General features: G+C 61.5%; 55 protein-coding genes (1 of these 55 only partly in view). 23 read left to right on the forward strand and 32 right to left on the reverse strand.

Annotated elements, in window-relative coordinates; genetic code table 11:
• Positions 1-26 precede the first annotated feature (26 nt).
• From BM70_RS0101385 to coxB, 3 genes are all read right to left on the reverse strand, one after another.
• Complete coding sequence (locus BM70_RS0101385; protein ID WP_025854337.1) at positions 27-578, reverse strand: cytochrome c oxidase assembly protein; 552 nt, start codon at positions 576-578, stop codon at positions 27-29.
• A 144-nt stretch (positions 579-722) separates the two neighbouring features.
• Positions 723-2,309 carry a cytochrome c oxidase subunit I gene (gene ctaD / locus BM70_RS0101390; RefSeq protein ID WP_025854338.1) on the reverse strand — a complete coding sequence of 529 codons (1,587 nt, stop codon included), beginning with the start codon at positions 2,307-2,309 and terminating at the stop codon, positions 723-725.
• A gap of 58 nt (positions 2,310-2,367) precedes the next feature.
• Positions 2,368-3,495 (reverse strand): cytochrome c oxidase subunit II, encoded by a 1,128-nt coding sequence (gene coxB / locus BM70_RS0101395; protein WP_025854339.1) that lies wholly within the window; start codon positions 3,493-3,495, stop codon positions 2,368-2,370.
• A 367-nt stretch (positions 3,496-3,862) separates the two neighbouring features.
• On the opposite strand from coxB, the gene BM70_RS0101400 reads away from it, so the two are divergent.
• Complete coding sequence (locus BM70_RS0101400; protein WP_025854340.1) at positions 3,863-4,510, forward strand: hypothetical protein; 648 nt, start codon at positions 3,863-3,865, stop codon at positions 4,508-4,510.
• A gap of 180 nt (positions 4,511-4,690) precedes the next feature.
• On the opposite strand, the gene BM70_RS0101405 is transcribed toward BM70_RS0101400, so the two are convergent.
• The 8 genes from BM70_RS0101405 to prlC all read right to left on the reverse strand — a co-directional run bounded on the left by BM70_RS0101405 (position 4,691) and on the right by prlC (position 14,900).
• Entirely contained in the window at positions 4,691-6,232 is a 1,542-nt protein-coding gene (locus BM70_RS0101405) for a SulP family inorganic anion transporter (protein ID WP_025854341.1), read from the reverse strand.
• A gap of 85 nt (positions 6,233-6,317) precedes the next feature.
• Entirely contained in the window at positions 6,318-7,049 is a 732-nt protein-coding gene (locus tag BM70_RS0101410) for a carbonic anhydrase (RefSeq protein WP_025854342.1), read from the reverse strand.
• Positions 7,050-7,275: 226 nt separating this feature from the next.
• On the reverse strand, positions 7,276-8,334 hold the full coding sequence (locus BM70_RS0101415; protein ID WP_025854343.1) for a PA0069 family radical SAM protein: 1,059 nt from the start codon (positions 8,332-8,334) through the stop codon (positions 7,276-7,278).
• An 81-nt stretch (positions 8,335-8,415) separates the two neighbouring features.
• A complete protein-coding gene (locus BM70_RS0101420; protein ID WP_025854344.1) occupies positions 8,416-9,714 on the reverse strand; it encodes a cytochrome c in 1,299 nt (432 codons plus the stop codon).
• Between the two features lie 12 nt (positions 9,715-9,726).
• Entirely contained in the window at positions 9,727-11,511 is a 1,785-nt protein-coding gene (locus BM70_RS0101425; protein ID WP_025854345.1) for a GMC family oxidoreductase, read from the reverse strand.
• A 2-nt stretch (positions 11,512-11,513) separates the two neighbouring features.
• Complete coding sequence (locus BM70_RS0101430) at positions 11,514-12,266, reverse strand: gluconate 2-dehydrogenase subunit 3 family protein (protein ID WP_025854346.1); 753 nt, start codon at positions 12,264-12,266, stop codon at positions 11,514-11,516.
• Between the two features lie 310 nt (positions 12,267-12,576).
• Positions 12,577-12,852 (reverse strand): YheV family putative zinc ribbon protein, encoded by a 276-nt coding sequence (locus BM70_RS0101435; protein WP_025854347.1) that lies wholly within the window; start codon positions 12,850-12,852, stop codon positions 12,577-12,579.
• Positions 12,849-14,900: an oligopeptidase A gene (gene prlC / locus BM70_RS0101440; RefSeq protein ID WP_025854348.1), complete on the reverse strand. Its 2,052-nt coding sequence runs from the start codon at positions 14,898-14,900 to the stop codon at positions 12,849-12,851. Before prlC ends, BM70_RS0101435 begins: the two co-directional genes overlap by 4 nt.
• Positions 14,901-15,002: 102 nt before the next feature.
• Between prlC and BM70_RS0101445 the strand changes: the two genes are divergently transcribed.
• Positions 15,003-15,545 (forward strand): gamma carbonic anhydrase family protein, encoded by a 543-nt coding sequence (locus tag BM70_RS0101445; protein WP_025854349.1) that lies wholly within the window; start codon positions 15,003-15,005, stop codon positions 15,543-15,545.
• Positions 15,542-16,201, forward strand: a complete 660-nt coding sequence (locus BM70_RS0101450) for an HAD family hydrolase (RefSeq protein ID WP_025854350.1) — start codon at positions 15,542-15,544, stop codon at positions 16,199-16,201. Before BM70_RS0101445 ends, BM70_RS0101450 begins: the two co-directional genes overlap by 4 nt.
• A gap of 77 nt (positions 16,202-16,278) precedes the next feature.
• Here BM70_RS0101450 and BM70_RS0101455 read toward each other — a convergent pair whose 3' ends face one another.
• A complete protein-coding gene (locus BM70_RS0101455) occupies positions 16,279-17,322 on the reverse strand; it encodes an aminopeptidase (protein ID WP_025854351.1) in 1,044 nt (347 codons plus the stop codon).
• Between the two features lie 142 nt (positions 17,323-17,464).
• Between BM70_RS0101455 and BM70_RS0101460 the strand changes: the two genes are divergently transcribed.
• Positions 17,465-17,887 (forward strand): hypothetical protein, encoded by a 423-nt coding sequence (locus BM70_RS0101460; RefSeq protein ID WP_025854352.1) that lies wholly within the window; start codon positions 17,465-17,467, stop codon positions 17,885-17,887.
• Here BM70_RS0101460 and BM70_RS0101465 read toward each other — a convergent pair whose 3' ends face one another.
• Positions 17,888-18,127: a DUF1161 domain-containing protein gene (locus BM70_RS0101465; RefSeq protein ID WP_017734725.1), complete on the reverse strand. Its 240-nt coding sequence runs from the start codon at positions 18,125-18,127 to the stop codon at positions 17,888-17,890. It abuts the gene before it with no gap.
• Positions 18,128-18,343: 216 nt separating this feature from the next.
• Positions 18,344-18,775 (reverse strand): OsmC family protein, encoded by a 432-nt coding sequence (locus tag BM70_RS0101470; RefSeq protein ID WP_025854353.1) that lies wholly within the window; start codon positions 18,773-18,775, stop codon positions 18,344-18,346.
• A 218-nt stretch (positions 18,776-18,993) separates the two neighbouring features.
• Here BM70_RS0101470 and BM70_RS0101475 point away from each other — a divergent pair, with 218 nt between their 5' ends.
• A complete protein-coding gene (locus tag BM70_RS0101475) occupies positions 18,994-19,995 on the forward strand; it encodes an LLM class flavin-dependent oxidoreductase (protein WP_025854354.1) in 1,002 nt (333 codons plus the stop codon).
• Between the two features lie 60 nt (positions 19,996-20,055).
• Here the strand turns inward: BM70_RS0101475 and BM70_RS0101480 are convergent, their stop codons facing one another.
• Both BM70_RS0101480 and BM70_RS0101485 read right to left on the reverse strand, forming a co-directional pair.
• Positions 20,056-20,283: a DUF1161 domain-containing protein gene (locus BM70_RS0101480; protein ID WP_025854355.1), complete on the reverse strand. Its 228-nt coding sequence runs from the start codon at positions 20,281-20,283 to the stop codon at positions 20,056-20,058.
• Positions 20,284-20,398: 115 nt separating this feature from the next.
• Positions 20,399-20,614 (reverse strand): dodecin, encoded by a 216-nt coding sequence (locus BM70_RS0101485; RefSeq protein ID WP_007953919.1) that lies wholly within the window; start codon positions 20,612-20,614, stop codon positions 20,399-20,401.
• A 156-nt stretch (positions 20,615-20,770) separates the two neighbouring features.
• Here BM70_RS0101485 and BM70_RS0101490 point away from each other — a divergent pair, with 156 nt between their 5' ends.
• On the forward strand, positions 20,771-21,097 hold the full coding sequence (locus BM70_RS0101490) for a YqjD family protein (RefSeq protein ID WP_003170746.1): 327 nt from the start codon (positions 20,771-20,773) through the stop codon (positions 21,095-21,097).
• Between the two features lie 5 nt (positions 21,098-21,102).
• Here BM70_RS0101490 and BM70_RS0101495 read toward each other — a convergent pair whose 3' ends face one another.
• Positions 21,103-22,002 carry a LysR family transcriptional regulator gene (locus BM70_RS0101495; protein WP_025854356.1) on the reverse strand — a complete coding sequence of 300 codons (900 nt, stop codon included), beginning with the start codon at positions 22,000-22,002 and terminating at the stop codon, positions 21,103-21,105.
• Positions 22,003-22,112: 110 nt separating this feature from the next.
• Between BM70_RS0101495 and trpB the strand changes: the two genes are divergently transcribed.
• From trpB to BM70_RS0101510, 3 genes are all read left to right on the forward strand, one after another.
• Positions 22,113-23,339 (forward strand): tryptophan synthase subunit beta, encoded by a 1,227-nt coding sequence (trpB, locus tag BM70_RS0101500; RefSeq protein WP_025854357.1) that lies wholly within the window; start codon positions 22,113-22,115, stop codon positions 23,337-23,339.
• Complete coding sequence (gene trpA / locus BM70_RS0101505) at positions 23,339-24,148, forward strand: tryptophan synthase subunit alpha (protein ID WP_025854358.1); 810 nt, start codon at positions 23,339-23,341, stop codon at positions 24,146-24,148. The genes trpB and trpA overlap by 1 nt, the downstream gene beginning before the upstream one ends.
• Before the next feature lie 135 nt (positions 24,149-24,283).
• Positions 24,284-24,721, forward strand: a complete 438-nt coding sequence (locus tag BM70_RS0101510) for an anti-virulence regulator CigR family protein (RefSeq protein WP_025854359.1) — start codon at positions 24,284-24,286, stop codon at positions 24,719-24,721.
• A gap of 191 nt (positions 24,722-24,912) precedes the next feature.
• On the opposite strand, the gene BM70_RS0101515 is transcribed toward BM70_RS0101510, so the two are convergent.
• The 6 genes from BM70_RS0101515 to BM70_RS0101540 all read right to left on the reverse strand — a co-directional run bounded on the left by BM70_RS0101515 (position 24,913) and on the right by BM70_RS0101540 (position 30,554).
• The gene (locus BM70_RS0101515; protein WP_025854360.1) at positions 24,913-26,223 is read right to left on the reverse strand and encodes an MFS transporter; all 1,311 of its coding nucleotides are present in this window, start codon (positions 26,221-26,223) and stop codon (positions 24,913-24,915) included.
• Between the two features lie 144 nt (positions 26,224-26,367).
• Complete coding sequence (dgoD, locus tag BM70_RS0101520; RefSeq protein ID WP_025854361.1) at positions 26,368-27,516, reverse strand: galactonate dehydratase; 1,149 nt, start codon at positions 27,514-27,516, stop codon at positions 26,368-26,370.
• A gap of 48 nt (positions 27,517-27,564) precedes the next feature.
• Complete coding sequence (locus tag BM70_RS0101525; protein ID WP_025854362.1) at positions 27,565-28,185, reverse strand: 2-dehydro-3-deoxy-6-phosphogalactonate aldolase; 621 nt, start codon at positions 28,183-28,185, stop codon at positions 27,565-27,567.
• A 1-nt stretch (position 28,186) separates the two neighbouring features.
• The gene (locus BM70_RS0101530) at positions 28,187-29,146 is read right to left on the reverse strand and encodes a 2-dehydro-3-deoxygalactonokinase (protein ID WP_025854363.1); all 960 of its coding nucleotides are present in this window, start codon (positions 29,144-29,146) and stop codon (positions 28,187-28,189) included.
• 96 nt (positions 29,147-29,242) lie between these two features.
• A complete protein-coding gene (locus tag BM70_RS0101535; RefSeq protein ID WP_025854364.1) occupies positions 29,243-29,572 on the reverse strand; it encodes a DOPA 4,5-dioxygenase family protein in 330 nt (109 codons plus the stop codon).
• Between the two features lie 31 nt (positions 29,573-29,603).
• Positions 29,604-30,554, reverse strand: coding sequence for a LysR family transcriptional regulator (locus tag BM70_RS0101540; protein WP_025854365.1), 951 nt, complete (start codon positions 30,552-30,554; stop codon positions 29,604-29,606).
• A gap of 103 nt (positions 30,555-30,657) precedes the next feature.
• Between BM70_RS0101540 and betC the strand changes: the two genes are divergently transcribed.
• From betC to BM70_RS0101555, 3 genes are all read left to right on the forward strand, one after another.
• Entirely contained in the window at positions 30,658-32,172 is a 1,515-nt protein-coding gene (betC, locus tag BM70_RS0101545) for a choline-sulfatase (RefSeq protein ID WP_025854366.1), read from the forward strand.
• 18 nt (positions 32,173-32,190) lie between these two features.
• Positions 32,191-33,105 carry a choline ABC transporter substrate-binding protein gene (gene choX / locus BM70_RS0101550; protein WP_025854367.1) on the forward strand — a complete coding sequence of 305 codons (915 nt, stop codon included), beginning with the start codon at positions 32,191-32,193 and terminating at the stop codon, positions 33,103-33,105.
• 133 nt (positions 33,106-33,238) lie between these two features.
• Positions 33,239-34,807: a SulP family inorganic anion transporter gene (locus BM70_RS0101555; protein ID WP_025854368.1), complete on the forward strand. Its 1,569-nt coding sequence runs from the start codon at positions 33,239-33,241 to the stop codon at positions 34,805-34,807.
• Between the two features lie 120 nt (positions 34,808-34,927).
• On the opposite strand, the gene aroE is transcribed toward BM70_RS0101555, so the two are convergent.
• Together aroE and hemF are read right to left on the reverse strand one after the other, a co-directional pair.
• The gene (gene aroE, locus BM70_RS0101560; RefSeq protein ID WP_025854369.1) at positions 34,928-35,746 is read right to left on the reverse strand and encodes a shikimate dehydrogenase; all 819 of its coding nucleotides are present in this window, start codon (positions 35,744-35,746) and stop codon (positions 34,928-34,930) included.
• A complete protein-coding gene (gene hemF, locus BM70_RS0101565; RefSeq protein WP_025854370.1) occupies positions 35,746-36,678 on the reverse strand; it encodes an oxygen-dependent coproporphyrinogen oxidase in 933 nt (310 codons plus the stop codon). Before hemF ends, aroE begins: the two co-directional genes overlap by 1 nt.
• Positions 36,679-36,837: 159 nt before the next feature.
• Here hemF and BM70_RS0101570 point away from each other — a divergent pair, with 159 nt between their 5' ends.
• Complete coding sequence (locus BM70_RS0101570) at positions 36,838-37,815, forward strand: quinone oxidoreductase (protein WP_025854371.1); 978 nt, start codon at positions 36,838-36,840, stop codon at positions 37,813-37,815.
• A gap of 131 nt (positions 37,816-37,946) precedes the next feature.
• Here the strand turns inward: BM70_RS0101570 and BM70_RS0101575 are convergent, their stop codons facing one another.
• From BM70_RS0101575 to BM70_RS0101585, 3 genes are all read right to left on the reverse strand, one after another.
• The gene (locus BM70_RS0101575; protein WP_010207742.1) at positions 37,947-38,504 is read right to left on the reverse strand and encodes an L-threonylcarbamoyladenylate synthase; all 558 of its coding nucleotides are present in this window, start codon (positions 38,502-38,504) and stop codon (positions 37,947-37,949) included.
• 54 nt (positions 38,505-38,558) lie between these two features.
• Positions 38,559-39,653 carry a DNA-processing protein DprA gene (gene dprA, locus BM70_RS0101580; RefSeq protein ID WP_025854372.1) on the reverse strand — a complete coding sequence of 365 codons (1,095 nt, stop codon included), beginning with the start codon at positions 39,651-39,653 and terminating at the stop codon, positions 38,559-38,561.
• Positions 39,654-39,716: 63 nt separating this feature from the next.
• On the reverse strand, positions 39,717-40,493 hold the full coding sequence (locus tag BM70_RS0101585; RefSeq protein WP_025854373.1) for a hypothetical protein: 777 nt from the start codon (positions 40,491-40,493) through the stop codon (positions 39,717-39,719).
• A 135-nt stretch (positions 40,494-40,628) separates the two neighbouring features.
• On the opposite strand from BM70_RS0101585, the gene def reads away from it, so the two are divergent.
• The 5 genes from def to BM70_RS0101610 all read left to right on the forward strand — a co-directional run bounded on the left by def (position 40,629) and on the right by BM70_RS0101610 (position 45,215).
• A complete protein-coding gene (gene def, locus BM70_RS0101590; RefSeq protein ID WP_016978734.1) occupies positions 40,629-41,135 on the forward strand; it encodes a peptide deformylase in 507 nt (168 codons plus the stop codon).
• A 69-nt stretch (positions 41,136-41,204) separates the two neighbouring features.
• Positions 41,205-42,158, forward strand: a complete 954-nt coding sequence (gene fmt, locus BM70_RS0101595; protein WP_025854374.1) for a methionyl-tRNA formyltransferase — start codon at positions 41,205-41,207, stop codon at positions 42,156-42,158.
• On the forward strand, positions 42,155-43,465 hold the full coding sequence (rsmB, locus tag BM70_RS0101600) for a 16S rRNA (cytosine(967)-C(5))-methyltransferase RsmB (protein ID WP_025854375.1): 1,311 nt from the start codon (positions 42,155-42,157) through the stop codon (positions 43,463-43,465). Before fmt ends, rsmB begins: the two co-directional genes overlap by 4 nt.
• Positions 43,466-43,487: 22 nt before the next feature.
• Positions 43,488-44,861, forward strand: a complete 1,374-nt coding sequence (gene trkA, locus BM70_RS0101605) for a Trk system potassium transporter TrkA (protein ID WP_025854376.1) — start codon at positions 43,488-43,490, stop codon at positions 44,859-44,861.
• A gap of 42 nt (positions 44,862-44,903) precedes the next feature.
• A complete protein-coding gene (locus BM70_RS0101610) occupies positions 44,904-45,215 on the forward strand; it encodes a lipopolysaccharide assembly protein LapB (RefSeq protein ID WP_025854377.1) in 312 nt (103 codons plus the stop codon).
• Positions 45,216-45,290: 75 nt separating this feature from the next.
• On the opposite strand, the gene BM70_RS0101615 is transcribed toward BM70_RS0101610, so the two are convergent.
• Together BM70_RS0101615 and BM70_RS0101620 are read right to left on the reverse strand one after the other, a co-directional pair.
• Complete coding sequence (locus BM70_RS0101615; RefSeq protein WP_025854378.1) at positions 45,291-46,178, reverse strand: lysophospholipid acyltransferase; 888 nt, start codon at positions 46,176-46,178, stop codon at positions 45,291-45,293.
• A gap of 40 nt (positions 46,179-46,218) precedes the next feature.
• Positions 46,219-46,776, reverse strand: a complete 558-nt coding sequence (locus BM70_RS0101620) for a DNA-3-methyladenine glycosylase I (RefSeq protein WP_025854379.1) — start codon at positions 46,774-46,776, stop codon at positions 46,219-46,221.
• Between the two features lie 81 nt (positions 46,777-46,857).
• On the opposite strand from BM70_RS0101620, the gene glyQ reads away from it, so the two are divergent.
• The 4 genes from glyQ to BM70_RS0101640 all read left to right on the forward strand — a co-directional run bounded on the left by glyQ (position 46,858) and on the right by BM70_RS0101640 (position 51,254).
• Entirely contained in the window at positions 46,858-47,811 is a 954-nt protein-coding gene (gene glyQ, locus BM70_RS0101625; RefSeq protein ID WP_003187265.1) for a glycine--tRNA ligase subunit alpha, read from the forward strand.
• The gene (gene glyS / locus BM70_RS0101630; RefSeq protein ID WP_025854380.1) at positions 47,808-49,862 is read left to right on the forward strand and encodes a glycine--tRNA ligase subunit beta; all 2,055 of its coding nucleotides are present in this window, start codon (positions 47,808-47,810) and stop codon (positions 49,860-49,862) included. The genes glyQ and glyS overlap by 4 nt, the downstream gene beginning before the upstream one ends.
• Before the next feature lie 2 nt (positions 49,863-49,864).
• Positions 49,865-50,401 (forward strand): D-glycero-beta-D-manno-heptose 1,7-bisphosphate 7-phosphatase, encoded by a 537-nt coding sequence (gmhB, locus tag BM70_RS0101635; RefSeq protein ID WP_163002115.1) that lies wholly within the window; start codon positions 49,865-49,867, stop codon positions 50,399-50,401.
• A gap of 82 nt (positions 50,402-50,483) precedes the next feature.
• The gene (locus tag BM70_RS0101640) at positions 50,484-51,254 is read left to right on the forward strand and encodes a 1-acyl-sn-glycerol-3-phosphate acyltransferase (RefSeq protein WP_025854382.1); all 771 of its coding nucleotides are present in this window, start codon (positions 50,484-50,486) and stop codon (positions 51,252-51,254) included.
• A 182-nt stretch (positions 51,255-51,436) separates the two neighbouring features.
• Here BM70_RS0101640 and BM70_RS0101645 read toward each other — a convergent pair whose 3' ends face one another.
• Positions 51,437-53,716 (reverse strand): CHASE2 domain-containing protein, encoded by a 2,280-nt coding sequence (locus BM70_RS0101645; protein ID WP_025854383.1) that lies wholly within the window; start codon positions 53,714-53,716, stop codon positions 51,437-51,439.
• A 3-nt stretch (positions 53,717-53,719) separates the two neighbouring features.
• Complete coding sequence (locus tag BM70_RS0101650; RefSeq protein WP_371262094.1) at positions 53,720-54,643, reverse strand: FecR domain-containing protein; 924 nt, start codon at positions 54,641-54,643, stop codon at positions 53,720-53,722.
• Positions 54,644-54,901: 258 nt separating this feature from the next.
• On the opposite strand from BM70_RS0101650, the gene BM70_RS0101655 reads away from it, so the two are divergent.
• Positions 54,902-55,316, forward strand: partial view of a response regulator transcription factor gene (locus BM70_RS0101655; protein ID WP_025854385.1) — the 5' portion only. Its footprint extends 308 nt past the window's final position; 415 of the gene's 723 nt are visible here — the first part of the coding sequence; the start codon lies at positions 54,902-54,904; its stop codon lies off the right edge, out of view.

The following is a 55,316-nucleotide window of genomic DNA, read 5'->3' on the forward strand; positions in this document are numbered from 1 at the left end:
CTCCTGATTGAGCGGGCAAACAGTAGCTAGCCGCCGCTGTGGGCAGCCACCGGCGGTTGGCGCGCAGTGATGTCAAACAGCGTGTACGCCAGGGTCAAATGCTTCACATCCTTGGGCATGTCGCGGTCGACAATGAAACGCACGGGCATCTCGATACGCTGGCCTGGCTGCAGCACTTGCTGGGTGAAGCAAAAGCACTCGGTCTTGTGGAAATACATCGCCGCTTCGGCCGGGGAAATACTCGGTACGGCCTGGGCAGTCATGGGTTTGTCGGTGGGGTTGTAGGCCACGAACAGCATCTCGGTCACCGCGCCCGGATTGACCACCACTTCGTCCGCCTTGGCGTAGAAATCCCAGACCATGTCGATGGCGTTGGTGGACAAGAACTGCACCCGCACCTGCCGCGTTGGGTCGACGACCTGCTCGCCCTCGTACTGCCCGGCGGTCTTGCCGTTGATGCCGAACGCCTTGCACATCACGTCGTAGATCGGCACCAGCGCAAAGCCGAAGGCGAACATCACCACCACCAGGATGAGCAGCCGAGTAACCAGGCGCTTGATAGGCACGGACTCAGCCATGGCGATCACCCCGCTTTTGATTTTCTGTGGGAGCTGGCTTGCCTGCGATAGCGGTGTGCCAAGCACCGAATCCACCCACTGCCACATCCTCATCGCAGGCAAGCCAGCTCCCACAGGAGACCGTGTCGGCCTGCACCAAGGTGTTCATTTCACCTCCGGCGGCGTCGTGAAGGTGTGGTACGGCGCAGGCGAGGGGATGCTCCACTCCAGGCCTTCTGCCCCATCCCACGGTTTGGCCGGCGCCGGCGGGCCGCCACGGATGCACTTGATCACGATGAACAGGAAGAAGATCTGCGTAGCACCAAACATGAAGGCACCAATCGACGAGACCATGTTGAAATCGGCGAACTGCAGGTTGTAGTCCGGCACCCGGCGCGGCATGCCCGCCAGCCCGACGAAGTGCATGGGGAAGAACGCCATGTTCATACCCACGAAAGACAGCCAGAAGTGCAGCTTGCCGAGGGTTTCGTCGTACATGTGGCCGGTCCATTTCGGCAGCCAGTAGTAGGCCGAGGCGAAGATGCCGAAGATCGCGCCCGGTACCAGTACGTAATGGAAGTGCGCCACCACGAAGTAGGTGTCGTGGTACTGGAAGTCCGCCGGCGCAATCGCCAGCATCAGCCCGGAGAAACCGCCAATGGTGAACAGAATCACGAACGCTACGGCGAACAGCATCGGTGTCTCGAAGGTCAGCGAACCTTGCCACATGGTGCTGACCCAGTTGAACACCTTCACCCCGGTCGGTACGGCGATCAACAGCGTGGCGTACATGAAGAACAGCTCACCCACCAGCGGAATGCCGACCACGAACATGTGGTGGGCCCATACGATGAACGACAGGAACGCGATGCTCGCCGTGGCGTAGACCATCGAGGTGTAGCCGAACAGCGGCTTGCGCGAAAAGGTCGGGATGATCGAGCTGACGGCGCCGAAGGCCGGCAGGATCATGATGTACACCTCGGGATGGCCGAAGAACCAGAACACATGCTGGAACAGCACCGGGTCACCGCCACCGGCCGCGCTGAAGAAGCTGGTACCGAAGTGGATATCCATCAGCATCATGGTCACGCAACCCGCCAGCACCGGCATCACCGCGATCAGCAGGAACGCGGTGATCAGCCAGGTCCAGACGAACAGCGGCATCTTCATCAGCGTCATGCCGGGGGCGCGCAGGTTGAGGATGGTGGCGACCACGTTGATCGCGCCCATGATCGAGCTGATACCCATGAGGTGGATGGCGAAGATGAAGAACGTCACGCTTTCCGGCGCGTAGGTGGTGGAAAGCGGGGCGTAGAACGTCCAGCCGAAGTTCGGCCCGCCGCCCGGCGTGAACAGCGTAGAGACCAGCAGCAGGAACGCCGCCGGCAGCAGCCAGAAGCTGAAGTTGTTCATGCGTGGCAGGGCCATGTCCGGCGCGCCGATCATCAGCGGGATCATCCAGTTGGCCAGGCCGACGAACGCTGGCATCACCGCACCGAACACCATGATCAGGCCATGCATGGTGGTCATCTGGTTGAAGAACGCCGGCTCGACGATCTGCAGGCCGGGCTGGAACAGCTCGGCCCGGATCACCATGGCGAACGAGCCGCCGAGCAGGAACATGGTGAAGGCGAACCACAGGTACATAGTGCCGATGTCTTTGTGGTTGGTGGTCAGCACCCAGCGCATCAGGCCCTTGGCGGGGCCGTGGGCATGGTCGGCATGACCATGGTCATCGATCACAGCGCTCATGGCCGTTCTCCTGCAAGCGAGTGGGCGGGGCGGGTCGAGGTAAAAGCGATGAAGTCGGTCATTTGCTTTCCGCCTGCTTGATGGCCAGCACGTCTTTAGGCGTGACCATGTCGCCCTTGTTGTTGCCCCAGGCGTTGCGCTCGTAGGTCACCACGGCGGCGATGTCCACTTCCGAGAGCTGCTTGCCGAAGGCCGCCATCGCGGTACCTGGCTTGCCGTGGTAGACCAGGCTCAGGTGGCCTTCTTTTGGCCCGGTGGCGATTTTCGAGCCCTTGAGCGCCGGGAACATCGGCGGCAGGCCCTGGCCTTCGGCCTGGTGACAGGCCACACAGGTGGTGTGGTAGACCTTGTCGCCACGGGCCACCAACTCTTCCAGCGTCCACTCTTTGGAGGTCAGCTCCTTGAGCTTGGCCGCCTCTTCCTTGCGCTCGCCGAGCCAGGTGTCGTAGTCGGCCTTGGACTTGACCTCGACCACGATGGGCATGAAGCCATGGTCCTTGCCGCACAGTTCGGCGCACTGGCCGCGGTAGATGCCGGGCTTTTCGATGCGGGTCCAGGCCTCGTTGACGAAGCCGGGAATGGCGTCGCGCTTGACCGCAAACGCCGGCACCCACCAGGAGTGGATCACGTCGGCCGCCGTCACCAGGAAGCGCACCTTGGCCCCCACCGGCAGCACCAGCGGCTGGTCGACTTCCAGCAGGTAATGTTCGCCCTTGGTCGCCTGGTTATGGATCTGCTCGGCGGGCGTGGCCAGGTTGCTGAAGAACTCCACGTCCTGGCCCAGGTATTTGTAATGCCACTTCCACTGGTAGCCGGTGACCTGGATATCGATATCCGATTCGCTGCTGTCGTAGATATTGATCAGGGTCTTGGTCGCCGGGATGGCCATCGCGATCAGGATCAGCAAGGGCACGACGGTCCAGAGGATCTCCACCGTGGTGCTCTCGTGGAACTTGGCCGCGACCTGGCCCGTGGACCGGCGATGAACGATCATCGACCAGAACATCGCGCCAAACACGATGATGCCGATCACCACACAGATCCAGAAAATGGTCATGTGCAGATCGAACACAGCGTGACTGACTTCTGTCGCCCCTGGCGCCATATTCGTTGTCCAGGCGGCATGCGCCTGGCCGAATACCGACCACAACAGGAGGCCCATCCAAACGTGTGGATGTCGCATCATTGCGGGTTCCCCTTATCGTTCTTGTTATCCCGCCGGTTTGCACCTGCGTCGAAGGGAGCGGCTTCCATACTGCTTACAACCGCTTAGCCTTGCCTGCTTATGCAGTCTGGCGTCATCAGCTAATCGCGTACAAACCCGAGTATAGACAGGCTCTGCAACCCCGCAATGTGTAGGGGCAAATGAGCAAAAATGACCGGTCGGAGCCAATAAAACCGGGGGCGGAATCGTTTATCCGACGAACGATGGCAATTCGATATAACGCGCGCGCATAACCATGAAATAATTATGACAAATGCGTCTTAGGCGCTCGTATAAACGAGCTACCTTATCTTCTCCCTTTTCCTACGCCTGCATCACTGGAGCTTTCATGAACACCGCCGCATTGCGCGAGCAGATTTCCCGTGCCCATCAACACGAAGCCAGCACGGGCCAGCTTGCCCAGCAACTGGAAAAACAATTGCCGCACCTGCATTCGGCCATTTCCCTGGCTGACGGTGATCGCAACATTGTCATGACCCGCTTCGTGAAGGCCTACATCGACCTCGTCCCGGACTTGCTCGACGCCGCCAATGACGTCGCCCGCGAGGCCGGCATCGAAAGCCAGATCAAGCCAGTGCTGCAGATCGCCGAGCATTTCTTCCTGCAACCGCCCGCCATCCTGGCCGGCCATGAGGGGCTCGACGGCCTGCTCGACGAGGCCTACCTGGCTCATCGCCTGGTCGAAGAGGTCAACGATCTGTACATCAAGCATTTTGGCCAGCCGCTGATTCCGGCCGACACCACCGTGGCGAATGTCATCGCCCATCAACTGATCGGCGAAGCATTCGCCAACCAGCTGGATGAAGCAGTGCACCACGCCGTGGATGAAATGCTCAATGAGGACAGCTTTGCGCTGGAGTCGGTCGAGGCCTATCGCGAACAACTGAAGAGCCCGGACACGGAAGCAGCGTGGAAGCGCTGGCCGTGCCTGTCGCGGCAGTTGGGGGTTGAGTTGGCGTTGGATCAGCCAGCCTGAGCCTCTCGACTGACGCCACGTGTTGATCGCTCCCCACGCTCTGCCCAGGGAACAATCAATCTTCTTGCAGGAGCGAGCTTGCTCGCGAAGGCCCCAAGGACACCGCGGGCATTCAGAATACCCGCGTCATCGTTGACGCTTTTCGCGAGCAAGCTCGCTCCTACAAGGGGTATGCGGTGGTCAGACGGCGGCTGAACCTATCCCCGTCGTCGTCCGCACCCGGCCTTCGAGCCGGCGCTTCAAACCGCGCGCCTCAATCACCAGTTTCGAACCCTTCGCCGCATTCGCCCGGCCCCACTCCTCCAGCAACTCCAGGCAGGAATGGTCGATGTAACTCAGGTTGTTGAGCGGCACGTGCACGGTGGTCCCCGCGGGCACCGTCGACAGCACCTGGGTCAACGCCGGCACTTTCAGGAAGGTCGCCGCGCCGATCAGGCGCAACTCCATCTCGCCCTCCTGGGGCAAGTCGATCAGGCTGACCTTGAGCCGCGAAGCCTTGAATGCCAGCTTCACCAGCGTCAGGCCGAAGCCCACCAGCACACCCGTCAGCAGGTCGGTAAAGATGATCGCCAGCGCCGTGGCCGCATAGGTGAACATCGGCATCCGCCCATAGCGTCCCAAGGCCTTGAACGCCTTGACGTCCACCAGCTTGATCCCGGTGTACACCAGCACACCCGCCAGGCTCGCCACGGGGATGCTCTGCAGCACACTCGACAGCAACAGCACGAACGCCAGCAGCCACAGGCCATGGAACATCGCCGACAAACGCGTGGTGGCACCGGCCTGCACGTTGGCCGAGCTGCGTACGATCACGCCGGTCATCGGCAAGGCGCCCACCAGGCCACAGAGCATGTTGCCTACACCTTGCGCAGACAATTCCTTGTCGAAATCAGAACGCTGAACACTGTGCATGCGGTCGACAGCCGCGGCGGAAAGCAGGGTTTCGGCGCTGGCAATAAACGCCACCGCAAACGCGGCAATCAACAATTGAGGATCGGCGAGGTTCAACAGGTCGCTGGGGCGCAGCCAATCGATGGCATCGGCGAGGTTTTCCGGGACTTCCACGCGCTTGACCTGCAACGCCAGCACCAGGCTCACAACGGTGGTCAGGCCCACGCCCAGCAGGGCCCCCGGTACAAAACGCAAGCGTTGCGGTCGGCATTTATCCCAGGCGTACATCACCAGCATCGTCGCCACACCGAGCAATCCCGCCTGCCAGCCCAGACCACCGCCCAGGGTCGGAATCGCTTGTGCCAACGCCGCTGGAAAACCCGCCAGGTTGTCCAACCCCGAAGGCTTGGGCGCACCGTCGAGCATTACGTGAATCTGCGATAGCACAATCAGCACGCCAATCCCCGCCAGCATGCCGTACACCACCGCCGGCGCCGTGACACGGAACCAGCAACCCAGCCGCAGACGCCCGGCAACCAGTTGCAGAAAGCCCGCCAGCAGCAGGATCGGCCCGAGCATCAGCATGCCGTGCTGGCGCACCAGTTCGAATACCAGCACAGCCAAACCGGCAGCCGGACCGCTGACCTGCAACGGCGAACCCGCCAGCCAACCCACCACCAGGCCACCGATGATCCCGGTGATCAGGCCTTTGGCTGGCGGCATGCCGGAGGCGATCGCGATGCCCATGCACAAGGGCAGGGCGACCAGAAACACAACCACGGAAGCGAGCAGCTCCCGTGGCAATACAGCTTTCAATTGAGCAGCACGCATGATGACTCTCCCGAGGCATTTACCGGGCGCGACAAAGCCTGGCTGCATCCATGGCAGCCACCGCTTTACCCGGCAGGGAAGTGTTTTAGAAGCGCGCTTTAGGCGTCGCGCAAGGGATCGGCCCTTCGCCGCTCAACGGTCGGAACGCCGACTGGTCCGCATCGTAGGCGCGGATTTCGCTGGTCTCGATGTTGTAGATCCAACCGTGGATAAACAATTGACCATTGGCCATGCGCGACGCCACGGAAGGGTGGGTGCGCAAATGCTGCAGTTGGGCGATGACGTTTTCTTCGGTCAGCACCTTCATGCTCTCGCCTTCATTGGCGCAGTCGCAGTTGTCCTCGACCATGGACTTGGCGACCTCGGCGTGTCGCAGCCAGGCCCTTACGGTTGGCATCTTCTCCAGGCTGGCGGGGTTGAGGACTGCACGCATGGCGCCGCAATCGGAGTGCCCGCAGACGATGATGTGCTGCACGCCCAAGGCAAGTACGGCGTACTCGATGGCCGTGGAAACACCCCCGTTCATCTGACCGTAAGGCGGTACGACGTTCCCGACGTTACGGGTCACGAACAGGTCGCCAGGCGAGCTTTGGGTGATCAGCTCAGGCACGATGCGCGAGTCGGCGCAGGTAATGAACATCGCCCGTGGGCTCTGGGCCGTGGCGAGTTTCTTGAAGAGTTCTTCCTGCTGTGGGAAGACGTCGTGATGGAAATGCAAAAAGCCGTCAACGATATGCTTTAGCGCTGCATCGGCGGTTTCCGCCACTGGAGAGGCAGAAGCCGACGCAGCCAACGGCTGTTTATCCTTGTCACTCATGATTCATCCTCTTGATTAATGCAGGGGAGTTTTCAGGTCAGTTCGACGCCAGGCCAGTGCAATCGTTGTAAATGCCAAAAACCGGGCCGTCGACTCATCAGTCACTCGCTGAACAAGGTAACCGTCGAAACTTAACTCAAACTGAATGAACCGCTCTAGGACGCGGGTTTCAGTGATATCAAAACGCGACTATTCCTACAGGAGCATCGCATTAGGTCTGCTCAGTCTACAACAAAGCCATCTGCCTGCCCGGTGGACAAAAAGCTGTGCAATCCAGATTGAAGCCTTCCCGTCGGTTCAACCCCAGGCGTTTGATCGCCTTGCTGAAACGCTGGGCGAGCAAATCGGCAAACGGCCCTTCGCCACGCATGCGCACGCCGAAACGGCTGTCATACACCTCGCCGCCACGCACCTGGCGCACCAGGCTCATCACATGGGCCGCACGCTGCGGGTAATGGGCCGCCAGCCACTCCTCGAACAACGGCGCCACCTCCAGCGGCAGGCGCAGCATCATGTACGCCGCGCTTTGCGCGCCAGCGGCATGGGCTTCGGTCAACAGGCTTTCCAGCTCACTGTCGTTGATCATCGGAATCATCGGCGAGCACAGCACACCCACCGGGATCCCCGCGTCGCGCATCACCCGGATCGCCCGCAACCGCGCCTTGGGCGCCGCTGTGCGTGGTTCGAGGATGCGCTTGAGTTCGTCGTCCAGGCTGGTGAGGCTGATCATCACGGCCACCAGTCGCTGGCGCGCCAACTCGGTCAGCAGATCCAAGTCACGCAAAATCAGCGACCCCTTTGTGATGATGGTCACCGGGTGGCGATAGCGCAGCAACACTTCCAGGGTTTGCCGGGTAATCCTGTACTCGCGCTCGATCGGCTGATAAGGGTCGGTATTGGAGCCCAGGTTGATCGGCGCACACACATAGCCCGGCTTCGACAACTGCTGCTCCAGCACGTCCGCGGCATTGGTCTTGGCGATCAATTTGGTTTCGAAATCCAACCCTGGCGACATGTCCCAATACGCGTGACTGGGCCGCGCATAGCAGTAGATGCAGCCATGCTCGCAGCCACGGTAGGGGTTGATCGAGCGATCGAATGGCAAGTCCGGCGAGTTATTACGCGTGATGATGGTCTTGGCCGTTTCGATGCGCACTTCGGTGCCCTGGGTCGGCGGCACCTCCTGGAACCAGCCGTCGTCCTCAGCCACGCTGACCGTGGGCGCAAAGCGGTTATGCAGGTTGGTGGCCGTGCCCCGACCTCGGGGCGGCAGCGGAGTAGACATGAAAGCGCCTCGATACTGTTTTTATATACAGTATCGAGGCGCGAGGTTTCTGACCAGTGCCGTTGAGCGGTCAGGGAAGGATCAGTGCTTTTGTGTCACTTGGCCCAAGTCATCGCCGGAGGTGGTGCGCATATCGTTCTTGCGCAGGTCCGTCACCTCACCGGCTTTCACTGGTGCACCTTTGTTCCCCCAACTGCCGCGGATGAAACTGACCACATCCGCCACTTCCTGGTCCGACAGACGCCAGGCGAACGCCGGCATGGTGAACGTGGACGGCGCCGTGTGGGTCGCCGGTAACGTACCGCCGTTCAACACGATATTGATCAACGATGTGGCATCCGCCGTCTGCAGAACCGGATTGCCCGCCAACGCCGGGAACACGCGTGTATAGCCATGGCCGTCAGTACGGTGGCAGGCGGCGCAGTTGTCGATGTACACCGAGGCGCCGCGCTGGCTGTCATCGCCTTTCCACAGCGCATCCGCGACCTGCTTGTCGTACGGGTGCGGCTGGTCCTTGGGGTCCACCGCCGGCAGGCTCTTGAGGTAACGGGCGATCGCCGTCAGGTCATCCTGCGACATGTACTGCATGCTATGGACGACAACGTCGCTCATGCCACCAAACACCGCGCTGCGATCGCTGCGACCGGTCTTGAGGAATTGCACCAGTTGCTCCTCGCTCCAACTGCCGAGGCCATCCTTGTGGTCACCGCGCAGGCTCTTGGCGATCCAGCCTTCCAGTGGCGCGCTGCCGGACAGGAAAGCGTTGCCGTCGGCGGCACTCAGGGCTTTCTCCTGCATCGTCAGCGCCCGCGGCGTATGGCACGCGCCGCAGTGGCCGAGGCCTTCCACCAGGTAGGCACCGCGGCTGATCACCGGGTCGGCAGTGGCTTGCGCCGGGTGCTCCTCGACAGACGGCGCAAACATCCAACGCCACGCCGCCAGCGGCCAACGCATGCTCAAGGGCCAGGGAATATCGCTGTCCTTGTTCTCCTGGGCGACGGGCTCGACGCCTTTCATGAAGTACGCATACAAGGCCTGCATATCGCCGTCGCTGACACGGGCGTAAGACGGGTAGGGCATCGCCGGGTAAAGGGTACTACCGTTCTTGGCGACGCCATGGCGTACGGCCTTGTCGAAGTCTTCGAAGCTGTAGTCGCCCAGGCCGGTCTTGTCCGGGGTGATGTTGGTGGAATAGATCACGCCAATCGGCGTCTCCATTGGCAGGCCGCCGGCGAAGGGTTTACCGCCCTTGGCGGTGTGGCAGGCCACGCAGTCACCCGCGCGGGCCAGGTATTCACCCTGCTTGACCAGGTCTGTTTCTGCAGCGCTCACCGAGCAACTGCCGAAGAGGGCAAAGGTCGCGATAACAAGTGCTTTCATGGTCATCGCTCCTTATGCCTGAACCAGTGGGCCGGGGTTTTTCAGGTACTGCTCGCGAATCGCCCGGGCCGACCAATAGGTCAGCGCCGCCACCAGGCCGGTCGGGTTGTAGCCCAAGCCTTGTGGAAAAGCGGACGCGCCTGGGACAAATACGTTGTGCACGTCCCAGCACTGCAGATAACGGTTCAACGCGCTGGTTTTCGGGTCGGTGCCCATGATCGCGCCGCCGTTGAGGTGGGTGGTCTGGTAGGACGCCGTGTTGAAGTGTTCACCGACCTTTTTGCCGAGCACGGCAATCGCCTTGGGGTTCATCGCCTCGGCGACCTTGCCCATTTTCTCGACCATGAAGCGGTTCATCTTGATGTCGTTTTCCTGCCAGTCGAACGTCATGCGCAGCAGCGGCAGGCCGTAGGCATCGCGGTAAACCGGATCCAGATCCAGGTAGTTGCCGCGGTAGGATTGATGCGCGCCATGGGCATCCATCGACACTTGGTGGGTGTAGTAATCGGCGGTGGCGCGCTTCCACGCGCTGCCCCAGGCCGGGGTGCCCGGTGGGTTCGACGTGCCGGCAATCGGCCGGCTGCCGGCCTGGTTGACCCACATCGGCGAACCGCCCACAAAGCCGTGCGGTCCATGATCGAAGTTGTCGGCGTTGAAGTCATCGATGGCCACCCCATTACCGCCCGCACCGATGAAGTTGTTGGTGTGGGTGTCCTTGTCGAAGAACGCCTTGATGGTCGCCATGTTCTGGTAGGCGAAGTTCCGGCCCACCACGCCCTCATTGGTAATCGGGTCGTAGGGCTTGCCGATGCCCGACAGCAGCATCAAGCGCACGTTATGAAACTGGAAGGCGCCAAGAATCACCAGCTCGGCCGGCTGCTCGCATTCGCGGCCCTGGGCGTCGATGTAGGTCACACCGGTGGCCTTGCTCTTGGTGCTGTCGAGGTTGACCTTGAGCACATGGGAATTGGGCCGCAGCTCGAAGTTCGGCACCTGACGCAACGCCGGCAGGATATTCACGTTCGGCGACGCCTTGGAGTACATGTAGCACACGTAGCCACTGCAAAAACCGCAGAAGTTGCACGGGCCCATCTGCGCGCCGTAGGGGTTGGTGTAAGGTCCCGAGGTATTGGCCGACGGCAGGTTGTAGGGCTTGTAACCGACGCTGGCGGCGGCTTTCTGGAACAACTGTGCCGACACGGTGTTTTTCTGCGCTTCCAGGGGAAACGGGTTGGAGCGATCCGGTGCATACGGGTTGCCGCCACGACCTTCGCCTACCAACTGGCCCTTCACGGTCCAGGCCTGGCCGGAAGTACCGAAGACTTTTTCCGCGTAGTCGAAAAACGGCTCCAGCTCTTCATAGCTCACACCGAAGTCCTGGATGGTCATGTCCTTGGGAATGAAGTGTTTGCCGTAGCGTTCTTCATAGTGGCTGCGCATGCGCAGCTCAATCGGGTCGACCCGGAAATGCACGCCCGACCAGTGCAGGCCCGCGCCGCCCACACCGTTGCCTGGCAGGAATGCACCCAGCTGACGGTTAGGCAAGGCAACGTCATTGACACTGTGGCGAATGGTCACCGTCTCCTTGGAGATGTCCTGAAAGAGTTTCTTACGCACGCTGTAGGTCAGTTCGTCGATGACCTGGGGATAGTTGCCGTCCGGGTAAGTGTCCTGCATCGGGCCGCGCTCCAGCGCTACCACGTTGAGGCCCGCTTCCGTCAGCTCCTTGGCCATGATCGCGCCGGTCCAGCCAAAGCCTACGATCACTGCATCCACTTTCTTCATGATGGTCGCCATGTTCAGGCCCTCTCGCCGCGGATTGAAACTGCCGGGAAGGGGTACTGCTCGTTGCGTTCCACCCAATCCATGAAGTCGGCGCGGGCGCCGGGGAAGCCGATCATGGTCCAGCCGACCATGCCTTTGTTGCCGCCGTGGATCGGGTCGCAAAAGAACCCTTCCTTGGTGTTTTGCAGCAACAGGTTGAAGAATATTTTCGGCGGCACCGCGTCAAAATGCGCGGTCACTTCACTGCCTCCGGCTTCAAGGCGGCGCAGCATATCGTCTCGGGTAGCGCTGTCTTGCGCAGCAAAAACCTTACCGTTGAACGCCTTCGACCAGGCATCCGTCGCAGCAATGCCCAGGCGATAGATGTCCTTGGGCACCAGTTTGCTCTGCCAGCCCATTTCCGGCGGCGCATCGGCGTTGAACGGACCTTGCATGAACCACAAGGCACCGCTGGCGTAAGGGGTGTTCATCTGGCGATCGATGTATTCCGGCGCCCCCGCTTCCAGGGCGCCCGGGCCTTGGGCATCGGCGGGGATCAAGCGCTCGACGGCGGCGTTGATAAACGCCCATTCCTCGGCGGTGAAGTACGTGGGCTCGTAGGCCTTTTCGCTCGCCACAGGCTTGGCAGGCGCCGCCTGGGCCGGTTCGGGCGCAGCCATCAGCATCGAACCGCCAAGGCCGGTGCTGGCAACCGTGACCACCGGGATCAAGGTCAAGGATTTGCGCAGGAAGTCACGCCGGGGGTTGTCTTGATCTTGATCAGACATGGTGGCACCTCATCATGTGGTCACGGGTTTGTCAGCCGCTTCTGGGAGCGGTTTGTCTTTTTTCAGCGGCGAATTGGATCCAACCGATCCAAGGAGATAGAACGCAGCAGCAATCAATAGTTACAAATGATAGCAGGCTAACCATCGGGAGAATCGATTCAGCTGCAAAAATCGGCTTTTTGGCAGGCAAAAAAGTAGGAGCGCGCATGCTCGCGAAAAACTCCAGGACACTGCGAGCATTCAGGATGCCCGCGTTATCGTTGACGCTTTTCGCGAGCAAGCTCGCTCCTACAGGGGTGGTGCCGTTTGTTTAGTCTTTTTTCAGCTTTGGGTTAGGGAAGAACTGCACTGCCTGCACTTTGGGATCGGCAGGCGGTTTTAATGCCGAGGTATTCACCCGGGTGCCCAACTCCTTGGGTACCGACAGACCCTGGTCATTCAGGGTGTCGGTATAACCGCAGGCCACGCACTCGCGATGCGGCACGTTGTCTTCGGTCCACATTTTCAGTTTGTCCGGCTCACTGCACGCCGGGCAGACCGCCCCGGCGATGAATTGCTTTTTGGTCATCACAGGCCCTTCACTCATGCTGCCGCGTCCTCACTCAGGCCGCTGTGGCGCAAGAGTGCGTCAATCGACGGCGCACGTCCGCGGAAGTCGACGAACAGCACCATTGGCTCCTGGGAACCGCCACGCGCCAGGATCGCCTCGCGGAAGGCACGGCCGGTCTCGGCATTGAGCACGCCGTCTTCCTCGAACTTGGAGAAGGCATCCGCCGACAGCACTTCGGCCCACTTGTAGCTGTAGTAACCCGCGGCATAACCACCGGCGAAGATGTGCGCAAAGCTGTTGGGGAAGCGGTTGTAGGCCGGCGGACGCATCACCGACACCTCATCGCGCACGCCTTCCAGCACCTGGGCCACGCTGCGGCCGTCACCGTGCGTGGCATGCAGTTCGAAGTCGAACAGCGAGAATTCCAGCTGGCGCACCATCATCAGGCCGGACTGGAAATTCTTCGCCGCGAGCATTTTTTCCAGCAGGTCCTGCGGCAACGGCTCGCCGGTTTCATAGTGACCGGAGATCAGCGCCAGGCCTTCCGGCTCCCAGCACCAGTTCTCCATGAACTGGCTCGGCAGTTCCACCGCATCCCAGGCCACGCCGTTGATGCCGGACACGCCAGCGTGCTCAACGCGGGTCAGCAAGTGGTGCAGGCCGTGGCCGAATTCGTGGAACAGCGTGGTGACTTCATCATGGGTCAGCAGGGCGGGCTTGCCGCTGTCGGCCGGGGTGAAGTTGCACACCAGGTTGGCCACCGGGCTTTGCAGCACGCCGTCGATGGTGCGACGACGGTCACGAGCGCCGTCCATCCAGGCGCCGCCACGCTTGTTGGCGCGGGCGTAAAGGTCGAAGAAGAAGCGACCGACGTGCTGGCCGTTTTCCTTGATTTCAAACAGGCGGACATCCGGGTGCCAGGTGTCGAAGCCTTTCTGCTCGGCGATCTCGATGCCGTACAGGCGCTGCACAATGGCGAACAGGCCGCCCAGCACTTTGTCGATCGGGAAGTAGGCGCGCAGGGCTTCCTGGGACACGCTGTAGCGCTGCTCACGGAGTTTTTCGCCGTAGAAACCACTGTCCCAGCTTTGCAGGTCGGCGCAGCCTTGTTCAGCAGCGTAGGCCTTGAGCTGTTGCAGGTCCTGGGCGGCAAACGGCTTGCTGCGCTTGGCCAGGTCACGCAGGAAGCTCAGCACCTGGTCGCTGGACTCGGCCATTTTGGTGGCCAGGCTCAGTTCGGAGAACGACGCATAACCCAGCAGCTGAGCCAGCTCCTGACGCAGGTCGAGGATCTGTTCCATCACCGGGCCGTTATCGTTCTGACCGGCATTCGGGCCTTGGTCCGACGCACGGGTGCAGTAGGCTGCGTAGACTTCTTCACGCAGGGCGCGATCCTGGGCGTAGGTCATCACCGCGTAGTAGCTGGGGAATTCCAGGGTGATCAGCCAGCCGTCGAGGCTTTTGGCCTGGGCCGCGGCAGCCATCTGCGCCTTGGCCGAGTCGGTCAGGCCGGCGAGGGTGGCCTCATCGGTCACGTGTTTGGTCCAGGCCTGGGTGGCGTCCAGCAACTGGTTGGAAAATTTGCTGCCCAACTCGGACAGTTTGCTCTGCACTTCGGCGTAGCGCTTTTGCTGCTCGGGCGGCAGATCGATGCCGGACAGGCGGAAGTCACGCAGCGAGTGTTCCAGGATGGTTTTTTGCGCCACGTCGAAGCCGGCGGCTTCCGGGCTGTTGGCCAGGGCTTCAAAGGCCTGGAACAGCGCGCGGTTCTGGCCCATCTCGGTGGAGTAGGCGCTCAACGCCGGCAGGCAGCCTTCATAGGCTTCGCGCAGTTCGGCGCTGTTGCACACGGCATTGAGGTGGCTGACCGGGCTCCAGGCAGCACCGAGGCGGTCATTCAGTTCGTCCATGGCCAGGACCAGGCCGGCCCACGTCGGATGTTTACCCTGGCTGTGCAGGATGCCTTCGATGGCAACGCGGTTGTCGGCGAGGATCTGTTCAATGGCCGGCTGCACGTGCTCGGCACGGATCGCCGAGAACGGCGGCAGGTCGTAGGACTGCAGAAGAGGGTTGTTCGCGCTCACGGTTGGCACCTTGGCTGAAGAAACATGTAAGAACAAAGATGGGGCCATCTTAATTACAATCAACGCCCACCGCAGCTATCAGCAGAAGAGAGAGAGGCTATCGTGACCCTTCGCACCTATCAGAACCACACGCCAGCCCTGGGCGCCGGGGCTTTTGTCGATATTTCGGCGGTGGTGATCGGCGATGTCGAAATCGGCGCCGACAGCTCGGTCTGGCCACTGACCGTGATTCGCGGCGACATGCACCGCATCCGCATCGGTGCGCGCACCAGCGTGCAGGACGGCTGTGTGCTGCACATCACCCATGCGGGCCCCTTCAACCCGGACGGTTTCCCGCTGTTGATCGGCGACGACGTGACCATCGCCCACAAGGTCATGCTACATGGCTGCACGGTGGGCAGCCGCATCCTGATCGGCATGGGCAGCATCGTGATGGACGGTGCCGTGGTGGAAGACGATGTGATCATCGGCGCCGGCAGCCTGGTGCCGCCGGGCAAGACACTCGAGAGCGGATTTTTGTACGTTGGCAGCCCGGTCAAACAGATCCGCCCACTGACTGACAAAGAGCGCGCCTTTTTCACCTACAGCGCCGCGAACTACGTGAAGCTCAAAGACCTGCACCTGGCTGAAGGATTCGACCGATGAGCCTGCACTACCAAACCGTCCTGTTCGACCTGGACGGCACCCTCACCGACCCGCGCGAAGGCATCACCCGCTCGATCCAGTACGCCCTCGCCAAGCTCGGTATCGATGAACCGGACCTGACCAAACTCGAACACTTCATCGGCCCGCCCTTGCTGCAAGCGTTCATGCAGTTCTACGGCTTCGACGAGGCCAAGGCCTGGGACGCGGTGAATTTCTATCGCGAGCGCTTCAAGGTCACTGGCCTGTATGAAAACCGTGTGTTCGACGGCGTGATGCCGCTGCTGGAAGACCTGAGCCGCCAAGGTCGCCAGCTGTACGTGGCGACGTCCAAACCGTGGGTGTTTGCCCGCGAGATCGCCCGGCATTTCGATTTCGCCAGGCACTTCAAGGTCATCTACGGCAGCGAACTGGACGGCACGCGCACCAACAAGGTCGAACTGATCGCTCACCTGATGAGCGAGGAAGGTCTGGAACCAGCCACCACCCTGATGATTGGTGATCGCAAGCATGACCTGATCGGCGCGCGCAGCAATGGGCTGGATTCGGCGGCGGTGGGGTATGGGTTTGGCAGTTTTGAAGAGTTGAATGCCGAGGCGCCGACCTGGCATTTCGAGACGTTGGCGCAGATGCATCAGGCATTTTTGCAGCAGCCTTGAGACCGCTATCGCCGGCAAGCCGGCTCCTACAATGATCGCGAAAACCCCGTAGGAGCCGGCTTGCCGGCGATAGGTCCCTAACGTCTAACGCCCTCCAACTGCTTCAACGCCGCCTTGCGCTGCTCCACCGGCAACCCTCCCAACTTCTCCACGGCCGTATAAAACCTCACCCAATCCCCACCTTCCTGCGCAAACAACGCGGCAAACGCCGGCACCCACTGGTCGTACAGCCCGAACGGCAACAGCCGCGCATTGTTCATGGGCTGGTTGATCCAAGCGTCATACCGCTTATCGCCGCCCCACTGGCTCTCGCGCAGCTGCCGATAATCGCTGCGCATACGCTCGAACTGCGCCGCCTTGGCCTGGCGCATCGCATCCGCCGGCAAAGGCTGCGCGTACAACACTTGCAGGCGTTGACGGGTATCGAGGACCAGTTGGATAAATTGATCACGCTGCTTCGACGTCGACCGGCTATCCGGCGCCAAACCCCGCGCCGCACGCCATTGCCGGGTACCTTCCTGCTCAACGAAATTGGCAAACGACTCGTTGAACTCGGTATCGTCCTTCACATAGAAACGCTGGTGCGCCAGTTCATGGAAAATCAGCGTGGCCAGGCGCTCATCGCCCCAGTTCATCATTGAATTCATGATCGGGTCGTTGAACCAGCCCAAGGTGGAATAGGCCTCGACACCGCCGATCGATACGTCCATGCCCCGCTGTCTCAACAACGCAGCTTCGCCGCGCGCCGCGCCCTGGTTGTAGTAACCGCGATACGCCACACAGCCGGCGATGGGGAAGCAATGGGTTTCGGGGGCCAGGGAAAATTCCTGCGTGGCGAAGACGTTCCAGACCACGTAAGGCCGGCCAATATCGGCGTACAACCTGTAACTCTGGTTGTCGGGAAGGTGCAGGTGTTCACTGGCGAACGTGCGCGCCTTTTGCGATTGCACCAGATGCTCGCGCAATAACGCGGGGCGGGACGGGTCGGCAATGACCTGCGCCACCGGCTCCCGGGCCCGTAGCAATTGCCACTGACCACTGGCCAACTGGCCGTAATAATTGACACTGGAGCAGCCGCTGAGCAGCACAACCATCAACCCTGGAAAAAAACGCCTGACCATGCCCCGACCGCTCCTGGGTAATTTGCTCGCCAGACTATCGTGCCTACGCGGAATTTTTCCATGGCATGACGTGTTTATACTCATAGGGAGTCTGCTGCCGTCGGCGCCAGGCTCAATTCTCTCCTTCCGTTGAGTGCCTGCCATGCGTCAGCTCTTGTTTCCCGTCGCCGCCCTGTTCCTCAGTGCCTGCACCACCACCCCAGTGCCACCGGTGGACCCGCAGCAGGCCTGGGTCGATTTCACCACACCGACGCCGGGCTCGAAACTGGTGATGGCGCAGCGCCTGGACGGCCAGAACCTGAATGACGGACGCTTCTTCCAGTTTCCGCCCGGCCATCATGAACTGATGGTGCGTTTCGACTTTGAAGTCCCGGCGGGTGGCGGTTTGGGCGGGCTGAGCCAGATGATGTACCGCACCTGCTTCATGACCCTGGAATACGACCACTTCCAGGCCGGCCAGCGTTATGTGCTGGAAGGGCGCTCACTGGCCTTCACACCCAATATCCGGCTGTATGACTCGGCGCGTCAGTTGCTTGCGGAAGAACGCAGCGTCAACTGCATCTGATCAGTCGTTGTTCTTCTGGTAGATGATGGCCTTGGTGCCGTTCTCACAGCTGCCGACGACCATGGCGACGTCGTGCTTGTCGGCTTCTTCCTTGCTGACGATTTCCAGGGTGTAGGACGGAACCGCGTTAGCCTGGATCTTGACCTCGATCTCCTTCCTGAGCTCTTCGCAGTCTTTGGGTGCGGCCACAGCCGACGTGGCCAATACACCGCAGATGATTGCCAAGGCAAAACGTTTCATGTGTGAAGCTCCCTGAATGCATTGCGCACGGGTGTACGCCTAGGCTGCATGGTAATAGGACCACACTTACAAAACACGAGTTCTGATTTGGAGCAGATGTTTTAGCCACCCCCAAAACCACTGTAGGAGCTGGCTTGCCAGCGATGACGACCTCAAAAACCATGTAAATCTAAGGGCCTCATCGCCGGCAAGCCGGCTCCTACCGGTTTAGCGGTGTCAGTTTACGAGCGTGGCATCCAGGCTGATTTTTGCATTCAGCACCTTGGACACCGGGCACCCTTCCTTGGCCTTTTTGCTCAGCTCATCGAACTGCGCCTGGCTTGCGCCCGGAATCTTGGCCTTGAGGATCAGGTGCACCGCAGTGATCGCGAAACCACCGTCGATCTGCTCCAGGGTCACTTCAGCCTGGGTATCGATGCTGTCAGCCTTGAGCCCGGCGTCGCCGAGAATCATGGAAAACGCCATGGAGAAACAGCCCGCATGGGCTGCACCGATCAATTCTTCCGGGTTGGTGCCCTTGCCGCCTTCGAAACGGGCCTTGAAGCCGTAGGGCGCTTCGCGCAGTACGCCGGTTTCCGTGGAAATGGAACCCAGGCCAGTCTTCAGGTCACCTTCCCAATGCGCGGATGCTTTTTTAACGATACTCATAGCGGTCTCCTCGAACGGTGGTTTTGCGTCAGTAAGGGTTCTGAGGATAGACCGCCTGGCAAAGTTCATCTTGTCGGAGAAACCTAGCGATCCAGTAGGAAATTTCCACTCCCACTATTGAATCTCGGGTATATGCCCTCATTGCATAGACCATGCACATGAAGCGGCAGGTTTTGGTTCGTCTGAAAAGCCTGCGGCCCCCTTGGAGAAGCAGGCTTATGAAATCGCTGTCCGACGTAAAATTCTCGACTCTCGACCTGGTGCCCGTAAGGGCCAACGGCAGTCCGGCGCAGTCGCTGCGCAATTCCCTGGACCTGGCCCAGCATGTCGAAAGGTTTGGCTACACCCGTTTCTGGGTGGCTGAACACCACAACATGGACGGCATCGCCAGTTCGGCCACCTCGGTGCTGTTGGGTTACCTGGCCGGCGGCACCTCAACGATTCGCGTCGGCTCCGGCGGCGTCATGTTGCCCAACCACGCGCCGCTGGTGATCGCCGAGCAGTTCGGCACCCTGGAAAGCCTCTACCCCGGCCGTATCGACCTGGGCCTGGGCCGCGCGCCCGGCTCCGACCAGATGACCGCCCGCGCCCTGCGCCGTGAGCGGTCCGGCAGCGCCGATGAATTCCCGGAAGACGTGGCCGAGCTGATGGCCTACCTGGGCCCACGTACACCCGATCAACGGATCATCGCCGTACCGGGCACCGGCACCCATGTGCCCGTGTGGCTACTGGGCTCCAGCCTGTTCAGCGCACAGCTTGCCGGTGAGCGCGGTTTGCCCTACGCCTTCGCCTCGCATTTCGCACCGCGCCTGATGCATGAGGCGATTCGCGTGTACCGCAACCACTTCAAGCCGTCGGCCGTGCTGGACAAACCCTACGTGATGCTCGGCATTCCGTTGGTCGCCGCGGACACCGACGAGCAGGCCGACTACCTGGCCACCTCCGTGTACCAACGCATTCTCGCGCTGATGCGCGGGCAAAGCCTGGTGCAGCGACCACCGGTGAAAACCATGGACGGCCTGTGGCTGCCCCATGAAAAAGACGCGGTCGGCAGCTTCCTCGGCCTGGCCATGGTCGGCAGCCCGGCGAAGATCCGCGCCAAGCTGGAGGTGCTCATCGAGCAAACCGGGGCCGATGAGCTGATCTTTACCTGCGACCTGTACGAGCACGCCGACCGGATTCATTCCTACGAACTGTTGGCGCAATTGATGAAGGGCTAAACCCCTCAGGCGAAAAAAACCGACGCGCTTGCGTCGGTTTTTTATGTCTGCAACACGGGATTAACCGCGCTTGTAGGCAATTTCCTTGGTACCCGCTTCGCAGCTGCCGACCACCGTGTGATCGCTCGGCGCAGCGCCTTTATCCACCACTTCCAGCGAATAACCCGAAGCGCCCTTGGCGTCGATTTTCGCTGCAATTTCGCTTTTCAGCTCTTCACAAGGCTTGCCCGCCGCCAGGGCTGTGCCTGCAATGCTCAACAAACCTACCGCTAACAGGAACTTCTTCATCCGTTACTTTCCTTGCGCTGATCGAATAGAGCGTGCCGACGCTTGTGGCGTCGGCACCCATTGGTTGTAGCGCAGGTTATGGCAATCGGCCAGTCGGCAAGTTCAACCGATGTGATCAACTACTGGCAATTCGGAACCCCACTTTGAGGGTGACCTGGAAGTGCGCCGCCTTGCCGTCCTTGATGTGACCACGGGTTTCAGTCACCTCGAACCATTCCAAGTGCTTGATGCTCTTGTTGGCCTCGGCCAGGGCATTGTTGATCGCGTCTTCGATGCTGGAGGTGGACGAGCCCACCAGTTCGACTTTCTTGTAGGTGTGATGATCACTCATGGCAGTTCTCCTAAGGGTCGTTAAGCAAGCGTAGCAGTCAATGTTCGTAATGCTTCTGGCGACCGTTCCTACCCGAAAGTTCAGATTTACTGCACTTTCTGAAACGCGCGCAGTCGGTATCTACACACGCCACTCAATCATTTCAGGAGAGTCCACATGGCCAACACTTCTTTACGCAAAGCGTCGCTGGAAAGCATGGAAGCCGAGATTTCGAGCCTGCTCAAGTCCCTTGAGAGCCTCAAGGACGATGCGTCCGACGAGTCGCGCAAAACGCTGAAGGCCCTGAAAAGCAATGCCGAGAATGCCCTCAAGCACTCCCGTCATCTGATCAGCGATGCCTACGAAGAAAGCAAAGTCAAAATCCGCGAAACCGGTGTTGCAACCCGGGATTACGCACAAGAGCACCCATGGACCACAGCCGGCGTCGCTGTAGGTGCATTGGGTCTGCTGGCAGCCTACCTGCTGTGCAAACGCGGTGACTGATGGTTTTACCGGCCAGGCTGGCGCAACAGCTCAGCCTTGAGCCACTGCGCCAGTTGCCCGGCGCGCCCGTCTGCGGCGCGCTTGGGCAGCCACAATGCCAGGTGCGCCGGGGTTTCACTGAAACCCCACGGCGCCACCAGGCGACCCGCTCGCAGGTCCTCTGCCACCAGCGGCTCGGGTGCGATCGCCACACCCAATCCTGCCACCGCCGCCTCCAGCAAATAATACAAATGCTCGAACCCCTGGCCGTGTTTCAGCGCGCCGGGCTCAATCCCATGTTGCTGTGCCCAGCTGGGCCAGGCTTGCGGGCGCGAGGTGGTGTGCAACAACGCTTCGCTACACAAGGCGTGGGCGGGGGCCTGGCGCAAGCGCTCATAGCCGGCAAACCGTGGGCTCATCACCGGGCCAATGCGCTCGCTGGCCAATTCATACACCTGCATGTCCGCGGGCCATGGCGGCTCGGCGAACACCAGCAGGGCGTCGAGACCGGGGCGCCGGGGGTCCAGATCACCGTCACCCGCCGACAAGTGCAGGCGTAGATCCGGCAGGTCCGCGTTCAAGCGGCCCAGGCGCGGGATCAACCAGCGCGCCAGCAAGCTGCCCGAGCACCCCAGCACGAACGGCGCGTCGGCGCTGCGTTGGGTGAGTTCGGCGCACACATCCCTTAACCGCTCGAACGCCTCGGCGCTGGCATCGCGCAAACGAACGCCGGCATCTGTGAGTTTAAGGCCGCGACCATCCTTGGCGAACAAACTCACGCCCAAGTGCTCCTCCAGCACCTTCAACTGCCGGCTGACAGCACCGTGGGTCACGTGCAATTGCTCGGCAGCCTGGCTGACGCTGTTGAGGCGCGCGGTGGCTTCAAAGGCGCGCAAGGCATTGAGGGGCGGGAGGTCTCGGCTCATCTGTGAGTTTTCCTGACAGGTTACAGCGATCTTATCGGTTTTCAGCGTAGAACGTCAGGGGTAGAGTGGCCCTCATTGCTTCCTATACCCATTCTTTCCTGGAGCGTCCCATGACTCAGTCCCAGACCGATCTACGCAACGGCCCAGACGCCAACGGCCTGTTTGGCGCATTCGGCGGCCGCTACGTCGCCGAAACCCTGATGCCGTTGATCCTCGACCTGGCCCGCGAATACGAAGCGGCCAAGATCGATCCGGCGTTCAACGAGGAATTGGCTTACTTCCAGCGCGACTACGTCGGCCGTCCAAGCCCACTGTATTTCGCCGAGCGCCTGACCGAGTTCTGCGGCGGCGCCAAGATCTATCTCAAGCGTGAGGAGCTGAACCACACCGGCGCGCACAAGATCAACAACTGCATCGGCCAGATCCTGCTGGCGCGGCGCATGGGCAAGAAACGCATCATCGCCGAGACCGGCGCCGGCATGCACGGCGTGGCCACCGCCACCGTGGCTGCGCGCTTTGGCCTGCAATGCGTGATCTACATGGGCACCACCGACATCGAGCGCCAACAGGCCAACGTGTTTCGCATGAAGCTGCTGGGCGCTGAAGTGATCCCGGTGGTGGCCGGCACCGGCACCCTGAAAGACGCCATGAACGAAGCCCTGCGTGACTGGGTGACCAACGTCGACAGTACCTTCTACCTGATCGGCACCGTCGCCGGCCCGCACCCGTACCCTGCCATGGTGCGCGACTTCCAGGCCGTGATCGGCAAGGAAACCCGCGACCAGCTGCAAGCCCAGGAAGGCCGCCTGCCGGACAGCCTGGTGGCGTGCATCGGCGGTGGCTCCAACGCCATGGGGCTGTTCCATCCGTTCCTGGATGACACCAGCGTCGAGATCATCGGCGTGGAAGCGGCCGGACACGGCATCGAGACCGGCAAGCACGCTGCCAGCCTCAACGGCGGTGTACCCGGCGTACTGCACGGTAACCGTACCTTCCTGCTGCAGGACGACGACGGCCAGATCATCGACGCCCACTCGATTTCCGCTGGCCTGGACTACCCCGGCATCGGCCCGGAACACGCGTGGTTGCATGACATCGGCCGCGTTCAGTACACCTCGGTGACCGACGACGAAGCCCTGGACGCGTTCCACAAATGCTGCCGCCTGGAAGGGATCATTCCTGCACTGGAAAGCGCCCATGCCCTGGCCGAAGTGTTCAAGCGCGCCCCGACCTTGCCGAAGGATCACCTGATGGTGGTCAACCTCTCGGGCCGTGGCGACAAAGACATGCAGACCGTCATGCACCACATGGAAACCTCTCAGCAGGAGAAACACTGATGAGCCGCCTGCAAACCCGCTTCGCTCAGCTTAAAGAACAAAACCGCGCCGCCCTGGTGACTTTCGTCACCGCCGGCGACCCGGGTTATGACACCTCGCTGGCGATCCTCAAGGGCTTGCCAGCCGCCGGCGCCGACGTGATCGAGTTGGGCATGCCTTTCACCGATCCAATGGCGGACGGCCCGGCGATCCAACTGGCCAACATCCGCGCACTGGCCGCCAAGCAGAACCTGCTGAAAACCCTGCAGATGGTCCGCGAGTTCCGCAAGGACAACAACGACACGCCGCTGGTGTTGATGGGTTACTTCAACCCGATCCACAAATACGGCGTGCCGCAATTCATTGCCGATGCCAAGGACGCCGGGGTCGACGGCCTGATCGTGGTCGACATGCCGCCCGAGCATAACGGCGAACTGTGCGATCCGGCCCAGGCGGCCGGTATCGACTTTATCCGCCTGACCACGCCGACCACTGACGATGTGCGCTTGCCGACCGTGCTCAACGGCAGCTCGGGCTTTGTGTATTACGTGTCGGTGGCCGGCGTGACCGGTGCCGGCGCCGCGACGCTGGAGCACGTCGAAGAAGCCGTGACCCGCCTGCGCCGCCATACCGACCTGCCGATCAGCATCGGTTTTGGTATCCGCACCCCGGAACAAGCGGCGGCCATCGCCCGCCTGGCTGACGGCGTCGTCGTAGGTTCGGCACTGATCGACCATATCGCCAATGCCAAGAATGACCAGCAAGCCATCGACGGCGTGTTGAGCTTGTGTGCGGCATTGTCGGAAGGCGTTCGTAACGCGCGTAAGTAAGGGCCCCGTAAGCAGTAGGTAAAGTTCCTGATACAGAGGAATCAACCCGCCCGGGCACGGCCTAAACAGCAAGACCAAGGGATTTCGAGCCTCGTTCGAAATCCCTTTTTTTGTGTGTGCCCTGAGGAATACCCGATGAAAATGCCCAAATCCGTGATCGCAGGCCTTGGCGTGCTGATGCTTGGCGCCAGCGCCCTGGTGCAGGCCGCGCCTTATGACCAAGGCGGCCCCGACCGTGGCGGCCAGGGCCAGCACGAACAACGTGGCGACGACCATCGCGGCCCGCAGGACAACCGTCGCGGCGGCCCACCCCAGGACTTCGGCCCGGTGCGGCAGATCATCCATGACAACCATGGCCAGTTCGCCCGTGGCGCACCGCCACCGCCTAACGTACGCCTGGTGCGTGGCCAGCCACTGCCCCATGGCTACTACGGCGAACGCCTCGACAACCGCGCCCTAGCACGCCTGCCGGTGTACCCCGGATATGAATGGCGCCGTTCCGGGCCAGATGTGGTGTTGATCGCTGTCGGCACGGGCATCGTCTACGAGATCCTCGACGGCGTCCTCAACTAAACCCCACCCATACCTGTGTAACGGTTTGGACTTTTTTGTGGTGAGCGGGCTTGCTGTGGTGAGCGGGCTTGCCCCGCGCTGGGCTGCGCAGCAGCCCCACTAAGGCCGCCGCGCTTAATCAGGTATTACTCGCTGGCAGGTTTTGGGGGCGCTTCGCACCCCGGCGCGGGTGCAAACCCGCTCACCACAGGTTATTCGTTCAGTTCGATGCGCTCGACCTTACCCACCAGCAACACGTAGGAAAGCGCTCCCAGCAATGCCAGCACCGCGATGTAGGTAATCGCCGGCGCAAACGAATCGCCGCTGGCCAGGAAACCAATCACGATCGGCGTGGCAATCGCCGACAGGTTGCCGATAAAGTTGAACACCCCACCGGTCAACCCCAACAGCCGCGCCGGTGCCAGGGTCGATACCAGCGACCAGGTGATCGACGCCAGGCCGTTGCCAAAAAACGCCACCGCCAGAAACGCAATCACCCACGCCGTCGAGTCCACATAATTAGCGCCGATGATCGCCGTGGAGATCAGCAGCCCGCCAATGATCGGCAACTTGCGCGCAAAACCCACCGACGCGCCGCGACGAATCAGCCAGTCGGAAAAGAGCCCGGAACACAGCACGCCGACGAACGCTGCAAGGAAAGGCAACGACGCCAGCAGGCCGGACTTGATGAAGTCCATGCCGCGATATTTCACCAGGTAGGTCGGAAACCAGGTCAGGAAAAACCACAGCGTGGAGTTCAGGCAGAACTGCCCCAGGTAGATACCCCACAGCTTGCGCTTGCTCAGCACAATCCCCAGGTCGACCCAACTGAACGGCGCCTTGGCGGCTTTTTCCTGCATGTCCACCAGGCCGCCACCGTCGCGGATCAGCTCGATTTCAGCAGCGTTGGCGCCGTGGAAGTCCTTTGGCTCACGGTACACCGCGTACCAGATGATCGCCCACAGAATGCCCACGCCCCCCGTGGCGACAAACACCATGTGCCAGCCAAACGCGTGTTGCAGCCACGCCAGTACCGGCGTGAGAAACGCCAACCCGACAAACTGCCCCGAGGTATAGACGCCAATCGCCGTGGCGCGCTCGCGCTCGGGAAACCAAGTGGTGACCACGCGGCTGTTAATCGGATACGCCGGGGCTTCCAATGCACCCACCGCCATGCGCAGCACAAACAACGCAATAAAGCTGGCGGCGAAGCCAAGCATCACGGTGGCGATGGACCACAGCAGCAGGGCTGCGGTGTAGAGAATGCGCGGCGGCACCCGGTCCACCAGCCAGCCGCCTGGGATTTGCATGGCGGCGTAGGTCCAGCCGAACGCGGAGAAAATCAGCCCGACGTGCACCGGGTCGATGCCCAGCTCACTGGTCAGCGCAGGGGCGGCAATCGACAGATTGCTGCGGTCGAGGTAGTTGATCACCACGGTGATGAACAGCAGCACCATGATGAAAAAACGCTTTCTGGTAGGCGTGACTAAAGAAGCCTGCCCGGTGAAGGATTCAGGGTGCATGGAGGTTGCCTCTTCTTATGCTTATTGAGGTATGGATCAACTTGTAGGAGCCGGCTTGCCGGCGATGGCGGCGCGCCAGTCGACACCGGCAGTGGCTGATCCACCGCAATCGCCGGCAAGCCGGCTCCTACAGGTAAGCGGTGCTTACCACTCGGCAAAGCTGCCGTCGGCATGCCGCCAGATCGGGTTGCGCCAGCGGTGGCCGATGGCCGCGCGTTCGATCACGTATTCCTCGTTGATCTCAATGCCCAGGCCCGGCCCATTGGGGATCTTCACAAAGCCCTGGTCATAGTCGAACACGCCCGGGTCGCGCACGTAGTCGAGCAGGTCGTTGCTCTCGTTGTAGTGAATGCCCAGGCTTTGCTCCTGGATAAACGCGTTGTAGCAAACCGCGTCCAGTTGCAGGCAGGCCGCCAAGGCAATCGGGCCCAGCGGGCAGTGCAGGGCCAGGGCCACGTCGTAGGCTTCGGCCATGTTGGCGATCTTGCGGGTTTCGGTGATGCCACCCGCATGGGAAGCATCCGGCTGGATGATGTCGACGTAACCTTCGCTCAGCACGCGCTTGAAGTCCCAACGCGAGAACAAGCGTTCGCCCAAGGCAATCGGCGTGCTGGTCAGCGGTGCCAGCTCCTTCAGCGCTTCGTAGTTTTCGCTGAGCACCGGCTCTTCGATAAACATCAGTTTGTACGGGTCCAACTCTTTCATCAGCACCTTGGCCATGGGCTTGTGCACGCGACCATGGAAGTCGACGCCGATGCCGACGTTGGGGCCGACTGCATCACGCACGGCGGCCACGTTGGCCAAGGCCAGGTCGACTTTTTCGAAACTGTCGACGAACTGCAGCTCTTCGGTGCCGTTCATTTTTACCGCCGTGAAACCACGGGCCACAGCCTCCTGGGCGGCGCGGGCAGTATCGGCCGGGCGATCGCCGCCGATCCAGGAATACACACGGATCTTGTCGCGCACCTGGCCACCCAGCAAGTCGCTGACGGAAACACCGAGGGCCTTGCCCTTGATGTCCCACAGCGCCTGGTCGATACCGGCAAGGGCGCTCATGTGCACGGCACCGCCGCGATAGAAGCCGCCGCGATAGAGCACGGTCCAGATATCTTCGATATTGCGTGGGTCTTTGCCGATCAGGTAGTCGGACAGTTCTTCGACAGCAGCCGCCACGGTGTGGGCGCGGCCCTCGACCACGGGCTCACCCCAGCCGGTCACACCCTGGTCGGTCTCGACCTTGAGGAAGCACCAGCGCGGCGGGACGATAAAGGTCGTCAGTTTGGTGATTTTCATCTGTTATCTCTCTTATAGATGCGGCGCCTGTGGGCGCGGAACTTGAAGTCAGCTCAGGGCTTTCCAGGCGGCGACATAGGCCTGGGCGCGGCTCGCTACCTGATCCACTGTCATACCCGGTTTGAACAACCCGGAACCCAGCCCGAAGCCTTTGGCGCCGGCGTCGATGAACACCTGCATGTTGTCCGGGGTGATACCGCCTACTGGCAGCAGCAAGGTGCCGGCTGGCAATACCGCCAGCCATGCCTTGATCACCGCCGGGCCCATTTGCTCGGCCGGGAACAGCTTCAGTACGTCGGCGCCCTCGGCCAATGCGGCGAAGGCTTCGGTCGGCGTCGCCACGCCCGGCGACAGGAACAGGCCCGCGGCTTTGGCGGCACGCAACACCTTGGCATCGCTGTGAGGCATCACGATGACCTGGCCGCCGGCCACCTTCACCTGCTCGACCTGCTCAGGCAGCAGCACCGTACCGGCTCCGATCAGGCAATCGGCGGGCAGGCTGTCGCGCAGGGTGCGGATGCTGGTGTAGGGCTCGGGCGAATTGAGTGGGACTTCGATCACCCGAAACCCGGCCTGGTACAGCGCCTGACCGACGGCCTCGGCTTCGTCCGGGCGAATGCCGCGCAGAATGGCGATCAAACCGTTTTGCGCGAGTGCTTGCTTGAGCATGTCAGGCCTCCGATACAGGGTGAGTGAGCCCGGCCGCCACGGCCAGTTGCCACAGGCCACGCTCGGTGGCTTCCTGCGCCAGGCTGACGTGGGCAAAGCCGCAAAGGGCGAGGGCGCGTTGATAACGGGCGCAGAGGGGAGCGGCGCCGACCAGGACGATCGGCGTGTGTTTTGCGCTGCCGGGCAAGCCGGCGAGTTCATGGCCGATGAGCAAGCCCGAGAGGTAATCGGGCTGCTGGTCGGGGGCGAGTTCGGCAGTGAGTCCAAGGGCGCGCGCACTGAATAAAGTCGACAACACACCGCGCTGACCGTCTTTGGAGAGCGCCACGTGCACGCCTCGGTCAAAGGCTTCGGCCTGGAATCGTTCACTGGGTTGCTGGGTACGTCCGAGGATGCTGTGCTTGCTCAGCACTGCGAACAGCTCGCCAGTCATGTAGGTGTCGAAGTGGGTGATGCAGCCTTCGACCACTTCGACCCACTTGGAATGGCTGCCGGGCAGGCCGATCAACACGTCGGCACCGAGCCCTTGCAGCACGCCCAACACCTGGGTTTCTTCGCCGCGCATCACGTTGGGCAAGCCAACCTGCTCGATCACGCCCGGCACGATATACACGTCGACCCCACGCACGCTGCGCACGCGGTGCAGCGCCTGGCCCAGGCTCGCCACGTCGACCGGGGTGTTGCGATAGGCCGCTTCGCTCCAGCCCTGGGCGCTGCCGACCATGCCGCAAGCGATCACCGGCAGGTTGGGCTCGGCGTCGAGCCAATCCCCGCAGGCCGCATCGAACGCCAACTCGAAGCCATCGCTGCAGCGCACGCCAGCGATCTCCCGGGGCTCGCTGGGCAAATGCATGATGCCCCACGCCAGGGCGCGTTGTTCCAGCACCACGCCTGCGGGACCGAGTTTATAAGCACGAAGGGAGCTGGTTCCCCAATCGAGCGCGATCAATTGCGCCTGCATCGCTTCACCTGAGTTCTGAGCGGATGCAGCGAATATAAACCTACGCAGGCTTAAGTCTCAATATATAAATATCAATCCCATATTTAGGGATTATGTTTAGGAGAAGGCTGACAAGTTCAGTTCCCGCATCGCCCCCATCCAGACCGCATACTCGGTGTGGTCCTTCAGGTCATCACCCGTTTCGGGGTGCAGGAACACCACCAGCCCGTTGCGATGGATCACCAACCACGGCAACACCACACCGATGTATTCAGGGTCGAACGCCAGCTGACAGCTCCAATCCGGGTGCGGGCCCACCGGCCGTTCGTGTACACGGCCCATGCGTAACGGGAAGAGTTTGGCGGCGTCTTCGCACAAGGTGCGCGCTTGTTCGATAGTGCTCGCGTCGAAGTAGATATGGGCGTGGTAGCCCTTGATACGTTGCATGACGGACTCCGGATCCAATATGCGCCAGATGCTAGACCGCAATCGACGGCAGGGCCAGTCCGGTCAGTGATTGCGCGCTGTTGGCCTGCTCGGCTACCAACCAGTCGACAAAGCGCTCCACCAGCTGCCCCCGGCGTTTGCGCTGGGGCTGCACCACGTAATAGCCAAAGCGTGAGATCACGGTGTCGCTGATCGGCCGGCACAGCCAATTCTGCTCCAGCAGGTTATCCACCAAGTGGCGCCAACCGATAGCCACACCCTGGCCGGCAATCGCCGCTTGAATCAACAGGGTGTAGTTGTCGAAGCGCAGTTGGCCGGGCGTGGGTGCGCTGGCAATGCCCAGCTCACGGAACACACCGCTCCAGTCGAACCACTGGCTGTTGTTTTCCTGCCGCAGGTGCAGCAAGGGAAAATCGTGCAAATTTTGTACAGACAGTGGCGTGGCCTGTTCCTTGAGCCACTGCGGGCTGCACACCGGGAACACTTCCTCGTTGAACAGCCACAGGCTGTCGCCCTGCTTGAAGCGGCCATCGCCAAACAGCACCGCCACGTCGATATCGCTGCGCAACGTGGCATGGTTGCGTTCGCTGGTCACCAGGCTCACGTCCACCTGGGGGTTGGCCGCATGAAAGCGATGCAGGCGCGGCATCAGCCAATACGCGGCGAAGGCGAAGTCGGTGGCCACTTGCAGCACCTCGTGCTGGTCCTGCTGGGTGATGGCGCTCAGCCCAGAATTGATGGCCTGCAAACCGCCCTGCACATGCTCGAACAACAGGGCGCCGGCATCGGTCAACTCAATGCCACGGTAGATGCGATCAAACAGGCGGATCGCCAGTTGTTCTTCCAGGCGCTTGATCTGCTGGCTGATGGCGGGCTGGGTGGTGCCCAGTTCCATCGCGGCGGCGGTAAAGCTGCGATGGCGCGCTGCGGCTTCGAACGCACGCAGCAAATCGAGGGACAGGTCACCGAGGGCTTCATACATAAGCTGTGCTTATCCTAGACATTGCTTTTCATGGGCTTTACCCCATTTTCCATGGGCCGCATGCTCATTGGCATAAACACCGCCTATGGAATGCCGAGAACCCATGAAGCGCAAGAACATTCTTTTCATCATGGCCGATCAAATGGCCGCACCGTTGCTTCCGTTCTACGGTTCTTCGCCGATCAAGCTGCCCAATCTGAGCCGTCTCGCCGCACAAGGCGTGGTGTTCGATGCCGCTTATTGCAACAGCCCGCTGTGCGCACCGTCGCGCTTCACCCTGGTGAGCGGACAATTGCCGAGCAAGATCGGCGCCTACGACAACGCCGCCGATTTCCCCGCCGATGTGCCGACCTATGCCCACTACCTGCGCCGCCTCGGCTACCGCACGGCGCTGTCGGGCAAGATGCACTTCTGTGGCCCCGACCAGTTGCACGGTTACGAAGAGCGCCTGACCAGCGACATCTACCCCGCCGACTATGGCTGGGCGGTGAACTGGGACGAGCCGGACGTAAGGCCCACCTGGTACCACAATATGTCCTCGGTGCTGCAAGCCGGGCCGTGCGTGCGCACCAACCAGCTGGATTTCGACGAAGAGGTGGTGTTCAAGGCGCAGCAGTACCTGTTCGACCATATCCGCGAGGATGGCGACCAGCCGTTCTGCCTGACCGTGTCGATGACCCACCCGCACGACCCGTACACCATTCCCAAGCCGTTCTGGGACCTGTACGACGACACCAACATCCCTTTGCCTACGACGCCTGCGCAAGCCGATCTCGACCCGCATTCCCAGCGCCTGCTCAAGGTTTACGATCTGTGGGACAAGCCGCTGCCTGTGGATAAGATCCGCGATGCACGCCGCGCCTATTTCGGCGCGTGCAGCTACATCGACAGTAAAGTCGGCAAGCTGCTGCAGACCCTGGAAGACACCGGCCTGGCCGACGACACGATCATCATCTTCTCCGGCGACCACGGCGACATGCTCGGCGAGCGGGGCCTCTGGTACAAAATGCACTGGTTTGAAATGGCCGCCCGCGTGCCGCTACTGGTGAGTGCGCCGGGGCAGTTCGCGGCGGGCCGCGTCAGCAAAGCCGTGTCCACCGCCGACCTGTTGCCGACCCTAGTGGAACTGGCCGGCGGCGAGCTGGACCCGCGCCTGCCACTGGACGGCCGCTCATTGGTGCCGCACTTGCAAGGGCAGGGCGGGCACGACGAAGTGTTCGGCGAATACATGGCCGAAGGCACCATCAGCCCGTTGATGATGATTCGCCGTGGCGCCTACAAATTCATCTACAGCGAAGACGACCCTTGTCTACTGTTCGATGTACACAACGACCCTCGGGAGCAGGAAGAACTCAGCCAGTCGCCGCAGCATCAGGCACTGTTTGCAGCCTTCCTGGACGAGGCGCGGGCCAAATGGGACATCCCGGCGATCCACCAACGGGTGCTCGCCAGCCAACGCCGCCGTCGTCTGGTGTTTGAAGCACTGACCCAGGGCAAGCTGAAGAGCTGGGATCACCAGCCACTGGTGGACGCCAGTCAGCAATACATGCGCAACCATATCGACCTCGACGACCTGGAGCGCAAGGCACGTTATCCACAACCCTGCCAACACCAATAAATAGACAGAGGGAAGGCCATGCAAAAGTTGACGGTTGTGCTGGGCATGCTGGCGCTGAGTAGCGCCAATGTGTACGCAGACGCCAGTTGTGAAACGGTAAAAATGGCCGATCCCGGCTGGAGCGATATCGCCGCCACCAATGCCATCACCGGTTTCCTGTTGAGCGGCATGGGCTACAAGGCCAAGGTCGACACCCTCGCGGTGCCGATCACTTTTGGCGGGCTCAAGGACGGCCAGGTGGATGTGTTCCTCGGCAACTGGATGCCGGCCCAGCAGGGCTTCTACGACAAGTTCGTGGCCAATGGCGATGTGGTGCAACTGGCGAAGAACCTCGACGGCACCGAGTTCACTCTCGCCGTGCCCGACTACGTGTGGGACGCCGGCGTGCATGACTTTGCCGACCTGAATAAATTCGCGGACAAATTCGACAAGAAGATCTACGGCATCGGCTCCGGCGCGCCAGCGAACATCTCGTTGCAGGAGATCATCAAGAAGAACGACTTCGACCTCGGCCAGTGGAAGCTGGTCGAGTCCAGCGAACAAGCGATGCTGGCCGAAGTGTCACGCGCGGTGAAGAAGCAGAAATTCGTCACCTTCCTCGGCTGGACCCCGCATCCGATGAACGTACAATTGAAAATGCACTACCTCAAGGGTGGCGAGAAATACTTTGGTGACACCGGCAGCGTGTATACCTTGACCCGCAAGGGCTATGCACAAGCCTGCCCGAACGTAGGAAAACTGCTGACCAACCTGAGTTTTACCCAGGAGATGGAGAACAGCATCATGGCCGAGGTGGCCAACAACAAAGTCAGCAACGCCGATGCGGCGAAGGCGTGGATCAAGGCCAATCCGGCGGTGTTGGACAAGTGGCTGGATGGCGTGAAGACCGTGGATGGCAAGGATGCGTTGGCTGCCGTCAAAGCCAGACTCTGAATGCAACACCACCCCTTGTAGGAGCCGGCGTGCCGGCGAAGCCCTCGAAAACGCCGCGTTTTTTCAGACAACCCGCGTTATCGTTACCCACCTTCGCTGGCAAGCCAGCTCCTACAGTATTTCGAGCAGCCCGATGCCCCGGCCCAACCGCCAATCACTCTTCCCCTTCCTCGCCTGGCTGCCACGCCATACCCGCGCCAGCATCGGCCGGGACGCAGTGGTCGGCCTCAGCGGCGCCGTGCTCGCCCTGCCGCAGTCGATTGCCTACGCACTGATTGCCGGCCTGCCGCCCGAATACGGCCTGTACGCCGCCATCATCCCGGTGCTGATCGCGTGCCTCTGGGGTTCCTCCTGGCACCTGATCTGCGGGCCCACGGCGGCGATTTCCATTGTGCTTTACGCCAGCGTCAGTCCCCTGGCCGTGCCGGGTTCCCAGGACTACATCACGCTGATCCTGCTGCTCACCTTCCTCGCCGGGGTTTTCCAGTGGCTGCTGGGCATGCTGCGCTTTGGCGCGCTGGTGAATTTTGTCTCTCACTCGGTGGTGCTCGGTTTCACCCTGGGCGCCGCAGTGGTGATCGCCCTGGGCCAGTTGCCTAATCTGTTGGGGCTGGATCTGCCGAGCCAGGCCACGGCGCTCAATAGCCTGCTGGCACTGATCCACCACAGCGGCGAATGGGATCATGCGTCCCTGGCCCTTGGGCTTGGCACCTTGCTGGCAGGCGTGCTGCTCAAATACCTGGTGCCCCGCTGGCCGACGCTGTTGATCGCGCTGGCATTGGGCAGCCTGGTGGCGTGGCTGTGGCCGGCGATGTTCGGGCATGTGGCGCTGGTCAGCTCGTTTGTTGGCAAGCTGCCGCCGTTCAGCCCGCTGCCGATGGACCTGGACATGATCCTGCGCCTGCTGCCCAGTGCCGTGGCGGTGGGCATGCTGGGGCTGGTGACCAGCCTGTCGATTGCCCGCTCGCTGTCGGCCCGCTCGCAGCAATTGCTCGATGCCAACCAGGAAGTTCGCGCGCAGGGTTTATCCAATATCGTTGGCGGATTTTTCTCCGGCTACTTGTCAGCCGGTTCCTTTACTCGCTCCGGCCTCAGTTATGAAGCGGGCGCCTGCTCGCCGTTGGCCGGGGTGTTTTCCGCAGTGTGGGTGGCGTTGTTCGCATTGTTCGGTGCGGCGTTGATCGCCCACATTCCGATCCCGAGCATGGCCGCGAGCATCCTGCTGATTTGCTGGGGCCTGGTGGACCATCGCGGCATCCGTGCGCTGTTCCGCGTGAGCCGCGCCGAGTTTGTGGTGATGAGCCTGACATGCGTGGCCACCTTGCTGCTGGAGCTGCAGACGGCGATTTATGCCGGGGTGCTCGCGTCACTGTTTTTCTACCTCAAGCGCACCTCGCAACCCAGGGTTCAGCAATGGCGCGACGGGGATGAGGATGTGCTGCGGGTGGGCGGCTCGATCTTTTTCGGCGCCAGCCATTACCTGCAAGTGCGCCTGCAACGGTTGCAGGGCGAACGGGTGGTGATCGAGGCGCAGCAGATCAACTTTATCGACTATTCCGGTGTGGAAATGCTGCATCAGGAGGCGCGGCGCTTGAAGGGCTTGGGGCGTAGCCTGACATTGCGCCGAGCCAGGCCACAGGTCGTTGAAGAACTTAAGAAGCTGGAGGGGGCCGACAAGTGCCCCCTCCATTTCGAAGACTGAACCCACCCCCTTTAGGAGCCCGGCTTGCCGACGATAGCGCCCGCGAGGTCAGCACACGTCTTGAGGGCCAATCGCCGGCAAGCCGGCTCCTACAATGACCGTGCCCGTGCCAGATCTATGTCAGGCCAACTGGCGGCGCAGTTCAGCCAATACGGGCGCCGAATCCGGGCGCACGCCGCGCCACAGGAAGAAGGCCTCCGCCGCTTGCTCAACCAGCATGCCCAGGCCATCCATTGCCACGGCTGCGCCTTGTTCGTTGGCCCAGCGGCAGAACGCGGTCGGTTCCTTGGCGTACATCATGTCGTAGCAAAAAGTCTTGCCCGGTTCGATCAGGCTGCCCGCTATCGGCGGTACATCGCCTGACAGGCTGGCGGACGTGGCATTGATGATCACGTCCACCGGCTCACGCAGCCAATCGAAACCGCTGGCGGACACCGGGCCCAAATCGTCGAACAACTCGGCGAGCACCTCGGCTTTCTCCACGGTGCGGTTGGCGATGATCAGCGAGGCCGGTTGCTCGGCCAGCAGCGGCTCCAGTGCTCCACGTACCGCGCCACCGGCGCCCAGCAGCAGGATGCGCTTGCCTTGCAGGTTCAGCCCGGCATTGACCGTGAGGTCGCGCACCAGACCGGCGCCGTCGGTGTTGTCACCCAGCAGGCTGCCATCGGCCAGCTTGCTCAAGGTGTTCACCGCGCCAGCGCGTTGGGCGCGCTCGGTGAGCGAGTGGGCGAGGCGGTAGGCGTCTTCCTTGAACGGCACGGTGACGTTGGCGCCACGGCCCTGTTGGAAAAACTCACGAGCGCAGCCGGTGAAATCCTCCAGCGGTGCCAGCAAGGTGCTGTAGTCCAGTTGCTCGCCCGTCTGCTCGGCGAACATACGATGGATCAGCGGCGACTTGCTGTGGCCGATGGGATTGCCGAAGACGACATAACGGTCCATCAGACAGCCGCCTTGGGCGCGGCCATGCCCAACCAGTCGCGGTCTTGCAGGAAGTAGTCGGTGAGGCGCGCTTCTTCGCTGCCGGCCTGGGCCTTCCAGTCGTAGCTCCAGCGCACTTGCGGCGGCAGCGACATCAGGATCGACTCGGTGCGCCCACCCGACTGCAGCCCGAACAGGGTGCCACGGTCGTAGACCAGGTTGAATTCAACGTAGCGGCCGCGACGGAATTCCTGGAATTCGCGCTGTTGCTCGGTGTAGGCGGTGGCTTTGCGGCGCTGCACGATTGGCAAGTAAGCGTCGATGTACGCGTCGCCGATGGCGCGGATGAAGGCAAAGCAGGTGTCGAAGTCCCAGTCGTTCAAGTCATCGAAAAACAGACCGCCAATGCCACGCGGTTCGTTGCGGTGCTTGATATGGAAGTAGCTGTCGCACCAGGCCTTGTAGCGCGAATACACGTCCGCACCGAACGGCGCACAGGCCCGCTCGGCCACACGGTGCCAGTGGATGCAGTCTTCCTCGTTGCCGTAGTAAGGCGTGAGGTCGAAACCGCCGCCGAACCACCACACCGGCTCTTCGCCTTCTTTTTCGGCGATGAAAAAACGCACGTTGGCGTGGGAAGTCGGCACGTGGGGATTGTGCGGGTGGATCACCAGCGACACGCCCAGGGCCTCAAAACCACGGCCGGCCAGTTCAGGCCGATGCGCGCTGGCGGAGGGTGGGAGGCCGCTGCCAAACACGTGGGAAAAGTTAACGCCGCCTTTTTCGATCACCGAACCGTTTTCGATCACACGGGTGCGACCACCGCCGCCGGCAGGCCGGGTCCAGGCGTCTTCGATAAAGCGAGTGTCCGTCTCGAAGGTTTCCAGGGCGCTGCAAATGCGGTCTTGCAGGTCAAGCAGGTAGGCCTTTACAGCCTCGGTGCGGGTAGTCATGGCATCACCTTGAATCGGGCAAAGCTACGCGAGGCCATTGGGCGTCGGCGGCAAATGGGCGCACAGGATACCACTGCACCCCATTGCGCCGCAGTTGACGAAGATCAAGCTTAGGAGTGGGATAGTGGGCTACGCGAATTCGACCCAAGGAGAAGGCAGATGGCAAAACGTATCCAGTTCAGCGCCCATGGTGGCCCGGATGTGCTTGAGTATGTGGACTACACGCCGGCAGAGCCGGGCCCGCAGCAGGTTCGCGTGCGTAACGAGGCCATCGGCCTGAACTTCATCGACACCTATTTGCGCAGCGGTCTGTACGCACCGCCAGCATTGCCATCGGGGTTGGGCGCGGAGGGCGCCGGCGTGGTCGACGCCGTCGGCAGCGAAGTCACTCAATTCAAGGTCGGCGATCGCGTGGCCTATGGCAGTGGCCCGCTGGGCGCCTACAGCCAACTGCATGTGTTGCCCGCCGCCAACCTGGTGCACCTGCCGGACGACGTCAGCTTCGAACAAGCCGCCGGCGCCATGCTCAAGGGTCTGACCGTGCAGTACCTGTTGCGCCAGACCTATGAACTCAAAGGCGGCGAAACCATCCTGTTCCATGCCGCCGCGGGTGGCGTGGGCTCCCTGGCCTGCCAATGGGCCAAGGCCCTGGGCGTCAAGTTGATCGGTACCGTGAGTTCACCGGAAAAAGCCGCAGTGGCCAAATCCCTCGGTGCCTGGGAAACCATCGACTACAGCAAGGAAGACGTCGCACAGCGCGTGCTGGAATTGACCGACGGCAAAAAAGTCCCGGTGGTGTATGACGGTGTCGGCAAGGACACCTGGCTGACGTCGCTGGACAGCGTCGCGCCGCGGGGGCTGTTAGTGAGTTTTGGTAATGCGTCAGGTGCGGTGGACGGCGTGAACCTCGGAATTCTGGCAGCGAAAGGCTCGCTGTACGTCACCCGGCCGACCCTGGCGACCTACGCCAACAACCCGCAGAACCTGCAGGCGATGGCCGATGACCTGTTCTCGATGATCAAGAGCGGCAAGGTGCGCATTGATATCAACCAGCGGTACCCGCTGGCGGAAGCGGCGAAGGCGCAGACCGCGTTGTCAGGGCGGCGCACGACAGGGTCGACCGTTCTGTTGCCGTAAGGCAACCGATATCTGGAGTCTGTAAGGGCCTCATCGCGGGCAAGCCCGGCTCCCACATTTGACCGCGTTGTCATGAACGACGCGGATCAGGTGTGGGAGCCGGGCTTGCCCGCGATGGCCGCACCTCGGTCTCAGGAAGGCCGCACAACCTCGCCAGTCACCAAATCGCGAATCAGGCTCGGATTCTTGCGTCCGCCCAAGGCGCCACCCAACACCAGGTCCACCTGGCCACGGAAGTATTGCTCCACGCGAATCCGCGAGCGCGCAGCCGGACGCCCCTGAGGGTTGGCCGACGTGGAAATCAACGGCCCCACCAGCGAGCACAAGTCGCGCACCAGTGGATGGTCGGTCACGCGCAGCGCCACGGTGTCGTGCACACCTGTCACCCATTCCGGCAGCAAGTCCTGGTGCGGTACCAGCCAGGTGTTCGGCCCAGGCCAGGTACTGGCCATGCGGTCGATCCAATCCTGCGGAAAGTCTTCGAATAGAAAGTCGAACTGGCGGATGTTGTCCGCCACCAGGATCAGGCCCTTGTCCACCGAACGGTTCTTGATGGCGAGCAAACGGTCCACTGCTTCTTCATTCCACGGGTCGCAGCCCAGGCCCCAAACCGCTTCGGTTGGATAGGCAATCACTGCGCCTGCGCGAATTTCTCGTGCGGTTTCCAGCACACGCCACCGGTTGACCATTGTTCACTCTCCAGACTAAAGCTCTGCGCAGTTTACCGATCTTCGTTACAAAACCTAGCAGCGCGCGAGCCAGCGTCCGCTTTCACAGGTGACCTGGCCTTCGAGCTCAAGCTCGGTCAGGGTCGCCAACACCTGGGACAACGGCCGCCCGCTGGCAATCGACAGCGCTTCACTGGTGTGGGGTGCCGCGTGCAGCAGCGCCACCAGCGGATGCACGACAGGGACCGGCGTCGGGCGGGACAGCGCCTGCCAGCCGCGCAACCCTTCAAGAATGTGCTCGATGGTTTCCACCAACATCGCACCGTCGCGGATCAACTGATGACAGCCCTTGGCACCGGGATGGTGGATGGAACCCGGAATGGCATACACCTCCCGTCCCTGCTCGGCCGCCAGCTTCGCGGTGATCAGCGAACCGCTGGCCATGCTGGCTTCCACCACCAGCACGCCCAGGGACAGGCCGCTGATGATGCGGTTACGCCTGGGGAAGTTGCCGGCCTGGGGCGGGGCGTCCAGGGGAAACTCGGAAACCACGGCACTGCCTTGCTCGATCATCGCCGCCGCCAGCCGTTTGTGGCGCTGTGGATAAAAATTTTCGAGCCCGGTGCCGAGTACGCCGATCGTCTGGCCACCCACGTCCAATGCCGCTTGATGGGCTGCGCCGTCGATGCCCAAGGCCAGGCCGCTGGTGATGACAAAACCGGCGCTCGCCAGGCTGCGGGAAAACGCGGCGGCGGTGTCCATGCCAGGGCGGGACGCACGACGGCTCCCCACCACCGCCAGTTGCGGTTTTTCCAGGATCAAAGGGTCGCCAGCGACGAATAACAGCGGTGGCGCGTCATCGATCTGGGCGAGCAGCGCGGGGTACTCCGGCTGGTCCCACATCAGTAAATGCTGGCCCGGGCACGCCAGCCAGGCCAATGCGGCACTGGCGCCCTCGCGAATTTCATGACTGCGTCGGGCATCGGCACTGACGGCTGGCAACCCAAGTGAACGCCAGGCACTGGCGGGGGCGCTGATCGCCTTAGACGCAGAACCGAATGCTTCGATCAGTAAGCGAAAACGCTTCGGACCCAGTTCTGGCAGCCTGTGCAAGCGTAGTCGGGCTTCCAGTTCTGACGGGGATATTTCATGACTGTTTATCGGATTCATTTGATCATCCTTGACCGGAACAAGCTGTGGATAACTCTGTTGGTAACTTATTTAGCAGGCTATTTATTGTGTTTGATGGGCAGTCTCGAAACGGTCCATCACCGCCAACGGCCGTGAAGCGCTGAGCACTAGGCCGTAACTGAGTTTTTCGTAGGTGCGAAACACCAACAGGGTGCCGGCGCGCTCATCGGGAAGGTTCAGGGGCGCAGCGGTGAGGGTGTCGCGGACGGTGGCGCCCGTCTTGATCACGCTGAGCAGTTGGCCTTCGACCAGGCCATCGCGGCGACCTTTGTTCAGGGTGACGGCATCGAGCACGCCGATCTGGGTGACGCCTTTGGGGATATCGATGATTTGCCCTTCGATGAAGGGCGCAGCGTGCGCGACCGCCAGGGTTGCCAGGTTCACGGGGGATTGCGCACGCAGCAGGCGGTCACCGGGACGCACCTCCTGCGTCACCCGCTGGACGGCCAGGGTACTGAGGTCGCCCGCTACGACAAATTGCGCCGTGCCGATGTCGTCGGCATTGATGCCCAGCAGCTCATGGGTCTGAGGGTCGGTATAGACCTTGCCGCGTCGGAATATTCCGTAATGGGGTTGGGAAGGTTCCAAGGTGCCTCGGGCATACACCCGCTCACCGTTAGCCCCCAGCACGCGTCCTGTATCGGCAGCGATAATGTAAGGGGCGTTGTCCAGATCCTGGGGCGAATCAAGAATGCGGTTATGCAGTAAAAAGCGCTGTATGGCCTGTTGCGTCGGTTGATCCAGACGCTGGGCGGGCTGGGGCAGCAGGGCCATGGCAAACGGGGCCCACAGCAGCAAGACGAGTAGCGATTTCCTCATGGGGTGAATCTCCTTTATTATGTGCGTTCGCGTGAAATGCCGTGGCCTTCGCGGCTTCGGGACGTTTCACACCGGCTGCCTGGGTCCATCCCAACGCCGATTTGCCTCTACCTCACATGTGCAGCAATTACGCTTATGGCTATTTTGAACATCCTCGAATTCCCCGACTCGCGCCTGCGCACGATCGCCAAACCGGTGGCCGTAGTGGACGACAAGGTTCGTCAGTTGGTCGATGACATGTTTGAAACAATGTATGAAGCCCCGGGCATCGGCCTCGCCGCTACCCAGGTCAACGTGCATCAGCGCGTCGTGGTCATGGACCTGTCGGAAGATCGCAGCGAACCGATGGTGTACATCAACCCAGAGTTCGAACCGCTGACCGACGAGATGGGCGAATACCAGGAAGGCTGCCTGTCGGTGCCGGAGTTCTACGAGAACGTCGAGCGCCCGCTGCGCGTGAAGATCAAGGCCCTGGACCGCGACGGCAAGCCGTTCGAACTGATTGCCGAAGGCTTGCTGGCGGTGTGCATCCAGCACGAATGCGACCATCTCAACGGCAAGCTGTTTGTCGATTACCTGTCCACGCTCAAGCGCGACCGGATCAAGAAGAAGCTGGAAAAAAAGCATCGCCAGCAAGCTTGATGCCCTTCTTCCAAAGGCTTGCTGCGGCAAGCCTTTTTCTTTTGTGACTGCTTTTAACCGAGAACTCCCATGACCGAGCCACTGCGCATTGTTTTTGCCGGTACCCCCGAATTTGCCGCCGAACACCTCAAGGCACTGCTTGCCAGCCCTTATGACATCGTCGCGGTGTACACCCAGCCGGATCGCCCGGCCGGTCGCGGGCAAAAACTGATGCCGAGCCCGGTCAAGCAGTTGGCGCTGGAGCACGCCATTCCCGTGCTGCAACCGCCGACCTTGCGCAATGCCGAGGCCCAGGCCGAACTGGCGGCGCTCAAGCCGGACCTGTTGGTGGTCGTCGCCTACGGCTTGATCCTGCCGCAAGCGGTGCTGGATATCCCACGCCTGGGCTGCATCAACAGCCATGCCTCGCTGCTGCCACGCTGGCGCGGGGCGGCGCCGATCCAGCGCGCCGTGGAAGCCGGCGACAGCGAAAGCGGCGTGACCGTGATGCGCATGGAGGCCGGCCTGGACACCGGCCCGATGCTGCTGAAAGTCACCACCCCGATCACGGCCACAGATACCGGCGGCAGCCTGCACGACCGCCTTGCCGAGCTGGGCCCACCTGCCGTGATCCAAGCCATCGCCGGCCTGGCTGCAGGTACCCTGAAAGGCGAAATACAGGACGACAGCCTGGCGACCTACGCCCACAAACTGAACAAGGACGAAGCGCGCATCGACTGGCGCCGCCCGGCCGTGGAACTGGAACGCCTGGTACGCGCCTTCAACCCATGGCCGGTCTGCCACAGCACGCTCAACGGCGAAGCCTTGAAAGTGCTGGCCGCCACCCTGGCCGAGGGCAAAGGCGCGCCCGGTGAGATCATCGGCGCCAGCAAGGACGGCCTGTTGGTCGCTTGCGGCGATCAGGCGCTGTGCCTGACCCGTCTGCAATTGCCCGGGGGCAAGGCGCTTAATTTCAGCGATTTGTTCAACAGCCGTCGTGAGAAATTTGCCCTGGGCACCGTCCTTGGGGTGATCGCCCAATGAACCCGCGTCTGGCCGCCGCCAAGGCTCTCGCCGCCGTCCTCAACGGCAAGGCGTCGCTGAACAGTTCATTGCCGACCCAGTTGGACAAGGTTGAAGACCGCGATCGCGGTTTTACCCAGGACCTGGCCTTTGGCACGGCGCGCTGGCAGCCACGCTTGTCGGCGCTGGCGGCCAAGTTGCTGCAGAAGCCATTCAAGGCGGCCGATGCGGATGTCGAGGCGCTGCTGCTGGTGGGCCTGTATCAGTTGCTCTATACCCGCGTCCCCGCTCACGCCGCGATCGGCGAAACCGTCGGTTGCGCCGACAAGCTGAAAAAACCGTGGGCCAAGGCGTTGCTCAACGCCGTGCTGCGCCGCGCCCAGCGCGAAAGCGAAGCACTGCTGGCCGAATTGGAATATGACCCGGTGGTGCGCACCGCCCACCCGCGCTGGCTGCAAAAATCCCTGAAGGCGTTCTGGCCTGAGCAATGGGAAGCCATTTGCGCGGCGAACAACGCGCACCCGCCGATGATCCTGCGGGTCAACCGTCGTCACCACCGCCGTGACGCCTACCTGCAATTGCTCACCCCCGCCGGCATCAATGCCACGCCGTGCGTGTACAGCGTCGACGGCATCGTGCTCGAAGCAGCCACCGATGTACGCAACCTGCCGGGCTTTACCGACGGCTGGATCAGCGTCCAGGACGAAGCGGCGCAACTGGCTGCCGACCTGCTCGACCTGGCGCCCGGCCAACGGGTACTCGACGCTTGCTGTGCACCGGGCGGCAAGACCTGCCACATTCTGGAGGTCGAAAAAGGCCTTGCCGGTGTAGTCGCTGTGGACCTGGAGGCCAAGCGCCTGGTGCGCGTGCGGGAAAACCTCGCCCGCCTGAGCCTGAGTGCCGAGCTGATCGCGGCCGACGGCCGCGACACCGCCACCTGGTGGGACGGCAAACCGTTCCAGCGCATCCTGCTCGATGCACCGTGCTCCGCCACTGGGGTGATCCGTCGCCACCCGGACATCAAGCTCACCCGCCAACCCGACGACATCGCCGCCCTGGCCGTGCTGCAGGGCGAGCTGCTCGACGCGTTGTGGCCAACCCTGGAAGTCGGCGGCATCCTGCTCTACGCCACCTGTTCCACATTGCCGACTGAAAACACCGAGGTGATCGAAGCCTTCCTCGCCCGCACCAGCGGCGCCCGGGAGCTGGACCTTGCCACCACGGCCGGCATCAAGCAGCCCCACGGCCGCCAGTTGCTCGCGCAAGAAGGCGGACACGATGGCTTCTACTACGCCAAACTGATCAAGATCGCCGCCGCGCGCGGCTGAATGGTTTTAAGGGAGTGACCGGATGAAAATCATCATCCTTGGGGCAGGGCAGGTCGGCGGTACGCTGGCCGAACATTTGGCCAGCGAAGCCAACGACATCACCGTGGTCGACACCGATGCCGAGCGCCTGCGCAACCTCGGCGACCGCCTGGACATCCGCACGGTGCAAGGCCGCGCGTCGTTTCCAACCGTGCTGCGCCAGGCCGGCGCCGACGATGCCGACATGCTCGTCGCCGTGACCAATAGCGATGAAACCAACATGGTCGCCTGCCAGGTCGCCCACACCCTGTTCCACACGCCGACCAAGATCGCTCGAGTGCGCGAAGCGGCCTACCTGACCCGTGCCGGGCTGTTCGACAACGACGCGATCCCGGTGGACGTGCTGATCAGCCCGGAACAGGTGGTGACTCACTACATCAAGCGCCTGATCGAAATTCCGGGCGCCTTGCAGGTGATCGACTTTGCCGACGGCAAGGCGCAACTGGTCGCAGTGAAGGCCTATTACGGCGGCCCGTTGGTGGGCCAGCAACTGCGCCAGTTACGTGAACACATGCCCAATGTGGAAACCCGCGTAGCGGCGATTTTCCGGCGCGACCGTCCGATCCTGCCCCAGGGCGATACGGTGATCGAGGCCGACGACGAAGTATTTTTCATCGCCGCCAAGGCGAATATTCGTGCAGTCATGAGCGAAATGCGCCGCCTCGACGAGACCTACAAGCGCATCGTCATCGCGGGTGGCGGGCAGATCGGCGAGCGTCTGGCCGAAGCCATCGAAAGCCGCTACCAGGTGAAGATCATCGAGATGAGCCCGGCACGTTGCCGGCATTTGTCCGACACCCTGGACAGCACCGTCGTACTGCAAGGCAGCGCCTCGGACCGCGACCTGCTGATGGAAGAAAACATCGCCGACGCCGATATTTTCCTGGCCCTGACCAACGATGACGAAGCCAACATCATGTCGTCGCTACTGGCCAAGCGACTGGGGGCGAAGAAAGTGATGACCATCATCAACAACCCGGCCTACGTGGATTTGATCCAGGGCGGCGATATCGACATCGCCATCAGCCCGCAGCTGGCCACCATCGGCACCCTGCTCGCCCACGTGCGCCGTGGCGATATCGTCAGCGTGCACTCCCTGCGCCGGGGCGCGGCGGAAGCCATCGAGGCGATTGCCCACGGTGACTCGAAATCGAGCAAGGTGATCGGCAAGGCCATCCGCGATATTGGCTTGCCGCCGGGCACCACGATTGGCGCGATCATTCGCGATGAAGAAGTGATCATCGCCCACGACGATACGGTGATCGCCACGGGTGACCATGTGATTCTGTTTCTGGTGGATAAAAAACATATCCGCGATGTGGAGAAGCTGTTCCACGTGGGGTTGAGTTTTTTCTGATGACGCTATCGCCGGCAAGCCGGCATCTACAGGATCCTTTGTATGCTTGAGTCACTGGAAAAGATGCTGGCCAAGGGTGTGGATAATTCCCTGCTGCGCTTTGGTTTGGGCAAGGGTTATTTGGACCTGAAGGACAACGCCAAGGCGGCGGAGCATCTGCAGAAATGCGTGGAGTTCGACCCCAAGTATTCGGCGGCGTGGAAGTTGTTGGGTAAGGCGCAGTTGGGCTTGGAAGATCGTGCGGCGGCGCGGCTGGCGTGGGAGAAGGGCATCGAAGCGGCCCAGGCCCATGGCGACAAACAGGCGGAAAAAGAGATGACGGTGTTCCTGAAGAAACTCGACCGCCAGGGGTGAATGAAGATCAAAAATGTGGGAGCGGGCTTGCTCGCTCCCACATTGGTTTCGCAGCGACCCGGAGTCAGTGCCGAATCAATACCACCGCGCCTCACCCGGCGGGCGTTTCTTGAAGCGTTTCATGCTCCACATGTACTGGCTCGGGTACGCACCGACGTACCGCTCCACCACCTTGCTCATTGCCGCGCAGGACGTGGCGGTGTCGGTGCTGTACATGTCTTCCGGCGCCGCTTCCAGGATCACTTTGTAACCCGAACCGTCCGGGAGCCGCAGCGCATGCAGGAACACGCCTACCGCCTTGTGGCCGGCGAGCATGTTCGGCACGAACTTGCTGGTCAGCGCCTGGGTGGCGAAGAATGGCACGAAGATCCCGGCGGACTCGGCCGGCTCCGGGTCGGCGGGGATACCTACCTGGCCGCCTTTGCGCACTTCCTTGATCACACTGAGAATGCCTTCCTTGGTCGACGCGGCCACACGGTTGCCCAGTTGCACGCGCTGCTTGCGCAGCAATTCGTCCACCGCCTTGAGCTTGGGCGGGCGGTAGAAAATAATCGGTTTGCATTGGCTGCAATAGAAGTGGTTCAGCACTTCCCAGTTGCCCAGGTGGCTGGTGATGCCAACCACGCCTTTGCCCGAGGCGAGGGCTTCGTGCAGCACTTCCAGGCCTTCGACTTCGCGCACCAGGTCGATGGAACGCTGGGCCGGCCAGATCCAGGCGCAGGCGCTTTCGGTCAGGGACTTGCCGATGTCCATCAGGCTGCGGCCGACCAGCGCTTCGCGCTCAGCGGGGTCCATGTCCGGGAAGCATTTGGAGAGGTTGATCCGCACGGTGTCGCGGGAACGGTTGGGGGTTTTCCACATAATCCAGCCAATGGCCGTGCCGACGGCCTGGACAGCGCGCCATGGCAGCAGGGCAAACAGCCGGAGAGCGCCTACCAGCAAGGCGCCTTTAAACTTTTCCACAGGTCACTCCTGATCGTGTGTGGTGCGCAAAGCCGGCATTCTAACCGGCGTTGGCCAGGTCCGCGTAACGGTCGCAGTCCTGAGTGTGGTCCATGACCATGCCCGAGGCCTGCATGAAGGCGTAGCAAATGGTCGGGCCGACAAAGGTAAAGCCGGCTTTCTTCAGCGCCTTGCTCATCGCTTCGGCCTCGGGCGTGATCGCCGGGACTTCGCTGCGATCCTTGAAATGATTGACCTTGGGTGTGCCGCCGACGAAGGACCAGAGCAACCCCACCGGGTCCTCCAGCGCCAGCCAGGCGGCAGCATTGCGGCGCGTGGCATTGAGCTTGAGGCGATTGCGCACGATGCCCGGATCAAGCATCAGCGCCTCGATTTGCGCATCGGTCAGCGTTGCCAACCGCTGCGCATCAAAACCGAACAAGACCTTTCGATAATGCTCGCGTTTGCGTAAAACAGTGATCCAGGAAAGGCCCGCCTGGAACCCTTCGAGCAAAAGCAACTCGAACAAACCCTGCGCATCGCGCAGCGGCGTTCCCCACTCCTGATCGTGATAAGCCATGTACAGCGGATCTTCAGAACACCAAAAGCAGCGTGGCATAAGGCTCCAGGGGATGGTGGCGCGGCCGAATCGGGTATACTCCCGCTCTTTAAATCGCAGCCCAAGTAACAGGTGAATTTCGTGAGCCAGCCTACGCCAGCCGTGCGTACCTTCCAAGACTTGATCCTCGCCCTCCAGCAATACTGGGCCGAGCAAGGTTGTGTGGTACTTCAGCCCTACGATATGGAAGTAGGCGCCGGCACTTTCCACACCGCTACATTCCTGCGGGCCATCGGCCCGGAAACCTGGAACGCCGCTTATGTGCAGCCCAGTCGTCGCCCGACTGACGGCCGCTACGGCGAAAACCCGAACCGTCTGCAGCACTACTACCAGTTCCAAGTGGTACTGAAGCCGAACCCGGACAACTTCCAGGAACTGTACCTGGGCTCGCTCAAGCATGTGGGCCTGGACCCTCTGGTGCACGACATCCGCTTCGTCGAAGACAACTGGGAATCGCCGACCCTGGGCGCCTGGGGCCTGGGCTGGGAAGTCTGGCTCAACGGCATGGAAGTGACGCAATTCACTTACTTCCAGCAAGCCGGTGGCATCGAGTGCTACCCGGTGACCGGCGAGATCACCTACGGTCTCGAGCGCCTGGCCATGTACCTGCAAGGCGTAGACTCGGTCTACGACCTGGTCTGGGCTGACGGCCCGTTCGGCAAAGTGACCTATGGCGATGTGTTCCACCAGAACGAAGTGGAGCAGTCCACCTATAACTTCGAACACGCCAACGTCGACAAGCTGTTCGAACTGTTCGACTTCTATGAAAGCGAAGCCAAGCGCCTGATCGAACTCGACCAGCCGCTGCCGTTGCCGAGCTATGAAATGGTGTTGAAGGCGTCCCATACCTTCAACCTGCTGGACGCGCGCCGTGCCATCTCGGTAACCGCGCGCCAGCAATACATCCTGCGTGTGCGCACCCTGGCGCGTTCCGTCGCCCAAGCCTACCTGCTGGCTCGCGCCAAGCTGGGCTTCCCGATGGCAACCCCGGACCTGCGTGATGAAGTGTTGGCTAAGCTGGAGGCTGCACAATGAGTGCTCAAGATTTCCTGGTTGAACTGGGCACCGAAGAGCTGCCACCCAAGGCACTCAATACCCTGGCCGACGCATTCCTGGCCGGTATCGAAAAAGGCCTGCACAGCGCTGGCCTGAAGTTCGAAGCGAAGAAAGTCTACGCCGCGCCACGTCGCCTGGCCGTGTTGCTGACCGCGCTGGAAACCCAGCAGCCGGACCGCAGCATCAACCTCGACGGCCCACCGCGCCAGGCGGCGTTCGACGCCGAAGGCAACCCGACCCAGGCCGCCCTTGGCTTTGCCAAGAAGTGTGGCGTGGAACTGAGCGAGATCGACCAGAGCGGCCCGAAACTGCGTTTCAACCAGGTCATCACCGGCAAGCCGACCGCCAGCCTGTTGCCGACCATCGTCGAAGATTCCCTGAATGACCTGCCGATCCCCAAGCGCATGCGTTGGGGTGCGCGCAAGGAAGAGTTCGTGCGTCCGACCCAATGGCTGGTGATGCTGCTCGGTGACCAGGTCATCGACTGCACCATCCTCGCCCAGAAGGCTGGCCGTGATTCCCGTGGTCACCGCTTCCATCACCCGGAAGCCGTGCGCATCACTTCGCCGGCCAACTACCTCAACGACCTGCGCGCCGCCTATGTGCTGGCCGACGCCAACGAGCGTCGCGAGCTGATCAGCAAGCGCACCGAAGAGCTGGCCCGCCTGCAGGAAGGCACCGCCATCGTGCCGCCAAGCCTGCTCGACGAAGTGACGGCGTTGGTTGAGTGGCCAGTGCCGCTGGTGTGCTCGTTCGAGGAACGTTTCCTCGACGTGCCGCAAGAAGCGCTGATCACCACCATGCAGGACAACCAGAAGTATTTCTGCCTGCTGGACGTGGATGGCAAACTGCTGCCGCGTTTCATCACCGTGGCCAACATCGAGAGCAAGGACCCGCAGCAGATCATCGCCGGTAACGAAAAAGTCGTTCGCCCGCGCCTGACCGACGCCGAGTTCTTCTTCAAGCAAGACAAGAAGCAGAAGCTCGAAGACTTCAACCTGCGCCTGCAAAACGTGGTGTTCCAGGAAAAACTCGGCAGCGTCTACGACAAGGCCGTACGTGTTTCCAAGCTGGCCGCCTACATTGCGCCACGCATTGGCGGTGATGCTGCCTGGGCGGCGCGTGCAGGCTTGCTGTCCAAGTGCGACCTGGCCACCGAGATGGTCGGCGAGTTCCCGGAGATGCAAGGTGTTGCCGGCTACTACTACGCCCTCAACGATGGCGAGCCGGACGATGTCGCCCTGGCCCTGAACGAGCAGTACATGCCGCGCGGTGCCGGTGCTGAACTGCCGACCACCCTGACCGGTGCAGCCGTGGCGATCGCCGACAAGCTGGACACCCTCGTGGGTATCTTCGGTATCGGCATGCTGCCAACCGGTAGCAAGGATCCGTATGCCCTGCGCCGTGCGGCCCTGGGCGTGCTGCGTATCCTGATCGACAAGAAGCTGGACCTCGACCTGACCCAGGCCGTGGTGTTCGCCGTCGGCCAGTTCGGCGCCAAGGTCAAGCAGGCCGGCCTGGCCGAGCAAGTACTGGAGTTCGTGTTCGACCGCCTGCGTGCGCGTTACGAAGACGAAGGCGTGGACGTGTCGGTGTACCTGTCGGTACGTGCCCTGCAGCCGGGTTCGGCGTTGGACTTCGACCAGCGCGTACAGGCCGTGCAGGCCTTCCGCAAACTGCCGGAAGCCGATGCCCTGGCTGCCGTGAACAAGCGCGTGTCGAACCTGCTGAGCAAGGCCGAAGGCCTGGGCAACGCCGACGTCGATCCTGGCCTGTTTGCCGATGCCAAGGAGTTCTCGCTGAACTCGGCGATTGCCAAGGCTGAAAACGCCGTGAAGCCGCTGATCGCTGAGCGTAACTACGCCGAAGCGTTGGCGCGCCTGGCGACTTTGCGCGAGCCGGTAGACGCGTTCTTTGAAGCCGTGATGATCAATGCCGAAGATGCTGGCGTGCGCAAAAACCGCTACGCCATGCTGGCGCGCCTGCGTGGCTTGTTCGTCAATATCGCTGACATTTCGACGCTGAGCTGACCATGCTGAAACTGCTGATTCTCGATCGGGACGGAGTGATCAACTACGACTCCGACGCTTACATCAAGTCGGTGGCGGAGTGGATTCCACTGCCCGGCTCGATCGAGGCCATCGCGCAGTTGAGCAAAGCCGGCTGGACGGTGGCCATCGCCACCAACCAGTCCGGCATCGCCCGCGGTTATTACGACATCGCCACCCTGGACGCCATGCACGCGCGCCTGCGCGCGTTGGTGGCTGAGCAGGGCGGTGAGGTGGGGTTGGTGGTCTACTGCCCCCACGGGCCGGATGAGGGCTGCGATTGCCGCAAACCCAAGCCCGGCATGTTGAAAACCATTGCAGAACATTACAAGGTGCCCTTGGCTGGGATATGGTTCGTCGGGGACAGCCTCGGTGACCTGGAGGCGGCCAAAGCCGTCGACTCTCAGCCAGTTTTGGTTAAGACCGGGAAAGGCGAAAAGACCCAGGCGAAAAACCTGCCGGTAGGCACCTTGATTTTTGACGATCTGGCGGCCGTTGCCGCAGAACTTATCAACAACTAGCCGCCCTCGACTTCCTGACCAAGGACTGTTCGGGAGTGCGCTTTTAACAGGCGGGCGTTGTCCCGCAACGGTAAATGCCGCCATGTCGATTTTGCAGGCCATCAGAACCTTCTTCTTTTACCTGCTGTTGGGCACCAGTTCGTTTCTCTGGTGCACCCTGAGCTTTTTCATCGCGCCCTTCCTGCCGTTCAAGGCGCGCTATCGCTTTATCAATGTCTATTGGTGCCGCTGCGCGTTGTGGCTGACCAAGGTGTTCCTGAACATTCGCTTCGAGATCAAAGGCGCGGAAAACGTCCCGGACCAGCCCTGTGTGATTCTGTCGAACCACCAGAGCACCTGGGAGACGTTCTTTCTCTCGGCGTACTTCTCGCCGTTGAGCCAGGTGCTCAAGCGTGAGTTGCTGTATGTGCCGTTCTTCGGCTGGGCCATGGCCATGTTGCGTCCGATCGCCATCGACCGTGACAACCCCAAGGCGGCCCTCAAGCACGTGGCCAAGAAGGGCGACGAGTTGCTCAAGGATGGCGTATGGGTGCTGATCTTCCCCGAAGGTACCCGTGTGCCCTACGGCACCGTAGGCAAGTTCTCACGCGGTGGTACCGCTTTGGCGGTCAACGCCAACCTGCCCGTGCTGCCGATTGCCCACAACGCCGGCAAGTTCTGGCCGAAGACTGGCTGGGCCAAACGCGAAGGCACCATCACCGTGGTGATCGGCGAACCGATGTACGCCGAAGGTGAAGGACCACGGGCGATTGCCGCGCTGAATGACCGTGCGGCGGCCTGGAATGAAGCGCAGCAACGGGCCATGGGTTCGCTGCCGCCAGAGCCCATTGTGGTCGACACTCCGGTGATCTGAACATCTGTGGATAACCTGTGCACGGTTTGTTGGCGAATTGTGCTTTTTGAATTATAAGAAGCTGATTTACTTACATATTTCCCAATCTCATAGAATTACGGAAAAGGTGCATAAGTTTTTTCCGCATAAAAAAACCGGTCCTTGCGACCGGTTTTTTATGCACAGCAGAAAAGTACGTTTTTTCAGTCGTCCAACAGGGGCAATTGCAGACTGAAGGTGGTGCCTTTGCCGACCACGCTTTCACAACTGATGCGTCCACCATGACGCTCCACCACCGCCTTGACCATGGTCAGCCCCAAGCCCAGTCCTTCGCTGCCCTGGGCAGAATCGAAGCGACGATATTGGCTGAACAGCTCCGGCAGGTCTTCTGCGGCAATCCCCGGGCCCTGGTCACTGATATGGCATTCCAACCAGCCTTGCGCAGTGCTGTGCCTCAACCTGACAGTGGTGCCGGAAGGCGAATATTTGATCGCGTTCTCGAGCACGTTGAACAACGCCCGAGTGAGCAATGACTGATCGGCTGACACCATGCCCTCGTCAGCTTCATCCAGGTCGTGAACCAGGTGGATCCCCTTGAGCTGGGCAATCAACGCCACCTGATCAAACGCATCCATGACCAACATGGCGAACAGCGTAGGCTGGAACTGGTAGCCGTCAGCCTCGGCCTTGGCCAGTTGCACGAAGGATTCGGTAAGGCTCAAGGCACGACGAACTTGTTGCTCGATCTGGGCAAAGATCGGCGACTCGCCGTTGTGCACATCCAGCAGCGCGAGGATTGCCGAGTGCGGTGCACGCAGGTCATGGGAGAGGAACCGCAACATGGTCTCGCGATGTTGCTGGGCTTCGCGCTCTTTACTCAAATCCGTGAGGCTCAGCAGCCAGCCAAGGGCCACATCACCTTCGGCTGGGAGCAGGGGCGCCAGCTCCATGCGCAGGCTGCGCTGGTGGATATCGCGAAACTCCACAAGCGCCAATGCCGAAAGGGCAGGGCGCACGCCATTGTGCAGCGGCGGATAGCCCAGGTCAGCCAATTGCTCCAGCAGGTTCTCGGTGACGAGGTCATTGCCGAACACGTCGCGGGCAATACGGTTGGCCAGCAGGATATTGCCTTGGGGATCGGTAATCAGCGTGGCCACCGGCAGGCACTCCAGGCCATCGGCCATAAAGCGCCGTGTGTCGCGCGTACGGCTGACAGCTTGCTCCAGGGCAAAGATACGCGCCTGCAACACATCGCCTTTGCTGGCGGGCGCGCGGCGGCGTTCGGGCAGCACTTTGGGTTCGTTGTCCAGCCGCGCCAGTTCCCAGCCGAAGTAGGCGAGGATCACACTGAGGCGACGCCAGTTCCAGATCAGGTAGCTCAGCAACAAACCGATCAGGCAGGCCGCAGGCGACCACCAGTGACCAAGACGCAACAGGGCCCAGGAGCCGAGCAAGGCGACGGCCATGCAGCCCAGGGTCATCCACAGCGCATAGCGCGGACGAAAAAGCAGCAGCCCTAGCAGCAACGCCACCAGAGAGGTCGCCATCAACGCCGCGATCCAGCCCGGGAGGTCAACAATGCTACGGCCTTGCAGCAAGCCATTGAGCACATTGGCCTGGATCTCCACACCGGCCGTTGTGCCCACCATGGAAGACAGGGGTGTGACGAACCGATCGCCCATCCCGGACGCCGTCGACCCCACCAGGATCAGGCGGTTGCGCAGCTGCTCCGGAGGTACTTCACCGTGTAATACGCTGGCGTAGGACACACTGGGAAAATGCGTATGAGGCGCAATGAACGGGATGCGGATTGCATGTTCACGATGCCAGTGCTGAGTGATCGCCTGCCGAGGCTCACCCGGCATCTCTGACAATTCGCCGCTCATCTCGTAGGCCAGCCAGGCCAGTTGTGGCGCCGTGGCGTCAGGCGGGCCCTCACGCAGATACAGGCTGCGGACCACACCATCGCTGTCGGCCTCCACATTGATATGACCCACACCCTTGGCACATTTAAGCAACGGCTGCATCTGTGCGCCGGGTTGGCTGTAGCTTACAGAGCCCTCGCGCACCAGCGGCAGCAGGACATTGCCAGCATTGCAGACCGCTTCGGCCAGGCGTTTGTCATTGGCGGCATCGCCGGCTTCGCTGAAGATCACATCGAACAGAATACCCGCCGGTTGCGCAGCGCTGAGGCGGTCGATCAGGTCGGCGTGCAAGCTGCGCGGCCAGGGCCATTGGCCAAGCTTTTTCAGACTGGGATCATCGATGGTCACCAGCAGGATACGAGGGTCTACCGGCAGCGGAGCGAGGCGGCGCAGGCTGTCATACAACGGATTATTCAACGCCAGTCCCGGGCTCAACGACAGGTAAGCGGTGATTGGCAGCAGCAGCAATCCAATCCACAACCACTCACGTACCAAGCCGTGGAACAGGCGCTGGGCATGGGTGGGTTGGCGTTTCTCGGCCTTGCCCCAGAGCATCATAGGTCAACGCGCCTGGGTGGTTGCTGGGTAGTAGAAGATGTCATAGACCCCGGTTTCTCCCTCCAGGCCGTTTTCATCGTATGCCGACAAGCGCACGTGATAGAACGAGGCTTTGAGCCCAGTGAAGCTCATTTTCGGTGTGCTGGAAAAGTTTTCCTGCTTGATGTTCATAAAGGCCGTGTCGGTAGCGACCTGGCCTCGATAACGCTGGGCACCGGGCAAAGGCCGAAGGTACAGACTCCATACCGGTGCGTCGCCTTTCTGGCCGTCCTGCCCGATAAGCTTCGGCGCGGCGAGCAACTCAACGGGCGTCAATTCACCCTGCTTCTTGAAGAGCAGACCTTGCCGGGCACCTACCTTCACCTCCTGCTCCACCGGCCTGCTCTTGATCTCGCGGCTGACGGCGACCTGTCCGTCCAACACTTCGAGTACCGATTGCTCAGTGTCGTTACGCACCCGAAAGTGCGTGCCACGCACACCTAGCACACCCACGGGCGTCACGATCTGGAAACGGTCATGGTCGCTGGCACGCTTGATCACATACGCCTCCGCCTGACCCTGTTCGAGTACGACTTGGGGAATCGACAGCTTCCTCTCCAGATGCAATCGCACCTGGGAACTGGAGGGCAGAACCACTCGGGATCCGTCACCCAGCAACAGGCTCACGAATGCCGAAGCCGATGTCTTCACGCCTTCCTGCTCATCAATGGTCATGCCTTCCAGCAGGGGGCTAGCCCTGCCCTTGGTATCGAGTTTCCACGCGTCCCCGGTGAGATGCTGGACCACTGCCGGCAAAGGCTGGGCTCGGCACATAAAGTCGTCATCGATATAAGGCGAACGAACCTTGGCGGCCGCATCCGCTGAGCCGACCGCTATGATCAGTAATGAGGGGAGGGCGCGGCGCAGTCGGTTCGGAGAAAGGATCATGGTGCTCATCAAGGTTGGGTTCCAGAGGGCATCTGACATCAGCGCACAGGAGTTTACGGCAGCGCATGCGTCGGCTGATCCTTTTCCTTCCGGTCGGGAGCCGGTATCTTTCCCACATCGGTCGCGAGGACTTTCAATGGATTAACCCCTCATTGGCCCAGCGTACCGAGAGATCCAAGGGGTCGACGAATCTGAGCACAATTCTTCAGATTCGACGGCCGTCAGCTGCCGTACTCTTCAAGAAGAAAGGACCCACCCATGCGTGTCGCAATACTGGATGACGAACCCGCGGAACTGCGCCGGGTGGAACAGACACTGCGACAAATCCCCAGCACCCCCGAACAGCCTTGGACCCTGCATTGCTTCGAACGCGGTGAAGACCTGCTACGCCAACTGCGCCGGGAAACGTTCGACCTGTTGATACTCGACTGGCAATTGCCCGATATCACCGGTATCGCGCTGCTGCGCTGGACCCGTGAACACATGGAGTCCCCTCCTGCCGTCATCATGCTCACCAGCCGCGATGCCGAGAGCGATATCGTCACTGCGCTGAACAGTGGCGCAGACGATTACGTCAGCAAACCCTTTCGCCCTAATGAACTGATAGCTCGAGTCACGGCAGTCCTGCGTCGCCACGGTCTGCAGAAATCGGCCACCCACGAAGTGCAGAGCT

The sequence above is a fragment of the Pseudomonas sp. CHM02 genome, from assembly GCF_000612585.1.
Classification (GTDB): domain Bacteria; phylum Pseudomonadota; class Gammaproteobacteria; order Pseudomonadales; family Pseudomonadaceae; genus Aquipseudomonas.

What these genes read in the sequence shown, in the direction of transcription:
- BM70_RS0101385 (WP_025854337.1), bottom strand. Translation starts at nt 578, where the DNA reads ATGGCTGAGTCCGTGCCTATCAAGCGCCTGGTTACTCGGCTGCTCATC.
- ctaD (WP_025854338.1), bottom strand. Translation starts at nt 2,309, where the DNA reads ATGAGCGCTGTGATCGATGACCATGGTCATGCCGACCATGCCCACGGC.
- coxB (WP_025854339.1), bottom strand. Translation starts at nt 3,495, where the DNA reads ATGATGCGACATCCACACGTTTGGATGGGCCTCCTGTTGTGGTCGGTA.
- BM70_RS0101400 (WP_025854340.1), top strand. Translation starts at nt 3,863, where the DNA reads ATGAACACCGCCGCATTGCGCGAGCAGATTTCCCGTGCCCATCAACAC.
- BM70_RS0101405 (WP_025854341.1), bottom strand. Translation starts at nt 6,232, where the DNA reads ATGCGTGCTGCTCAATTGAAAGCTGTATTGCCACGGGAGCTGCTCGCT.
- BM70_RS0101410 (WP_025854342.1), bottom strand. Translation starts at nt 7,049, where the DNA reads ATGAGTGACAAGGATAAACAGCCGTTGGCTGCGTCGGCTTCTGCCTCT.
- BM70_RS0101415 (WP_025854343.1), bottom strand. Translation starts at nt 8,334, where the DNA reads ATGTCTACTCCGCTGCCGCCCCGAGGTCGGGGCACGGCCACCAACCTG.
- BM70_RS0101420 (WP_025854344.1), bottom strand. Translation starts at nt 9,714, where the DNA reads ATGAAAGCACTTGTTATCGCGACCTTTGCCCTCTTCGGCAGTTGCTCG.
- BM70_RS0101425 (WP_025854345.1), bottom strand. Translation starts at nt 11,511, where the DNA reads ATGGCGACCATCATGAAGAAAGTGGATGCAGTGATCGTAGGCTTTGGC.
- BM70_RS0101430 (WP_025854346.1), bottom strand. Translation starts at nt 12,266, where the DNA reads ATGTCTGATCAAGATCAAGACAACCCCCGGCGTGACTTCCTGCGCAAA.
- BM70_RS0101435 (WP_025854347.1), bottom strand. Translation starts at nt 12,852, where the DNA reads ATGAGTGAAGGGCCTGTGATGACCAAAAAGCAATTCATCGCCGGGGCG.
- BM70_RS0101450 (WP_025854350.1), top strand. Translation starts at nt 15,542, where the DNA reads ATGAGCCTGCACTACCAAACCGTCCTGTTCGACCTGGACGGCACCCTC.
- BM70_RS0101455 (WP_025854351.1), bottom strand. Translation starts at nt 17,322, where the DNA reads ATGGTCAGGCGTTTTTTTCCAGGGTTGATGGTTGTGCTGCTCAGCGGC.
- BM70_RS0101460 (WP_025854352.1), top strand. Translation starts at nt 17,465, where the DNA reads ATGCGTCAGCTCTTGTTTCCCGTCGCCGCCCTGTTCCTCAGTGCCTGC.
- BM70_RS0101465 (WP_017734725.1), bottom strand. Translation starts at nt 18,127, where the DNA reads ATGAAACGTTTTGCCTTGGCAATCATCTGCGGTGTATTGGCCACGTCG.
- BM70_RS0101470 (WP_025854353.1), bottom strand. Translation starts at nt 18,775, where the DNA reads ATGAGTATCGTTAAAAAAGCATCCGCGCATTGGGAAGGTGACCTGAAG.
- BM70_RS0101475 (WP_025854354.1), top strand. Translation starts at nt 18,994, where the DNA reads ATGAAATCGCTGTCCGACGTAAAATTCTCGACTCTCGACCTGGTGCCC.
- BM70_RS0101480 (WP_025854355.1), bottom strand. Translation starts at nt 20,283, where the DNA reads ATGAAGAAGTTCCTGTTAGCGGTAGGTTTGTTGAGCATTGCAGGCACA.
- BM70_RS0101485 (WP_007953919.1), bottom strand. Translation starts at nt 20,614, where the DNA reads ATGAGTGATCATCACACCTACAAGAAAGTCGAACTGGTGGGCTCGTCC.
- BM70_RS0101490 (WP_003170746.1), top strand. Translation starts at nt 20,771, where the DNA reads ATGGCCAACACTTCTTTACGCAAAGCGTCGCTGGAAAGCATGGAAGCC.
- BM70_RS0101495 (WP_025854356.1), bottom strand. Translation starts at nt 22,002, where the DNA reads ATGAGCCGAGACCTCCCGCCCCTCAATGCCTTGCGCGCCTTTGAAGCC.
- trpB (WP_025854357.1), top strand. Translation starts at nt 22,113, where the DNA reads ATGACTCAGTCCCAGACCGATCTACGCAACGGCCCAGACGCCAACGGC.
- trpA (WP_025854358.1), top strand. Translation starts at nt 23,339, where the DNA reads ATGAGCCGCCTGCAAACCCGCTTCGCTCAGCTTAAAGAACAAAACCGC.
- BM70_RS0101510 (WP_025854359.1), top strand. Translation starts at nt 24,284, where the DNA reads ATGAAAATGCCCAAATCCGTGATCGCAGGCCTTGGCGTGCTGATGCTT.
- BM70_RS0101515 (WP_025854360.1), bottom strand. Translation starts at nt 26,223, where the DNA reads ATGCACCCTGAATCCTTCACCGGGCAGGCTTCTTTAGTCACGCCTACC.
- dgoD (WP_025854361.1), bottom strand. Translation starts at nt 27,516, where the DNA reads ATGAAAATCACCAAACTGACGACCTTTATCGTCCCGCCGCGCTGGTGC.
- BM70_RS0101525 (WP_025854362.1), bottom strand. Translation starts at nt 28,185, where the DNA reads ATGCTCAAGCAAGCACTCGCGCAAAACGGTTTGATCGCCATTCTGCGC.
- BM70_RS0101530 (WP_025854363.1), bottom strand. Translation starts at nt 29,146, where the DNA reads ATGCAGGCGCAATTGATCGCGCTCGATTGGGGAACCAGCTCCCTTCGT.
- BM70_RS0101535 (WP_025854364.1), bottom strand. Translation starts at nt 29,572, where the DNA reads ATGCAACGTATCAAGGGCTACCACGCCCATATCTACTTCGACGCGAGC.
- BM70_RS0101540 (WP_025854365.1), bottom strand. Translation starts at nt 30,554, where the DNA reads ATGTATGAAGCCCTCGGTGACCTGTCCCTCGATTTGCTGCGTGCGTTC.
- betC (WP_025854366.1), top strand. Translation starts at nt 30,658, where the DNA reads ATGAAGCGCAAGAACATTCTTTTCATCATGGCCGATCAAATGGCCGCA.
- choX (WP_025854367.1), top strand. Translation starts at nt 32,191, where the DNA reads ATGCAAAAGTTGACGGTTGTGCTGGGCATGCTGGCGCTGAGTAGCGCC.
- BM70_RS0101555 (WP_025854368.1), top strand. Translation starts at nt 33,239, where the DNA reads ATGCCCCGGCCCAACCGCCAATCACTCTTCCCCTTCCTCGCCTGGCTG.
- aroE (WP_025854369.1), bottom strand. Translation starts at nt 35,746, where the DNA reads ATGGACCGTTATGTCGTCTTCGGCAATCCCATCGGCCACAGCAAGTCG.
- hemF (WP_025854370.1), bottom strand. Translation starts at nt 36,678, where the DNA reads ATGACTACCCGCACCGAGGCTGTAAAGGCCTACCTGCTTGACCTGCAA.
- BM70_RS0101570 (WP_025854371.1), top strand. Translation starts at nt 36,838, where the DNA reads ATGGCAAAACGTATCCAGTTCAGCGCCCATGGTGGCCCGGATGTGCTT.
- BM70_RS0101575 (WP_010207742.1), bottom strand. Translation starts at nt 38,504, where the DNA reads ATGGTCAACCGGTGGCGTGTGCTGGAAACCGCACGAGAAATTCGCGCA.
- dprA (WP_025854372.1), bottom strand. Translation starts at nt 39,653, where the DNA reads ATGAATCCGATAAACAGTCATGAAATATCCCCGTCAGAACTGGAAGCC.
- BM70_RS0101585 (WP_025854373.1), bottom strand. Translation starts at nt 40,493, where the DNA reads ATGAGGAAATCGCTACTCGTCTTGCTGCTGTGGGCCCCGTTTGCCATG.
- def (WP_016978734.1), top strand. Translation starts at nt 40,629, where the DNA reads ATGGCTATTTTGAACATCCTCGAATTCCCCGACTCGCGCCTGCGCACG.
- fmt (WP_025854374.1), top strand. Translation starts at nt 41,205, where the DNA reads ATGACCGAGCCACTGCGCATTGTTTTTGCCGGTACCCCCGAATTTGCC.
- rsmB (WP_025854375.1), top strand. Translation starts at nt 42,155, where the DNA reads ATGAACCCGCGTCTGGCCGCCGCCAAGGCTCTCGCCGCCGTCCTCAAC.
- trkA (WP_025854376.1), top strand. Translation starts at nt 43,488, where the DNA reads ATGAAAATCATCATCCTTGGGGCAGGGCAGGTCGGCGGTACGCTGGCC.
- BM70_RS0101610 (WP_025854377.1), top strand. Translation starts at nt 44,904, where the DNA reads ATGCTTGAGTCACTGGAAAAGATGCTGGCCAAGGGTGTGGATAATTCC.
- BM70_RS0101620 (WP_025854379.1), bottom strand. Translation starts at nt 46,776, where the DNA reads ATGCCACGCTGCTTTTGGTGTTCTGAAGATCCGCTGTACATGGCTTAT.
- glyS (WP_025854380.1), top strand. Translation starts at nt 47,808, where the DNA reads ATGAGTGCTCAAGATTTCCTGGTTGAACTGGGCACCGAAGAGCTGCCA.
- gmhB (WP_163002115.1), top strand. Translation starts at nt 49,865, where the DNA reads ATGCTGAAACTGCTGATTCTCGATCGGGACGGAGTGATCAACTACGAC.
- BM70_RS0101640 (WP_025854382.1), top strand. Translation starts at nt 50,484, where the DNA reads ATGTCGATTTTGCAGGCCATCAGAACCTTCTTCTTTTACCTGCTGTTG.
- BM70_RS0101645 (WP_025854383.1), bottom strand. Translation starts at nt 53,716, where the DNA reads ATGATGCTCTGGGGCAAGGCCGAGAAACGCCAACCCACCCATGCCCAG.
- BM70_RS0101650 (WP_371262094.1), bottom strand. Translation starts at nt 54,643, where the DNA reads ATGATCCTTTCTCCGAACCGACTGCGCCGCGCCCTCCCCTCATTACTG.